45 protein-coding genes and 3 pseudogenes (2 of these 48 cut by a window edge) are annotated in these 57671 nt (G+C 54.5%); 34 read left to right on the forward strand and 14 right to left on the reverse strand.

What is annotated here, in order from left to right; all coding sequences use genetic code 11:
- Positions 1-559: the 5' portion of an RHS repeat-associated core domain-containing protein gene (locus HB393_RS09565; protein WP_213804948.1), read on the reverse strand. The gene continues 4877 nt to the left of window position 1, outside the view; the window shows 559 of its 5436 coding nt (coding positions 1-559); its start codon is at positions 557-559; its stop codon lies off the left edge, out of view.
- A 52-nt stretch (positions 560-611) separates the two neighbouring features.
- Positions 612-1460, reverse strand: a complete 849-nt coding sequence (locus HB393_RS09570) for a hypothetical protein (protein ID WP_213804949.1) — start codon at positions 1458-1460, stop codon at positions 612-614.
- A 710-nt stretch (positions 1461-2170) separates the two neighbouring features.
- Here HB393_RS09570 and HB393_RS09575 point away from each other — a divergent pair.
- On the forward strand, positions 2171-2458 hold the full coding sequence (locus HB393_RS09575; RefSeq protein WP_345945139.1) for a hypothetical protein: 288 nt from the start codon (positions 2171-2173) through the stop codon (positions 2456-2458).
- Positions 2459-2471: 13 nt separating this feature from the next.
- A complete protein-coding gene (locus tag HB393_RS09580; RefSeq protein ID WP_213804950.1) occupies positions 2472-2735 on the forward strand; it encodes a VirB3 family type IV secretion system protein in 264 nt (87 codons plus the stop codon).
- A gap of 91 nt (positions 2736-2826) precedes the next feature.
- On the opposite strand, the gene HB393_RS25650 is transcribed toward HB393_RS09580, so the two are convergent.
- The gene (locus HB393_RS25650; protein WP_345945115.1) at positions 2827-3099 is read right to left on the reverse strand and encodes a hypothetical protein; all 273 of its coding nucleotides are present in this window, start codon (positions 3097-3099) and stop codon (positions 2827-2829) included.
- Between the two features lie 78 nt (positions 3100-3177).
- Here HB393_RS25650 and HB393_RS09585 point away from each other — a divergent pair, with 78 nt between their 5' ends.
- The 14 genes from HB393_RS09585 to mobF all read left to right on the forward strand — a co-directional run bounded on the left by HB393_RS09585 (position 3178) and on the right by mobF (position 19581).
- Positions 3178-5085: a type VI secretion protein gene (locus tag HB393_RS09585; protein ID WP_345945117.1), complete on the forward strand. Its 1908-nt coding sequence runs from the start codon at positions 3178-3180 to the stop codon at positions 5083-5085.
- Positions 5086-5116: 31 nt separating this feature from the next.
- Complete coding sequence (locus tag HB393_RS09590) at positions 5117-5950, forward strand: TrbG/VirB9 family P-type conjugative transfer protein (protein WP_213804952.1); 834 nt, start codon at positions 5117-5119, stop codon at positions 5948-5950.
- A gap of 2 nt (positions 5951-5952) precedes the next feature.
- Positions 5953-7266, forward strand: coding sequence for a TrbI/VirB10 family protein (locus tag HB393_RS09595; RefSeq protein WP_213804953.1), 1314 nt, complete (start codon positions 5953-5955; stop codon positions 7264-7266).
- 26 nt (positions 7267-7292) lie between these two features.
- Positions 7293-8081, forward strand: coding sequence for a hypothetical protein (locus tag HB393_RS09600; protein WP_213804954.1), 789 nt, complete (start codon positions 7293-7295; stop codon positions 8079-8081).
- A 29-nt stretch (positions 8082-8110) separates the two neighbouring features.
- Positions 8111-9031 (forward strand): type IV secretion system protein, encoded by a 921-nt coding sequence (locus HB393_RS09605; RefSeq protein ID WP_213804955.1) that lies wholly within the window; start codon positions 8111-8113, stop codon positions 9029-9031.
- A gap of 173 nt (positions 9032-9204) precedes the next feature.
- Positions 9205-10011 (forward strand): VirB8/TrbF family protein, encoded by an 807-nt coding sequence (locus HB393_RS09610; protein ID WP_213804956.1) that lies wholly within the window; start codon positions 9205-9207, stop codon positions 10009-10011.
- Positions 10008-10982 (forward strand): ATPase, T2SS/T4P/T4SS family, encoded by a 975-nt coding sequence (locus tag HB393_RS09615; RefSeq protein WP_213804957.1) that lies wholly within the window; start codon positions 10008-10010, stop codon positions 10980-10982. The genes HB393_RS09610 and HB393_RS09615 overlap by 4 nt, the downstream gene beginning before the upstream one ends.
- Before the next feature lie 20 nt (positions 10983-11002).
- The gene (locus HB393_RS09620; RefSeq protein ID WP_213804958.1) at positions 11003-11413 is read left to right on the forward strand and encodes a hypothetical protein; all 411 of its coding nucleotides are present in this window, start codon (positions 11003-11005) and stop codon (positions 11411-11413) included.
- A gap of 41 nt (positions 11414-11454) precedes the next feature.
- On the forward strand, positions 11455-11832 hold the full coding sequence (locus HB393_RS09625; protein ID WP_213804959.1) for a single-stranded DNA-binding protein: 378 nt from the start codon (positions 11455-11457) through the stop codon (positions 11830-11832).
- An 89-nt stretch (positions 11833-11921) separates the two neighbouring features.
- Positions 11922-12872 carry a RepB family DNA primase gene (locus HB393_RS09630; protein WP_255550950.1) on the forward strand — a complete coding sequence of 317 codons (951 nt, stop codon included), beginning with the start codon at positions 11922-11924 and terminating at the stop codon, positions 12870-12872.
- A 25-nt stretch (positions 12873-12897) separates the two neighbouring features.
- Positions 12898-13224, forward strand: coding sequence for a hypothetical protein (locus tag HB393_RS09635; protein ID WP_213804960.1), 327 nt, complete (start codon positions 12898-12900; stop codon positions 13222-13224).
- A 209-nt stretch (positions 13225-13433) separates the two neighbouring features.
- Positions 13434-13814: a hypothetical protein gene (locus HB393_RS09640; RefSeq protein WP_213804961.1), complete on the forward strand. Its 381-nt coding sequence runs from the start codon at positions 13434-13436 to the stop codon at positions 13812-13814.
- A 2-nt stretch (positions 13815-13816) separates the two neighbouring features.
- Positions 13817-15910 carry a type IV secretion system DNA-binding domain-containing protein gene (locus HB393_RS09645; RefSeq protein WP_213804962.1) on the forward strand — a complete coding sequence of 698 codons (2094 nt, stop codon included), beginning with the start codon at positions 13817-13819 and terminating at the stop codon, positions 15908-15910.
- Between the two features lie 2 nt (positions 15911-15912).
- Complete coding sequence (gene mobF, locus HB393_RS09650) at positions 15913-19581, forward strand: MobF family relaxase (protein ID WP_213804963.1); 3669 nt, start codon at positions 15913-15915, stop codon at positions 19579-19581.
- 49 nt (positions 19582-19630) lie between these two features.
- Here the strand turns inward: mobF and HB393_RS25655 are convergent, their stop codons facing one another.
- From HB393_RS25655 to HB393_RS09665, 3 genes are all read right to left on the reverse strand, one after another.
- Complete coding sequence (locus HB393_RS25655; protein ID WP_213804964.1) at positions 19631-21082, reverse strand: phospholipase D-like domain-containing protein; 1452 nt, start codon at positions 21080-21082, stop codon at positions 19631-19633.
- A complete protein-coding gene (locus tag HB393_RS09660) occupies positions 21079-24447 on the reverse strand; it encodes a serine/threonine-protein kinase (protein WP_213804965.1) in 3369 nt (1122 codons plus the stop codon). Before HB393_RS09660 ends, HB393_RS25655 begins: the two co-directional genes overlap by 4 nt.
- Positions 24448-24745: 298 nt before the next feature.
- The gene (locus HB393_RS09665) at positions 24746-25585 is read right to left on the reverse strand and encodes a phage Gp37/Gp68 family protein (RefSeq protein ID WP_213804966.1); all 840 of its coding nucleotides are present in this window, start codon (positions 25583-25585) and stop codon (positions 24746-24748) included.
- A 460-nt stretch (positions 25586-26045) separates the two neighbouring features.
- On the opposite strand from HB393_RS09665, the gene HB393_RS09670 reads away from it, so the two are divergent.
- From HB393_RS09670 to HB393_RS09680, 3 genes are read left to right on the forward strand one after another with little or no spacing between them, the layout of a single operon-like run.
- Positions 26046-27398 carry a DUF87 domain-containing protein gene (locus tag HB393_RS09670; RefSeq protein ID WP_213804967.1) on the forward strand — a complete coding sequence of 451 codons (1353 nt, stop codon included), beginning with the start codon at positions 26046-26048 and terminating at the stop codon, positions 27396-27398.
- A gap of 21 nt (positions 27399-27419) precedes the next feature.
- Positions 27420-29084 (forward strand): ATP-binding protein, encoded by a 1665-nt coding sequence (locus HB393_RS09675; RefSeq protein WP_213804968.1) that lies wholly within the window; start codon positions 27420-27422, stop codon positions 29082-29084.
- Positions 29085-29930 (forward strand): hypothetical protein, encoded by an 846-nt coding sequence (locus HB393_RS09680; protein ID WP_213804969.1) that lies wholly within the window; start codon positions 29085-29087, stop codon positions 29928-29930.
- A gap of 9 nt (positions 29931-29939) precedes the next feature.
- Here HB393_RS09680 and HB393_RS09685 read toward each other — a convergent pair whose 3' ends face one another.
- The 5 genes from HB393_RS09685 to HB393_RS09705 form a co-directional block, all read right to left on the reverse strand.
- On the reverse strand, positions 29940-31502 hold the full coding sequence (locus tag HB393_RS09685) for an ATP-binding protein (RefSeq protein WP_213804970.1): 1563 nt from the start codon (positions 31500-31502) through the stop codon (positions 29940-29942).
- A complete protein-coding gene (locus HB393_RS09690; RefSeq protein ID WP_213804971.1) occupies positions 31502-33100 on the reverse strand; it encodes a hypothetical protein in 1599 nt (532 codons plus the stop codon). Before HB393_RS09690 ends, HB393_RS09685 begins: the two co-directional genes overlap by 1 nt.
- Positions 33093-34133: a DGQHR domain-containing protein gene (locus HB393_RS09695; RefSeq protein WP_345945119.1), complete on the reverse strand. Its 1041-nt coding sequence runs from the start codon at positions 34131-34133 to the stop codon at positions 33093-33095. The genes HB393_RS09690 and HB393_RS09695 overlap by 8 nt, the downstream gene beginning before the upstream one ends.
- 938 nt (positions 34134-35071) lie before the next feature.
- Positions 35072-36142, reverse strand: a complete 1071-nt coding sequence (locus HB393_RS09700; RefSeq protein ID WP_255550952.1) for a hypothetical protein — start codon at positions 36140-36142, stop codon at positions 35072-35074.
- 463 nt (positions 36143-36605) lie between these two features.
- A complete protein-coding gene (locus tag HB393_RS09705; protein ID WP_213804973.1) occupies positions 36606-37652 on the reverse strand; it encodes a PDDEXK nuclease domain-containing protein in 1047 nt (348 codons plus the stop codon).
- A 393-nt stretch (positions 37653-38045) separates the two neighbouring features.
- Between HB393_RS09705 and HB393_RS09710 the strand changes: the two are divergent.
- The 11 genes and pseudogenes from HB393_RS09710 to HB393_RS09750 form a co-directional block, all read left to right on the forward strand.
- Positions 38046-38219 (forward strand): annotated as a pseudogene (locus HB393_RS09710) (DUF1738 domain-containing protein); the annotation flags it as partial.
- 167 nt (positions 38220-38386) lie between these two features.
- Positions 38387-39307, forward strand: a complete 921-nt coding sequence (locus HB393_RS09715) for a tyrosine-type recombinase/integrase (protein ID WP_213804974.1) — start codon at positions 38387-38389, stop codon at positions 39305-39307.
- Positions 39304-40215, forward strand: a complete 912-nt coding sequence (locus tag HB393_RS09720) for a tyrosine-type recombinase/integrase (protein ID WP_213804975.1) — start codon at positions 39304-39306, stop codon at positions 40213-40215. The genes HB393_RS09715 and HB393_RS09720 overlap by 4 nt, the downstream gene beginning before the upstream one ends.
- A 123-nt stretch (positions 40216-40338) precedes the next feature.
- Entirely contained in the window at positions 40339-40671 is a 333-nt protein-coding gene (locus HB393_RS09725) for a tyrosine-type recombinase/integrase (protein ID WP_213805126.1), read from the forward strand.
- A gap of 88 nt (positions 40672-40759) precedes the next feature.
- Positions 40760-41491: pseudogene (locus tag HB393_RS09730) on the forward strand (ArdC family protein); the annotation flags it as partial.
- Entirely contained in the window at positions 41488-41901 is a 414-nt protein-coding gene (locus HB393_RS09735; protein ID WP_213804976.1) for a hypothetical protein, read from the forward strand. The pseudogene HB393_RS09730 and the gene HB393_RS09735, both read left to right, overlap by 4 nt.
- Before the next feature lie 85 nt (positions 41902-41986).
- Positions 41987-42826, forward strand: a complete 840-nt coding sequence (locus tag HB393_RS09740; protein WP_213804977.1) for a hypothetical protein — start codon at positions 41987-41989, stop codon at positions 42824-42826.
- Positions 42819-43313: pseudogene (locus tag HB393_RS25660) on the forward strand (PHP domain-containing protein); the annotation flags it as partial. The gene HB393_RS09740 and the pseudogene HB393_RS25660, both read left to right, overlap by 8 nt.
- Positions 43314-43642: 329 nt before the next feature.
- Positions 43643-45004 (forward strand): hypothetical protein, encoded by a 1362-nt coding sequence (locus tag HB393_RS25665; protein ID WP_345945140.1) that lies wholly within the window; start codon positions 43643-43645, stop codon positions 45002-45004.
- 3 nt (positions 45005-45007) lie between these two features.
- Positions 45008-45904, forward strand: a complete 897-nt coding sequence (locus HB393_RS25670; RefSeq protein WP_345945120.1) for a hypothetical protein — start codon at positions 45008-45010, stop codon at positions 45902-45904.
- A 123-nt stretch (positions 45905-46027) separates the two neighbouring features.
- Positions 46028-46237 (forward strand): hypothetical protein, encoded by a 210-nt coding sequence (locus HB393_RS09750; RefSeq protein ID WP_213804978.1) that lies wholly within the window; start codon positions 46028-46030, stop codon positions 46235-46237.
- A 581-nt stretch (positions 46238-46818) separates the two neighbouring features.
- On the opposite strand, the gene HB393_RS09755 is transcribed toward HB393_RS09750, so the two are convergent.
- The 3 genes from HB393_RS09755 to HB393_RS09765 all read right to left on the reverse strand — a co-directional run bounded on the left by HB393_RS09755 (position 46819) and on the right by HB393_RS09765 (position 53117).
- A complete protein-coding gene (locus HB393_RS09755; protein WP_213804979.1) occupies positions 46819-47811 on the reverse strand; it encodes a sialidase family protein in 993 nt (330 codons plus the stop codon).
- A gap of 376 nt (positions 47812-48187) precedes the next feature.
- Positions 48188-49672, reverse strand: coding sequence for a hypothetical protein (locus HB393_RS09760; protein WP_213804980.1), 1485 nt, complete (start codon positions 49670-49672; stop codon positions 48188-48190).
- Positions 49673-50081: 409 nt separating this feature from the next.
- On the reverse strand, positions 50082-53117 hold the full coding sequence (locus tag HB393_RS09765) for an Ig-like domain repeat protein (RefSeq protein ID WP_213804981.1): 3036 nt from the start codon (positions 53115-53117) through the stop codon (positions 50082-50084).
- Between the two features lie 417 nt (positions 53118-53534).
- On the opposite strand from HB393_RS09765, the gene HB393_RS09770 reads away from it, so the two are divergent.
- The 4 genes from HB393_RS09770 to HB393_RS09785 all read left to right on the forward strand — a co-directional run.
- Complete coding sequence (locus HB393_RS09770) at positions 53535-54554, forward strand: hypothetical protein (RefSeq protein ID WP_213804982.1); 1020 nt, start codon at positions 53535-53537, stop codon at positions 54552-54554.
- 107 nt (positions 54555-54661) lie between these two features.
- Positions 54662-55963: a carboxypeptidase-like regulatory domain-containing protein gene (locus tag HB393_RS09775; RefSeq protein WP_213804983.1), complete on the forward strand. Its 1302-nt coding sequence runs from the start codon at positions 54662-54664 to the stop codon at positions 55961-55963.
- Positions 55964-56539: 576 nt separating this feature from the next.
- Positions 56540-56836, forward strand: coding sequence for a helix-turn-helix transcriptional regulator (locus HB393_RS09780; RefSeq protein ID WP_213804984.1), 297 nt, complete (start codon positions 56540-56542; stop codon positions 56834-56836).
- Between the two features lie 445 nt (positions 56837-57281).
- Positions 57282-57671, forward strand: partial view of an outer membrane beta-barrel protein gene (locus tag HB393_RS09785; RefSeq protein WP_213804985.1) — the 5' portion only. The gene runs 207 nt beyond the window's last position; the window shows 390 of its 597 coding nt (coding positions 1-390); it begins with the start codon at positions 57282-57284; the stop codon falls past the right edge of the window.

Below are 57671 nucleotides of genomic sequence, written 5' to 3' on the forward strand. Positions count from 1 at the left end.
ATGCAGTGATTGTGGTGCCGTTGGGTAGCAAGATATTTCCGGATGCGTTTACCTCATAACCTGTTCCATCATAAGAGTGAAGGACGCTAAGATTATTTGCATCATTCAACATCGAATGTGAGCCAAGTTGCGGATCAACCAAGGTGAAGCTAGATTCGGTAGAGAAGCTTCCCGGTTGTTGTGAACTGGTCTGCTGTAAGGCAAATAGATAGTTATTCGTGATGACGGGTCCGAATCCGTTCGTAGGAGCCCAGAATATATTCTGAAATTCTCCTTCGCTGTTTGGATCTTCCTCGAACAGTTGCCAAACGTTTCCACCCGTGAACTGCAAAGTGAATGTTAGGTTCAAACCGCCCTTTTGAGGAATTGTTGCCAGCGGAATATTCCCAGAGAGTAATCCATTCAAATGGTTTATTGAACCGAAAGAATCCTGATCATATGATTGATATGGATTTATCCCAGCTGACTGGGTGGTGTCTACCTGCGCGGTCAATGCACCATCGGACATGCAAATGAGGACGATAATAAACAGGAAGATTCTTTGCCGCAAATTGGACATTATGATTTCCATCTATGTGGTCTGAATGAACTGACGTTCGCTCACCAGTTCACTATTTCGAGTTTTCACTGAAGAGCGCACATTCCACACCGCTGATTGTGGTCGTTTTATCCGCGATCGAAGGAGTATGAGTCACGTACTGCTTCGGTAATTGCATTCGACCTAGCTCCTCAAATCCGCCGTATTCGATCGATTTCTGGATGGTGAACCGGTTGTTTTTGGGGTTGCTTAGGAAATAAACAACCTTTGTCGGCAAGAATGTCGAAACCGAGAAGTACCATATCTGTCTGGTTTGCGTGATTTCAATTCCCCGAAGTGTTCTTATCGCCGTGAGCACTGCGGATCCGTCTTTCAACCTCTGAAGCTTCAAAGAGAAAGAAGGATCTAAGGAGAGACGGCTAATTGCATATTGGGGAAAATGCATCCATGCATCCAAGTTGGTGTTACTAATCCCAACTTGCAGAGCATTCGCGCTTACTGCTGTTGCGCTTGCAACGGACTCTTGGCCAGTAGTGGCATTTACGGACTGTCTCAAATTTTGCTGCAACGTCTCGCTCCACTGCGCAACAGGCGTAGTTGATTGATTCGACCTAGAAATTACTCCTCTAACGGAACAGGTAAAATTACCGTTCGAGATATTGTGATCGTTCATCGCGTGAAGACTATTTTGAAGAAACGCGATCGCGTCATCACTGCGCACAGCATCCATATTTGCGGTCTGGCAGTGCATCTTCGGTTCATAGATGAATGCCTGGACGAGAAACGCTAGCCCAAAGAGTGCGAAAAGTTTATGCTGGATTCCGTCGCAGAGCGAAAACTCTCGGCTGGTTTCACGCGTAGGGATTGAGGAGGATGTGGCAAGAGGGCAGGAACGGCGCAGCAAACGAACAGAAATTCTCATGGTTCGAAATCCTCTGGGAACCGGAAGTTGAAATATCTTAAGAAAGAACTCTCTCAACATATCCGAACTAGGTAATCTCGCCATTAAATTTTCGGTCTTTATGGCTGTGGTGACAATTAAATGACAATTTCCAATACGAAGTTACTGGAAACCTGCTCACTAAGGTGAAGTCGGTCCGAACGGAAATCTGCCTCGCTGTAGTCCTACAGCCCTACCCGGCTTCGTGTCATTTTTCTGAACTGAGCACCGGCATTGTGGGCAGTGATCAGCACATACCTGACCATCGGAGAGTCGAACGCGGTCGCTTTACGCTCAGTGTTTGGCATACCGGTAACGATGCCGGATTACACTGGGTTGTCAATCCAGAATATTACCGATTTATTCTTGATTAGACTCCTTGCCTTTTGTCGTCTTTCGAAATCGAATGGAACGCCCGAAAATCCTCGGCGACTGCGAGCTGCAAGGGACTCTTTCGCCTGTGTTCTTGCATCATTATTCCTAAATGGAATAATGCAATCCCTAGAAGTCATTGGACGCTGTGGGGAGTCAGCACTTACATTTGCGCCATGCTGACGCAGTGATGTCAGCGGAGGTGCAAAGTGATTCGATTCCACCGTCTCCCCCGACTGGATAAGACTCCCATTCGGTTACCTCTTAGATCTGTCAATCGACCGACAGAACGCTCCTTTAAGCAAACCGTTGCCCACGCGATTCGCGTGATGGCACCCACCGCCCTCACTCTATCCTTCGCTGCGGTCGCTCACGCTCAAGGTACGATGGACTTCTCCGGGGCGCAGACGCTAATGCAAACCTTCAAAACTTTCGCGATCTATGCGGGTGCGGTTATCTGCTTTGGCGGTTTGATCTTCGCCGGAATTCGCATGATGTCTGGGCGGTTCCAGGATGCGATCCCAGGACTCTTCGGTGCGCTGTTCGGAGCCGGAGTGCTCGGTTGGGGAGCCGGGTGGATCGGCTCCCTGACCGGACAGTCGATGTAGGAGCTACATCGACATGACCAAGCGGGGAGAACCGTTACCGATCAATCAGGCCATGAACAGGCCCAGAGCCAAGCTAGGGCTCGACCTCTCGACATGGATGGCCATTGTGTTTGTGAACGTAACGGTTTTCCTCGTTGGGTTTCGATTGCTGGCGATGATCAGCTTTCCGACGATGGCGGTCGGTGCATGGCTCATCGTGCGCAAACACCCAAAGATGTTCCAACTGTGGGGCCTGAGTCTCACCCAGAAGAGCTACTATGACCCGCGCAAACACTGAGCAAATCAAATATACCCCGTGGTTCGCAAAGGCTGGAGCTGCTTGCAGTATCGTTCCGATTGCACGTTTTGTCAGCCCCAACATCTTCGCCTTAAAAGGTGGAGGGTACGGATGCCTTTTCTCTCTGGTCGGCATTGACGAGGAGGGTGTAACGGACCTGGAGCTTGATGCGCGAATGCGCTCCATTGAGGGCGCGTTGCGGGGACTGCCGGAAGGCTCTTGCCTTTATCAATACACCCGTGTGATGTCCGGATTCGACCTTCCACGGCAAGGGAAGTACGCGAATCCCATCACAGAGGTCTTCGCCTCCGACCGTCTGGAGTTTCTCAACAAGACAGCAGCCTTCCGGCGCATCGACCTTCACTGGTGCTTGACGCTAGAGCCGTCGAAGACAAAGGCGTTTGATCGGAAGCCACGGGAGAACGCCGCCGACACATCCCGTATGCTGGCCGACTTGAAAAAGACCGCGACCATCCTTGAGTCCCATCTCGGCAGCTCGTTGGGACTGCGGTTGCTCGATAAATGCGAAAACTTCCAGTTTTTCAGCTATCTCTTCAATCTCGAGGAGTGGACAGAACATGACCATCTCCGCGGCGATACCGGCGTGGACCGGCAGATCGTGAAGAGTCCGGTGGCCTGGCACAACGACCATGTTCGTGTCGGGAAACGCCATGTGCAGATGTTCTCGCTTAAGGCGACCCCGGAGGCGTCACGTCCGTGCTTATTCTCCGGTCTGCTGACACTCGATTGCGATAGCGTGCTGTGCTCGACTTGGCGGGTGAAGTCCACAGCGGCGGCGCGGAGCGAGATCGATGCCCAGGAGAAGTTCATCTCGTTTTTCAAAGTCGGTGTGTTGACGCGTGTAATGAGCGGACGCGATACCACTTCTCTCGATGCCGGCGCGGGTGCGAAGGCCGCGAGCGTCAATGTCGATGACCTGAGTGAAGTCATCCGTGGACTCGATAAGAAGGCCCAGGGCGAATACTCCCTACGTTTGCTGTTGGCAGCTCGTAGTCCAGAACAACTCCGAGATACCGTACCAACTGTGCATCGCATCTTCGTCGATGCTCGCGCTCAGATCGTGGAGGAGACGCTTGGGAGTCTGTCGGGGTTCTACGCCTTATTCCCCGGCAATGACAAGTTCAATGTCTTTCCGCTGTGGCTGTCGGAAGAGCATCATGCCCGGCTGTCATCCGTCTTCGCTCCGCACATCGGTCATCCCTACTCGGACGACCTAGACGCCGAATACCTCAACATCTTCGAAACACGTACCAAGACACCATTCTTTCAGGACGTGTATGTGGATGGCGTGAGGGTCATGCTTATCCTCGGTCCCACAGGGTCAGGTAAAAGCGTTCATGGTAATGCCGCGATTGCGCTGGAGCAGAAATATGGAGGATTTACCTATATTTTTGACATCGGCGGCAGCTATGAGAGCGTAGTGGAATTGTACGGAGGTCGTGTCGATCAGGTCGGCAAAGACGGCCCGCGTGTTAATCCGTTCGCACTGGAACCCACCGAGAGCAACATTAAGTTCCTCTACTCCTTCATCAAATTGTTGCTAACCAACGGCGGCGCGGAACTGGAGCCTGAAGACGACGATGTGGTTCACAAGGCTGTGCAGGATATGTACCTGCTTGACCCGGAGAATCGCCGCCTATCCAATCTCTTTCTGCCGAAGAAGCTCGACCGCTATCTTTCGAAGTGGGTTGGTAAGGGTATCTACAACGCCGTCTTCGACAACATCGAAGACAGCCTGTCGCTCTCACGTCTTCAATGCTTCGATTTCCAAGGCGTGAACAACGAGCAGTATGCCGACCTGATCGAGCCGTTGATGGTTTGGCTCCTGCGTCGCATCAATGAAGTTCTCTACAACCCAGCCAATCTCGGTGTGCCGAAGCACATCCTCATCGAAGAAATCTTCTCTTCGATGAAGAACAAGCAGCTTTTGGATGGGGCGTTGGCTTCCATCAAGACTGTTAGGAAAAATCTCGGTGGCGTCACGATGATTGGCCAGTCCGCTGACGACTTAGGTGCGAACGCCGACAGCATTGTGAACTCTTGTACATCGTTCCTGTTCCTGAAAGACGCCACCTTCAACCGTAAACGCTATGCGGAGCTTTTCAAACTGAATGAGCAACAGCTCGCTCTCTTCGAGAGCTTGCAGGACCGTGAAGGACTGTATATCCGGCGCGACGGCATCACCAAGGTCGTCACGCTCCGGCTCGATAACCGCAGCTACGCGGCGTTCTCTACCAAGCCCAAAGACCGCGTGCGCCGCGCCAAGCTGATTGAAAAGTATGGGCTTGCCGAGGGCATTACACGCTTTGCCCAGGGCGAGACCGTGTAACCAAGATGAAATCTACCCGAAAGGAGCGCCTGTGAAGCCGCCCATTATTGTTGCCATCTCCTATGGACTTGCCTTTACCGCCACCGCGAACGCAGCGACGGACCCACCGCACCACCTTGACCCTGCCGCACCGCGTACCGTCACGGTATCGGAGGCGGATGCTCCGCCTTCCATCCGTGCCGGGGTACTGCAATCGACGCTCATCATGTTGCCGCCGGAGGAAAAGGTCGCCAACGTCTTCGCCGGCGATACGGTGGATTGGGTCTTCGATGGCGGCCACGTCGCCAGCCGCTTTATCAGCGTAAAGCCGAAGGTCGCCAATTCCACGACGGACATTCACATCGTCTCCGACCACGGCAACGAGTACACGCTCCAGCTTCGCGAAGTGTCGAATGACTCAGACCCCCACTTCGATTCCAGGATCTTCCTCGCGCCGGGTGACAAGGTCACGAAAGACCGGCTGACGCAGTTGCCGGTCTTTGTCCCGGCTGCGGAGTTGGAGAAGGCGAAGCAAGAAGCCGCGGCAGCGAAGGCTGCCCAGACTGCGGAATTGAAGGCAGCGGACACTAAAGCTGAAACCTACCGCAGCCAATACCCCGGCCGACTGCATTTCGATTACGTCTGGGATGCCAAAAAGGGCAGCGCGCTTGGCCTTGAACAGATATGGCGCGATGACAAGTTCACCTATCTGCGCGGCCGCTTCCAGGAGACGCCTGCGCTCTACGAGACCAAGGACAGGAAAGGCTCGCTCATCAACTTCGATTTCAGCAACGGCCTCTATACCGTGCCGAAAGAACTGGACGGCGGTTACCTCGCCATCGGGAAGCAGAAGGTGGAGTTTCACCGCACCAAGGATAAGGAGTAGCCATGCAGGAGCCGAATCAAAATATCCCGGCCAACGTTCCTGAGCAACCGGAGGCAAAATCGCCTGTACGGAAAGGTATGCCGGTTGTGATTGCGCTGGCAGTTATCATCGCCGTGATCGGTATCGCCAACGTTTCGAGTCTGGTCAGTGGCAACAGGAAAGCCGCTCCGCAGAGCGCATTGCCCATGCGCCCTGCGGTCGCAAATCCGCAGCAGGTATCGAGCTTCGAGACGCAGCAACAGGCGCAGGCCCGGCAAGATGCAGATCTCGCCCATCGTCAGCAGCAGTTAGCGGCAGCCATGCAGCAGTTGCAGGCCGCACAAGAGATACCCGGTCCGGAGTCCGCGGGAGCGCCTCCGATGACAGCCGCGCAACGCGACGCCATCTACGGAACCAACTCGAAGGTGCCCACGCATACCTCCAATGTCTCGGAGGCGCAGGCCGAGGCCAAACAAAAAGCTCTTGCCCGCGAGAAGCAGCGGCAAGACGCCATAAACAGCGATACCTTAGCGATCGACTTTGTACGCTCGAACGGTACGCTCGCACCCGCCGCTACCACTGCGCTGGATGAACGAGACGATGCATTGCCCAAAAACACGGGCGAAACAGTCGCTACCGTATCTGACAGCAGCGGAAAGAACCCCGCGGCACCGCATGTAGTTTCAGAACAGCAAGTGAAGCCGAACGCAAAGGTTGACCCGATGGCTCCCTATGACTTCGATACGTACGATGGCCGCTTGTATCGAGTCTTCGAGGGGACCGTAATGGAAGGCGTTGTAACCAACCACATCGACGGAGGGTTCAGCGGGCCGATCATGCTCGACCTGACGACTGATCTTTACTCGCACGATCACCAGCAGCTCCTCCTGCCGCAGGGGACGCGGCTGCTGGGAACCGTACAGAGCGTCGGCAATGCGGAGCAGCGCAAGATGTTCGTGACCTTCCATCGCGCGATCTGCCCCGATGGCTTCTCGCTGGAGTTCGCGAAGTTCCTCGGCCTGGACCAGATTGGCACCACCGGCCTGGCTACAAAGGTTAATCACGGATATCTCGAAGCTTTCGCCGCCGCGGCCGCCATAGGCGGCCTGGGCGGCCTCGCTCAGATCGGTAACAACGGCAGTGTCTTCACGCCTTCGACCCAGATTCGCAATGGCATCTCCGAGCAAACTGCGATGGAGGGGGAACAGGTGCTCAACCACTTCCTGAATCGGCTGCCCATTATCACCCTCAAAGAAGGATCACGAGCCCGTGTGTATATCGGCACGGACCTGCTTATCCCGTCCTACGCGGAGCATCGCGTCAACCCCACACTCTAACCCTCGTTTCGCCCGAAGGAGGCGTTATGAAGTTCCATCTCACGAATCGCCGCAGGTGGCTGCTCGGTGCAGGCGCTGCAGCGCTACTCACCGCAACGCCTGCGTTCGCACTCTTCGGTCTCGGGGATATCGTCTTCGATCCGACCAGCTATGCCAGCCTGGTCTCCCAGCTCACGACGCTGGAGACGCAATACAACATGCTCAAGAACAACATCACGCACTTCTCTCTTAAGCAACAGTGGCAGACGACGCTTCACGCTCTGGAGAACGTGAACGTTGCGGATATGTTCGGGGAGACAGCTGGTTTCAGTATCGCCCTCAATAGCAACTCCCCCAGTGCATCGAGCACGGCATGGAAGACGGCTACCGTTCCCATGAACAGCAACACAACTTCGTACCTACAGGGCCAGCAGCTCGGCGGTGCTCGCATCGCGCAGCTCGCCATGATTGAGATTTTGGACTCCATCTCCCCCGACTGTCTTACCGCTGTGGGTCAGTACCGCTCTGGCAGGTCTCAGAACCTCACGGCTAACAGCTCCCTTAGTGCAAACCAGTTCGATAGCAGCGACGGCACCAACAGTGAGGTCCAGCAACTCAATCTCATCAATGCCGCCGAGGGCCAGAAAATGACTGAAGCGCAATCTCAGGGCAGCCTGCAGGTGTGCCTTGCCGGACAGATGACCATGGCTACCATGGAGCGTCGCAATGCGGCAGTCGAAGACATGAACACGGCGGCTTTCGTTCGGCAACAACGAACCATCAACGACTCGAGCGCCGCGAACGAGGGCAGCACCTGGGACACCTACCTCCCGTAGATCAATTGAACCCCGATTGAGAGAGCGATATGGCATCCATGGTCTTATTAGCGCAAGCCCTTCCCACCGCCGGTTCCGGCGTCGATTGGCTCTATCAGTTCACCAACAATCTTACGAACCTGACCACGCAGAACGGCGGGGCACTGACGCAGCTCGGCCTTATCGAGTTGAGCTGTATCGCGCTTTTCACGCTAGTCAGCATGTCGATCAACTGGAGCACCACCGGCATGACCTTCCGGCTGCACCACGATCACTTGCATGTGGGCGATCTGACGAACTTCCTGTTGCGCTTGATTATTTGCTGCCTACTAGAAAATTATTGGGTAAATCCTTTCCCCGGTGCGAGCTTCGGCATCAATCACTTCTTCTCTTATATTGCTCAGGCGATGGTGGCGGCCTTCGATCAAAGTTCGCTCAATAATCTTCTGCAACTCCTGAAAACGGCAGGGGACAATACGCAGATGCCGGCGCTCACCGCACCGATTCAGATCCTCTGTTACTTCGTTGTGCAGGCATTATTGGGCCTCGCGTCGGCGATTCTTTTCCTCATCAATTGCAGCTCGTTCATCCTGTACGGTGTCACTGCGCTCTTCGGTCCCGTTTTCGTGCCGTTGCTCATGACGCAGACCTTCCGAGCCAAGTTCTTTCACTTCCTCGATGTCCTTATCAGCTTCGCGATGATTCGCGCAGTCGCCGCCGCATTCATCTTTGTTTGGTCAGGCTTTTTGAATGCCTTCATTCAGCAGACCTTCAATGGCAATTATTCGATGGAGATGTGGCTTGCCAATCTCATACCCTGCACGATGGTCTTTATCGCATTCGTCGTCAACATGCTCTTTATCCCGAGCATGACGCAAGCCATCTTCGGCGGGGCTGCCGGTCTCACATCCGCCGCGACGAACACGGTCGTTGGCGGCGCAATGCTATTGGCTAAGAAAGGTAAATCGTGACGCTATGAACAATCTCTTCTTTTGGCTCTTTCTCAGAAGCGAAGGCAGACGGATACGTTTGCCGCGATGGGCTTTCACCGTTCTCAAGGTGCTCTTCGTTGCGCTCCTGATCGCAGTATTTCTGTATACCCTCGATCTCTTCCTCACGCTTCCAGAAAAGGTTCAGTCACACCATGTCTACACACACTCTGCCCGTTGAAGTCGCCTTGACGCCAAAGCAAGCCCTTCTTGCCGACGAGATCGGCAACGAGGTCTATGCCTCTCACTATGCCGAACGGAAAGCATACCGCCTCATCATCAGCTATGGAACGGTGCTCCTGGTCTCTTCAATGGTCCTGAATTTGTCTCTGGCTCGCCGTCCAGTGGCGAATCGCTATATCCGCATCGACGAAATAGGCCGTGCCCAGGCGATTCAGTATAGTGACCTGAACTACAGTCCTCGCGAGGGTGAGGTGCGGACCTACCTGACGGATTGGGCGGACTTCCGTTACACGATCAGCCGCGACACCGTCGCCAAGAAGTATCCACTCAACTACTACTTCCTGTCGAGCAATCTGTCCTCGCAGCTGATGACGGAAGACAACGCCAATCACCTGGTTTCGCAGGTCATGGGTGGCCAAATCGAACAGAGTGATGTCGAGGTCAAAAACGTCACCATTACGTCGATGTCACAGGAGACGGTGCAGGGCATCGCGATGGCTCGTGGAACGGCCCTTGTCGCCATCGACAAGCTCTTTTCCCCTCGCAATTCGCACGAGCCTCGCACAGAGCATTGGGGGATAAGCGTCACCTACTACCTGAATCCTAAACAGGTCAGCGATCAGGCCCGCATCTTTCCACAATTCGAGACCATCAATCCGCTTGGGCTGACCATCACGGAGTTCCACGAAAACCGGCTCTCTGTCGATCGGATTGCTCCTGGGGTTCCCGAGGTTCAGCCGGCCCCGCCGGCAGCAAGCGCGACAGGAGCGTCGCGGTGAGCTACCAACTGATATTGCCGTTCTTTCCCGAGGAGCTTCGCGAGCTTCTGCTAGACCCGTCCATCTCTGACCTGATGATTAATGGAACCATGGGAGTCTACGCAGACCGTGGAGGGGTTGTGCAGCATATACCGCTCACGACCCCGTACACGAATGACCGGCTGCAGGCAGCGATTGAGCGCGTCGCCCGCATCCTGGGACAGGATCTAACCAGCCAGAATCCCATCCTGAATACGCGCCTGCCGGATGGCTCCCGTGTCGCCGTCGTGGGCGCTCCATCGTCGATCCACGGGCCGACGCTCACTATCCGCAAATTCAATCGCTGGTTTAGCTCCGATGATCTGATTGCGTCCGGGAGCTTGCCGGTGCAGGTTCGGGATATCGTCGTGGGGCTCGTCAATGCAAAAAAGAACGGGATTATCAGTGGCGGAACAGGTAGCGGGAAGACGACCCTGATGAAGTCGCTTTTGGACCATGTCCCCCAGCATGAGCGCCTTGTTGTCATAGAACAACCTGCAGAGCTGAAGATCTCGCATCCCAACGCTGTTCGCTGGGAGGCCGTCGAAGCGATTCCCGGTCAGGTTGCCATTACTCCCAGCCAGCTTTTGGCCGCTGCTCTTCGGCACCGTCCCGACCGCATCATCATGGGCGAGATCCGGGATGAATGCGGCTATGACCTCCTGCAAGCCATGAATACGGGCCATGGCGGAACGCTGTCGACTATCCACGCAAAGTCAGCGTGGGACGCTCTCAACCGGCTGTCGGATCTGGCATTGAGTGCCAGGCCAAATCTGAACCATGCGTTCGTGCGGTCGGAGACGGCGGAGGCCATCGATTTCGTTCTGTACTGCGAGCGCGATCACGCCGGCAAGCGCCGGGTGAGGGAACTGATTTCAGTGACCGGTTATGACCACGCAGATCAATCCTTCCAGACCGAGGAGATTTACCGTGCGTCTGCTTCTGTTGCGTGACCCGGATACGGACTACTGCCATGGAACTTCTTGCTCTCAATGCGGCGCATCATCACCTCACCGAGGAGTGGTCTCTTGGGCTAGTCAACCGCGACGCGAAGACAGTCAGCTTTCGGTGCAATAGCCGATTCCTTTCGGGACTCTGCGGCGGTTCAGAGGAACTTGCCTTGCCGGGTGATGGCGTCGAGCGAGAGCAGCGAGAGGATGGATGTTCAGACGTGCGTCTCCCCGATGCAAATCCCGCCTCATGCTCGGTCACTGCTCCGGGGAATACCCCCACTGCGCCCTGCGGCGCGTCGTCGTTCTGCTTTCCCGGTACCCCCCGAAACAAGTTTGAGAACAGCGGCATAGAACGCCGCACAAACTTCTTCCGGACTGCGCCCAAGAAAGCACTCCTTGGCCTTGGGAGCGTGGGCCCCTTCGCTTATTAGTGACCCGAGCAAGTTCGGGAATTCAAACACGGAGACTCACCATGTATCTGAACAAAGTAATCCTCGCAGGCTTCCTCGGCAAAGACGCCACCATCCACAACGGCAAGAACGGCAACTTCACCATCCTGGAACTCGCCACCAACGAGTCCTACAAGGACAAGGAATCGGACAAGTACGTCACTCGCACCGAGTGGCACAGTTTGATCGTCTTCGGCGGTCGCGGGGAGTTTGCGGCCAAGCTCAAGAAGGGCGACCACATCCTGGCCGAAGGATCGTTGCACCACAACGAGTATGAGAGCAAGAAGACCAACACCAAACAGCAGTCCGACAGCATCCGGGTGACGAACATCCAGAAGCTCGACCGGTCGCAGAAGGCGTCCCCGGATGGGGATGATTTCGATGAGGGACAGGCCGCATAGGCCGCTCCCTTCATTCAGCCAAAGGCCCGGCGCAAGCCGGGCTTCCGGCTCGCTAATCCGTACAGAACTCCGCTAATTTCGAGGTGCTCATGATGAGCGAAATCGCAAAAGGCTTTCTCACCCGTTGCTTCGCGCCGGATGAGACGATTGCTTTCCTTCTTCGCAGGGAGAGAGCCGACCGACCCGCCCAGCGGATCGTTCGGCTCGAACAAGCACTCGCGCCCGCTTATCTTCGTTGGCTGGTCCACGAGAATCTTTCCGGCGCAAACATCTACATTGCTGCCAATCCGCTGCGCTTTGGCAGCCGACGGCGCACCAAAGACAGCATTGCATCCGTTCGCCATCTATATATAGATATCGACTCGGACGGAGATGCCCGTGTCGCTGCGCTCCAGGCATCGGATGCGGTGCCGTCTCCGACCGCGATTCTCGCCACATCACCCGGCAAATACCAGGCGCTATGGCGGGTCGATGGCTTTGATTGCGAGCGGCAGGAAGCCGCGCTCAAACAACTCGCCATCGTCTTCGGCGGTGATCCTGCCTGCACCGACTGCAGCCGAGTTCTCCGCGTCCCCGGATTCCTCAACCATAAGTATTCGCCGGCCCATGCGGTTACGGTCGAATACCCCTGCGATTCGATTTGGAATCCGGATGACTTTCGTCTCGACAATCTTGGCGTTGATGCAGCGTTCCCGCCGCGCGGAATCGGACGGCAGATTCGCTCAGGAAAGCAGAGTCATTCCGAGGCCGATTGGAGCTGGGTTATTGCCGAGCTTGAGCACGGTAAGGACGCCGGGAAGCTGACACGCATCCTGGCGGAGCGACGCTCAGACAAACCCAATCCTCTTTACTACGCCCAACGCACAGTTGATATGGCTTCGGCTCGTCTCTGGCTGCTCGAAGGCGCACCCGTTGACGACGTAATCACCATGCTCGAAGTCCGCCGTCACTTCGAGTTGCCCACCGCACTTTGCTCCGCTCGCGCACGAGAAATCGCAACTACAGCGTTTCGGATGATCGCCCGTAAGAAGACCGCTTGAACTCATCACTCAAAGGAGAATCACCATGCCGTTACTCGAAGTTATCCAGACCAAACAAATAAGCGCCTCTATCCGGTTGTCCGATACCACTGCGACCCAGGTCGATCAGTATGCCGCTTTCATTCGTGCCTGTGCGGATGATGTCGTCGAGCAGGCTCTCACCTATGTCTTCGCCAAGGATCGCGATTTTCAGGAGTTCCTGAGATCGCCGCAGGCGAAGCAGGTGGCTGCCACCCTTCGCATCCGCAAGGTGCCAGCAGTAGAAGCAGCGGCGCCGTCTGCAAAGGAGCCTGCAAACGGCTCGGTCAACGGCATACGGCCCTCAGCAGTAGCGGCGGGATTGAAGGCATGATCCTCCGTCGGAATCCGTGGCAGGACCACCACGGTGCTGCGCACCGGAAGAATGTTGACACTTGATCCCTTCCAGGGTGGTGTTTTGAATGACTCAGGTTCCCACCTGCGAACACTCGTTACAAGTGGCAGTTACAGGTGGTCGGTTCCCAGCTAGGAACTCGTGGTTCCTAGCTGGGAACCGGGAGATTTTCGAATATGGAGCATCCGATGCAAACCCAACCAAGCATCATCACGCAACGTATGGGACGGGGGAAGATTCGCGACCGCCGTTCACGTAGCCTCGGCACCAAGCTCACGATTCAAGAAGAGCAGGAGCTTGCCCGCGCAGCCGAGGCAGACGGAAAGTCTGCCAGCGAGTGGGCTCGTGAAGTCCTATTGCGCGAGGCAAGGCGCTCCGATGACGCCTTATTCACGGAGCTGGTCGCCACGCGGATGCTGCTTGTAAACCTCATCAAGCCGCTCATCCTGGGCGAAAAGGTATCGCCAACGTGGATCACTGAAGCGATGACGATGGTTCGCAAAGAGAAGCACAAGGCCGCTCAAGACGTGATGCAGCAGTACACGCAGGATGCTGGAAAGGAGCGATAACGATGGCAACGCAATGGGGTAGGAAAGAGACGATCATCTGGCCGCCGCACGCTCCGGTTATGAGCTACACGGCCATCGCAACGGCCCTGCTTTGCACGGTGCTGTTTGTCTGGCAGCGGCTTCATTTCTCGCTGCCGCCGTTGCAGCAGTCTTACATCACCGAGTACATCCGCGCTGAAGTCGGGGCCGCTGTCCATACGCATGGCACTTACCGACTCTTGTATCTAGGAGGCGGAAAAGCCAAGCCTCGTCTCGCTCTACCGGTAGACTTCGCCGCAGGGCGGATGTCGCTTCCGAACGGAAGCGTCGTTCCGTTCACACTGTCGGAGTTGGCACAGGCCCAGGGCTACCGCTTTCCGTTTCGCGGGCCTAGCCAAAAGCTCGCGGATGCCGCGATGAATCACTGGCTACGCTACGCGATCTTCGATGGCAAGGGGCTGTTCGCCGTCTTCACTATCAGCTTCGTCGAAGGTGGCGTCTGCCTGCTGGCGATGCTCTGGTTCGCGATCCCGAAAGACATTCAGCGGTTCCGGCAAATGAAGTATGGGCGAGTCCTGCGCGGCCCGCTCATGCTCTCGCCGAACGAGTTCAACAAGGTCCAGAAGGGTGATGGCATCGGATTCAAGACGACGGAATCTGAGAAGATGATGCGGATTCCGCTGCGGAAAGAGGCCCAGCATCTTCAGCTCATGGGCGATACCGGGGTCGGGAAAACGCAATTGATAATGCAGTGCCTTCGACAGATCCGCCAGCGTGGAGACTCAGCTATTGTCTACGACCCGGCCTGCGAATATATCCAGAGATTTTACGATGCCGGACGCGGAGACATCGTACTAAACCCGCTGGACACCCGCTGCCCCTATTGGGGACCGGCGCAGGAGATGGAGTCGAACGCCGAGGCGGATGCCATCGCGGCCTCGCTCTACCAGCCCGCAACCGCCGACAAAGACGAGTTTTTTCACCAGACGCCCGCACAGATCTTCGCGCACCTGCTGAAGCTGGGGCCGACGCCGCATCAGCTTGCCGAATGGATGGCGAGCGATACGGAGTTGATGAAGCGAGTGGAAGGAACCGAGATGGCCTTCTATATAGACAGGAAGGCAGGACCGCAGCGCGCGGGCGTGCTCTCGTCCCTGGGCCTGGTCGCAAAATGCTTCCGCCTCTTGCCGCAAAAGGATGAGAAGCGGCCCGTCTGGAATGCCCGGACATGGGCCAAACAACGGAAAGGTTGGATCTTCATTACGTCGCGTCCGCCCGAACGGGAAACGCTCCGTCCGCTGCATTCGCTGTGGATTGATTTGCTCGTCATGCGGTTGCTCACCGCGCCGCAGCCGGGGCAGAAACCCGTCTGGTTTGTGATCGACGAGTTGGCGAGTTTGCAGAAGTTGCCGCAGCTCCACACGGCCATCACCGAAAACAGAAAGTCGAAAAATCCATTGGTGTTGGGCTTCCAAGGCAAGGCCCAGCTTGAAGTCATCTATGGGCATCTGGCTGAGGTCATGCTCTCCCAGCCCGCCACCAAAATCTTCATGAAGACTGCGGAACCCAAGGCCGCCGAATGGATATCGGAGGCCATCGGAAAGGTCGAGATCGAGCGCCTGAAAGAGACGAAGTTCGATGGCTCCAGGTCAGGCAAGAACTTCACAGTAGAGCGCCAGATAGAACCACTTGTGATGGGTTCGGAGATTACCGGGCTCGATGATCGCCACGCATATTTGAAGTTGGGCAACAATGTGGCCAGGTTCGCTTTCGACTATACGGACCTGCCAACGCCAACACCGGGATTCCTGCCCCGTAAGTCTCCCGACGGCGAGATGAGCTTCGATCCCGATACCCTCAAGCCCCGCGCTCCGAAAGCCGCTGACGAGGAAGGATCATCAGAACCACTGGCCGCAGATGCTTCGGAAACCGTAGCGAACGATGCGCCGCTGGCCCTCGAAAAGAATCCCATTCCGTGGCCGAAGCAAGATGGGAATGAATCTACACGCGCCGGCGAAGTGAACCGGCCCGCGCCTGTCGCTACTCCCATCGCGACTGCTGATGCTGATACCGAACAGGAAGAGGTACTTGGTCCTGAATACATCCGGGAGATGTAGCCATGATGACCATCCCAAAAGCGCTCAGCTCCGGCCAGGCCCAGACGTACCACAAGCTGGAGTACACGTCCGCGGCTCAAAGTTATTACAAACAAGGTGACGAAGTAAAAGGTGAATGGCAGGGGCGGCTCGCAACCTCCCTGGGACTCTCTGGCGAAGTGAACGCCCGGGAGTTTTCCCGTCTCTCGGAGGGCCAGCACCCGCAGACCGAGGTTCAGATGGTTCGGCACCGAGAGGCCGTGGAGTACCAGACGGCCAGCGGGAAGACCATCAAAGCTGTAGAGCATCGCGCCGGTTGGGATGCTACGTTTTCCGCACCGAAGTCTGTCTCGTTGACTGCATTGGTCGGCGGGGATGACCGGGTCCGGGAAGCCCACGCCGCTGCCGTAACGGTAGCACTGAACGAACTGGAGAAGTACACGCACGCGCGGATCGGCGGCAACAACCCAGCCGAGGACACCGGGAAGTTCATCGCCGCGAAGTTTGAACACGACACCGCCCGGCCCGTCGATGGCTACGCCGCGCCACAGCTCCATACCCATGCAGTCATCTTCAATGTCACCGAGCGAGCCGATGGTTCGACGAGGGCTCTTCAGGAACGGCCATTCTTTGAGAGCAAGCAATTCGCCACGGCGGTCTACCAGTCCGAATTGATGTATCGGTTGCGTGATCTCGGCTATGAAATCGAGCCCGGAAAGAGTGGAGCACCTGAGATCAAGGGGTTTAGTCAGTCCTATCTCGACGCATCAAGCCTGCGTTCGCAACAGATCAAAGATGAGATGGAAAGGAGTGGCGTTAGCGGCCCGAGAGCCGCGCAGATCGCAGCTCACTCCACACGCGACAAGAAGCTGGCCCTCACGCGAGAAGCGGTCCTGGAGGCCCATCGCAACGTCGCCGCCCAGTTCGGCAACCAGCCGCGACAAGTCGTGCAGGAGGCCCGCGAACGCGCTCAGACCCAGGAACGCAATCCCGATCGAGCGACTCGCGCGAAGGAAGCCATGACCTATGCGCGGGACAGTCTCTTCGAGCGCGAGGCTGTCGTAGATGAACGGCTCATCTTCCGCGATGCGTTGCGGCGCGGCATGGGAGAAACGACCTATGCCGAGGTTCGCGCCGATTTCGAGGCTAGGCGCCAGCGCGGCGACCTCCGCTCCGTGGAGACCGCCAAATACGCTTCGGGTCGCAGCTTCGCGACGCCGGAAACCATCGCCGCCGAACGCGCAAACATTGCCTATGTAGTTGCGGGACGCAATGCCGTCCAACCCATCATGAGTGCGGAGCTGGCGCAGGAGCAGGCGCGTTCACGGGACTTCCTGAACGACACGCAGCGACGCGTGATCGAGGAAGTTCTCAATTCCACGGATCGCATTCACGGCTTGCAGGGACGCGCAGGCAGTGGGAAGACGACTGTGCTGGCTTCGATCCGTGAAGGAGCGGAAAAGAGCGGCTACGTCGTCGAGGGTTTTGCCCCAACCTCCCGTGCATCGGCGCAGCTCCGCGAGGTCGGAATCGACGCTACAACCTTACAGAGTTTCCTTGCGCGTGGCGACAACCACCCCAGCGCGAGCCCTGAATTGCGGCACCTTTACATGCTGGACGAGTCGAGCCTCGCCAGCACTCGGCAGATGCGAGCCTTCCTCGACAAGCTGAATCCCAATGACCGCGTGTTGGTGATCGGTGACACCCGCCAGCATCAGGGCGTGGATGCCGGAAAGCCTTTTGAGCAGATGCAGGACGCCGGGATGCGAACCTCGCAACTTGACCGCATCATGCGGCAGAAGGACTCTGAATTGCTGAAAGCGGTAGAGCAGCTTGCGAAGAACAATACCAAGCAAGGTATCGATATGCTCGCCAGCCAAGGCCGCATTACAGAGATAACAGACAGGCAGGAGCGCATCGCTGCTATCGCCAGGGATTATGCCTCGCAGCCTGAGAACACCATCGTTGTGTCTCCCGACAACCGTAGCCGTCAACAGATCAATGAGGTCGTCCGTGCCGAGTTGTTAGACAAAGGCGCTCTGGCATCAGATGGGCAGACTTTCCGCACGCTTACCCACCGCTCCGATATGACCGGAGCCGACCGCACCTGGGCGGCGCGTTACAACGTTGGCGACGTGCTGCAATACACCACCGGCAGCAAGGCCGAAGGCATCGAGCGGGACAGTTTCGCCACGGTCCAAGCCGTAGACGCGCGGGCCAACACGCTCACGGTGGAGCTTGCGAACGGATCAAATGTGACCTATGACCCTCGGCGTTTGCGCGGCGTCCAGGCCTTCCGTGAAACGGAGCGCGAATTCGCTACTGGAGATCGGATTCAAATGACCTCAACCAATAGAGCGCTTGGCGTCGCCAATCGAGATCTTGGCACTATTACTGCCATCGAGAACGGTCAGATGTCAGTGAGAATGGATGGAAAGGCCCAGCGCACGATCTCATTTGATACCGCTCAGTTCCGGCAGCTCGATCATGGCTACGCCGTGACCTCACACAGTTCGCAGGGCCTCACCGCAGGCCGCGTCCTCGCTCACTTCGACACTGGCGGCGCACATAGTCTCATCAGCACCAGACTTGCTTACGTTGCCATCTCGCGGGCCTCGGACGATGCGCGTGTGTATACCAACAATGCCGAAACCCTTGGCCAACGGCTAGCGACCGACATCTCGAAGACCGCCGCCGTAGACTTCCGGCTGTCGAGTTCCACGACCGAAGTCCAGCAGGCCGTGGCCGCGTTTCGTGCAAACGATCCTGCGACCGGGACGGCAAAGTTACAGGAGCAAGGGAGAGTTCATGAGTATGCAAGCCCGGAACATCGACTCGCAGCCGTCGCTCTTGAGTACACTGCCCAAAAAGATCGTGCTGTTGTCGTCGCACCCGAGGCTGACGAGCGGCGGGAGTTGACCCAACTCATCCGCGAAGAGTTGCGACACCAGGGGCGGCTTGCGCCGGAACGCCGTTCCGTCCCAGTCCTGGTCGAACAGCATCTCGGGAATCGTCGACTCGCTGCCAACTACGCGCCGGGTGATGAGATTCACTATAAGATTGGCAGTCCCGCGGAGCATGGCATCGCCGACAACAGCACAGCCACAGTTCTCGTCGTCGATGCACGCACCAACGCTCTTACCGTTGCGACTCGCGACGGTAACGAGACATCCTACAATCCCGCACTTCTGAAAACGCAGACCGCGCAGAGTACGATATACCGCGAGGAGCAACGCGACCTTGCTGTGGGAGAGCGCATCACCCTTACCGCATCCGACCGCGATGCTCAGATCCGTTCCGGGGAATTCGCCACGGTGGAGCGGATCGGCGAGGACAATGCTCTCTCCGTGAGGCTTGATAGCGGTAGATCGGTCGAACTGGATTCCCATAATGCCCGACACATCGAGTATGGATACGCGGTCGAAATGGCACAGCGAGGCTTTGTCGATCGTGTTCTTGTCACCGGGGATGCTTCCCAGCTTGCGCAGCAGCAGGAGGTGCTAAGAAGCTTCTCACCCCACACACGCGATCTCACCATCTATACGTCCGACAGCCGGGAACTGGCAGTGCAAAAGGCCATTACGGACTTGTCGATCGTACTGTCGCCAGATGGACCCTCGTCTGCTATTGATAGCATCCCAGCGTCCTCTCTGCCTCATATTGAATTGGAAGGATTCGGGATTGGACGTTGAGACCCGTAAAGAACGAATCATCCAGTACCATAACCGATATCTCTTATTTCTAGTTAAACTGCTGCACGACCTCGTCAAATTTGCTATTCACGAGATCTGTTTTCTGCAGTAATACGCCCTGTTCATCCCTATAGGTTTTGTTTGGATCTCCCCGGAACGACAACCAGTTGAAACTTGTGATCGCGGCAAACTCCTGATCCTTGATGAGCACTTTGGCGTGCGTGTTCCCAATACGTACAAAGCGCAGATTTGCGTACGCCGTCGCTAACTTCTGAAGATCCGTCTTCGCTGCAGCGTCTGCCGATTTTGGATTCCTTGTTGGATTAGTCGTAATACCATGTCCGATATACACGGATACGCCAGCCTGTAGACGATTCTCCAGATCCTTTAAGAAATCTTTGTCTACAACTTCACCCCTGATCCACGGAGAAATAATCAGCAATCGTTCCTTAGCAGTCTTCAGCGCATCCCGAAGCAACAAAGGATGATCATAAACGTAAAGATTTCGCACTGGCAGCGAGCGGGCCTCAGCAGAAAGCCGAACGATTTCTCCTTCGAGAAGTACAAGTTTCTTCTTGAGTTCAACTTCTTCATCTGGGGCAGTCATTTCGGTTAGACTGTCTTCCATTTCAGCCTTCCGGTTGCTAGCCTCCTCTATCGCTGTTTGAAGGCTTTCGCTAATCTGTAACGCCTCCGAGTTGCCTTCACTTATTGAGTCCAAATCGCTCCCGATTTCACTCCGAATGGGAACCGTATTCGTGAGGAAATCTAAAAAGGAGGGTAAGGATGTAAGAACGCGCTCATGTTCAATCGAAAGTTTGCCTCCGATGACGACGCCGACTTGGAGGTCTGTATTGCCTTCGCGGGAGTAAACCAGAGCCAGAGCAGGAACGAACCACTTCCTGCATGATTCAATCCCTCTAATTGCAACTAGATCTCTGCGCGACTCGGGAGAGGCATGAAGTGACTTCAGCACTGAATCTATCTCCGCAATGCGGAGGTCTCCCACCCTGGGGCGCACTGAGGGATAGTTCGCAATTTCACGAAAACCCTTGGATTTCATTTCGCGATAATCGATCAGCTGCTCGCTGCGATACCAAATGGATCTCCGAGTTAGGGCATCAAAATACAATGGGAACGTACGCTCCTCTGTCGTCGTCATCACATGCTTCGCCGCCGTGATATTGCCTTTCGAAGTTAGGTCAAATTCGTTGCCAGCCGTCGCCGGAGTTGCCACTATGTCGTCGGACTCGATGAGTGAGAGGAGCGCTGGCTTGAGCACTCGCTCGTCCAACCCCAGAAAGGCAGCGAGAGCATCGAAGGAGCGTATGTCCATCGCAAGGGCTCGTAAGATGAATTCCTCAATTGGAGGCACATTCTTATGCGCGATGGTTATTGCACGTAACCGGAGGTGATAGACAGGGAGAGCCACTTCGATATAGTCCCTCAAGCGAAGGCCATCGCGAGATGAAAAGCGCTGTGCAATATCTTCTATGCTCACGAATCCACCTCCACGATCGTACAATCCTGAGAATGCTGCTCGATGTACCGAAGAACTCTCTTGAATGGGTTCTCACCCGAAACATTGCTGAAAAAGACGTGATCCCCAACGAGAATCAAATTCTGTTTACAGCGTGACAACGCTACATTGAGGCGGCTTGTTTCTTTGAGAAACCCTATCTTTCCGAGTTGATTTGACCGTGTGACAGAGTAAATGACGATATCAGCTTGCCGCCCCTGAACCGCATCGACGGTATTCCATTCGACTTCGATATTGGTACATGTCTTCAGAGTGCTAGCAAAGCGACGTTCCATGATCGAACGTTGCAGGCCATATCCCGTCAGAACAGCAATGGTCAAGACCTTATTCCCAATTGCTGCTCGTGCGTTGATCGACTTAAGCGTGTCATGAACGATCTGTAGCTCCGCTTCATTCCAATAGCTATCTCCGGTTTTCGTTTCAAAGCGATTGGCTTTCTTAGAGGTGGAAAGCCATACGACTGGCGTTGGCAGAATCGGTTGCAAGAGTCGATCCCACTCCTTCTCCGCGCTCTTTAGCGTGTCATCATAAAAGCAATGACTGATTAGATTTCCAATGGCCGGAACCATTCTGTACTGAATCGATAACATCTTTTTGCAATCGGCAGGCAACATATCATGCAGGCGATCGAAGATCGTTCTCTTTATAGAGTCTTCATCAAGTCCGAATTCCTGCAATATAGAGGCATCACGAAATCCTTCGTCCACAAAGGGCGGCAGCTGCTTCTGATCTCCGACTACGATCCATTTCCGCGACCGTGACAGAGGGATGAGCATCTCAGTTGGCGTCGCCTTCGACGCCTCATCCACGATGCAAACATCGAAATCGATGTCCTGAACGCCTTTGATTCCAGCGACGCCCACGCAGGTGCCAGCCACAATCTGCGCTGACCTCAACAGAGCCGGCGCAAAATCAGCAGTTCTGCCGAACCGTGCCTGCCACTCTGCCTGGGTAGTAAACACAGCACGGACGCGCGAGTATTCGGGCGTGGAAGGAAGATACAGCTCCGCCCATCCCCTCAGATCATCGGTAGAGAGGTTGACTAAACTTGCAGTATCCGGTTCGAGCTTCCTCAGCAAAGAACGGACCTCGTCTCGTTCACTCGTCTTGAGTCGCATCTCTGTTCGAACCTTAGTGAGCTCGTCACTAGCTGCTCCATACTTTTCCAGCAGGGCGTCTGTCTTCTCGTCTTTGCCAGGAACGAGAGGCGTTTTCTTTTGGGCGACCTTGTTCTCGTGCTCTTTCAGCTGAGCCTCGAGCAGTGTCTTACGAACATCAAGATCCTCAAGCTCTCTTTGGATTTGAGCGAGTTTTTCAAAGCCCATTCCAATCTGCACTTGCTCGTGAGTGATGCCGTGTTGTTTCGCGAAGTCTTCGAGAAACACGGTTCCCCTGCGTATAACCTCATCGCGCCACTGCCCCATCTGGCTGTCAAGCAGAAGTTCGTCAACCCCCCGCGATATTTTCGGATTGCCGGAACGGCCTAGTCTCACGGTGCGATATTGTGCATTTGTCGTTAGGAGCTGCTCCAGAGCGTTGTCTAGAGCCACGTGTGTTTGTGAGGTGAGCAAGATACGACGCGCTGGATTCTCACGAAGTATCTGAAGAATCATTTCGGTAATAAAAGTGGTTTTTCCTGTCCCTGGAGGTCCCTCCACCACGAGGAAGTCCTGCGCGTTCATTGCAGCCAAGACTGCATCTCTCTTAGGCTCGTCCAACTCGGAGAGGATTGGCGTTACATCAGCAGTATGCTTGAGGAGTCGGCTCTGTTCAGGGAATACAAGTAAGTCCCCGAGATCCGAACGTACCGAGCGACGATATCTGACCGCCTGCAAGGCAGAATTTTGTCGCTCGATCGCAAGCCGCGCTGCCTCAATATCAATGGAAACAATTCCGGTTCTTGCTAGTTCCCGCGTGTACCAGCGGTCTACTTGCATCACCAACTGAGAATCTGATGTGCTTTCGACATGACCAGTGACTTTTACTAGAGCATCATCCTTCACCAGTCGAGGCTGATCAAGCAGTTCACCGGGGATTTTACCTTCTACTTCAAAGATGATTCGGTTTCCCTGGACACTATACCCCTTGTAGCGAATCGGGTTCTCTTTGGTCTTCTCGAGCGCATGTTTTGCTCTCAGAATCGCCCCCCACGTCCGAAACAAATCATTTTGTTGCGCTTGAGAATCTCGCACCGTGAGTTCGAGTCGAAATGCTTCTAGCCTCTCTCGCAAATACAAAGGTGCCTCACTAGCCTGCCCTTGGCTAGGTTTGCCAGGTCGGAAGCGGATATTCAGTTGAAGCGCCCGTTCTCGCCGCTTTTCCGTGATGCTCGGGGAAACTTTCGACAATGAATTGATCATGAGGTGATCAGCGGACGGTATTGCGAACGACACATCACAGATGAATGATCCGCCGTAGAGCTTCAATGAGGGTCGTCCATTTGCCGACTCGCTTGAGCCAATGCCACATACGAGGTTGAGGTCACTCAAAAGTATTGCGGTGGCTTCATCCCGAGACTTCTCGGGGAACAATTTGAGCAGTTGCGTTATCGCAGGTTGTGCCAAGTCAAGGAATATATCGATTCGGGGTTCTGCATTGATCCCGCGCTGCTCCTGAGCTGCTTCGAGTTCCGCGAGGAGTACAGCCGCATTCGCCTGTCTTCTAGCAGGATCATTAGAGACGGCACGTTTCAGAATCGAGTGAATGAGAATTGGAAGAGAAGCGCCGTCGAGAGCCGAAATCAGGTCTTTGTGCTCCGTGAGCTTGGCCCCACTCAGACATTCGATCGCAACGGCTGTGAGGGCATATATATCCCTTGTATAGGTATAAGCGCCGTCATCGAGTTCGGGAGGTGCATAAGGCGGGCTCATGAACTGGTTTAAGGTATGACTAGGGAATAAATAGGACTTGAGTTTTGAAATTCCAAAGTCCGTGAGCCGTGGCGAACCCGCTGAGTCCACCAAAATATTGGAGGGCTTGACATCTCGATGGGAAATTCCGCGGGAGTGCGCTTCGCTCAGCCCTTCCAGCAGCGGGCGGAGCAGCAACGGATACAGATGATCCCAAGATTCGAACCGCGAAGATTGGAGAAAGCTCGATAGGTCACTGTCCACCCAATCCAAAACAATAAAGGGAGTTCTTGTCTCAGGATCTTCTCCTTGGTCCAGAAGATTAACAATCGACGGGTGTCGGAGTTGCCCTAGGGAGCGGACCTCGCGCTCGAACGACTCACGCAAGATTCCCGCGTCCAGATGACCGGCCGTGAGCAATTTGACGGCGACCTTCGCATCTGTCAGTAGATCTCTTGCGGCGTACACCTCGCTCATGCCACCTACTTTGCACGCAGGCAATAGAGCATATCGGCCATTGACGATTCGCGGAGTGCTACGCAGTGACGCAGAGGCCATAGTGTTTGTGCCACCACCAAGGAAGGCTCTTCAGGTTTGGACTTGGATGGAAGCCGTCCTATCGTCATCTTCGACGATTCAACCCCGAATTGCAATTGTGGTTGGTCGATGCAGATTCTGACAGCTTTCCACGGCATCTAAACAGGCCCGGGATGCCTACGTGACTTACTCCTCTTGTGGTTCAGACGGCTTGGTCCACTGCTGCAGTTCCACAACGTCAGCCAATCAAGGAATTGGGCCCGTGAAAAAAGTCCGACTGAAGCTCCACTGGACGCGTTCGCAACTGGATCATTAATTCTTCCCGTTTCGTACGAGAAGGTATTTTGTGCTCAGAGAGAGGCGGAGATGCGTCATAAAGTTGCCCTCGCAACAGCCGACCATACCGCTTCTTGTGAACACCGCCCCATTGCTTAAAAAAGAACGGCACACCCTGTTGCTCACATTGATCCCGGATGGATATCACCCAAGCCTCTTGCATAGGTCGAGCGCGATAACCGCTTTCCCCCCCAACAATGACCCAACTGATCTCAGAAAGGTCGAGTTCTCCGAGATCCTCCAGTAATGGCTCAACTGAGAGGAATTTGACTCTTGCGTTGGACGATTGAAGATCTTTTATACGAGGAACTCCATACTTTTGGTCTTCAACACTCACACCCCACCAGATGTGCGATGCCTCAGTTGTTTCCAATAGTTCTTTATCCAGCATGGCCAGGAGTCGACTCGACCTTTTGGTGAGCACCTGAAAGGTATGCCACATACAGACAGACATCACTTTGGCAACGTCCCGGATGTACTCGTTAGGAACGTCCTGATGGAATAGGTCACTCATGGAGTTGACGAAGACCCTCTTGGCAGAAGACCAGGCTAGCGGCTCCAATAACTTCTCGGGAACAAGACGGAGGTCGAATCCTTGCTCGTAGGGGTGATTCGGGACTCCCCTAAATCTTTCCGCGAACGTGCTGGCATAGCAGTGCGCGCAACCCGGACTAATCTTGGTACACCCACGCACCGGGTTCCAGGTTGCATCAGTCCACTCGATTGTTGAGATCTCCGCCATGTGATGACCCTCTAATTTGATTATTGCAAAAAATTAGGGCTTTGGTATAGCCTGACCCAATGGATCTGACAGCAGGCCTTCAGGTCGGCGACAAAGTAAAGCTGAAGCCGTCCGCTAAGCACAACGCTGGCAGACGGGGAATCGTGCTGTCTCAGAATCGTGGTTCCCTTGTCGTTAGGTTAGAGGACGGCGAAGAGGTTCGCGCCGAAAGCACTCAGCTTTGCAACTACAGTCTCGCCGCTCGAAAGGCTTGGCTAAAAATGCCCGACCGCAAAGTGGGACGGCCCAAGGGAAGCGGGGTGGGAGACCGCATATCGGTCACTATCAGGTTTGATAGAGCGCTGTGGGAGGCCTTCCTCGAGAAAGAACGCAATGGCGAAGTTCAGAGCCGCACAGCTGTACTGAATCAGGTTCTCAGAGAAATCGTCGGTATCGATGCTGGGGAAAGGTCTCGGAGAGCGTGAAATCCACATTGACGACAGCCCAGCGGGAACAGATATCGGATTTACTCGATGCGGGTCATCCTCGAGATTTCATCGCGGAGGCGGCTGGCGTAACACCCGGACAAGTGTCGGCACTGTCGGCTCACCGAACGATGAAGGCCATGCGACACATCTCCGCGCCGTCGAACGGATTAATTTCAGAAACGAGTTCACCGGCGGCAGTGGACGCTAGAAAACATAATGCGTTGAAGGAAGACAGGCAGGATGCCCTGCTCTTGGGTTGGGACCAAAACGGAACCGCAGTCAACTGGAATCCTGTTCAGAGTGTTAACCCTCACGTGATGATTCTGGGAGAAAGCGGGTTCGGCAAAACGTACAGCACATCATGCCTCATAGCCGAGCTGACTCGGTCTCATATAACTTCGATTATTTTCGATTATGGGCAAGGTTTCACTGCGGACTCAGCACATCCGACGCTTTTAGCGCTCGCGAAACCTCAGCAGTTCGAAGCCGCGCGGCTCGGGATCCACCTCAATCCTTTTGAAATCCTGCCGTCAGACCTACATGGTCCACTTAGTGTGGCCCAACGGATTGCGGATACGCTGGGCCGAGTCTTTCCAGGGATCGGTATTCAACAGAATGCCGCAATAAGGGACTCGATCATTTCCTTGTACAAGGAAGTCGGAATTCATAGTCAAGTGATAAGTTCCTGGCAGAAGCCAGTTCCGAGATTCGGCCGTCTTCGAGACGCCCTTATTGAAAATGCGGACGACCCTGGCCGTTCGGACCGAAATGTATTCCGTACGGCTGCGTCCCACATATCTTCATTGTTTGTCTTCGACGTGTTTCGCGGAACGGGTATCTCCCTTCCATGGACAGATCTTCTTCGCCAGGCCAATCCCGTGGTGATTCAGTTGCGGGGCTTAGAGCAAAACCTACAGAGGGCGATCACCGAATTACTTCTTTGGAATCTGATGGGCTTGTTAGAGTCGATCGGCCCCGGTCCGCTCCGTACGATCATCGTCATCGATGAGGCCCATAGAATGCCGATGGGAGCCGGTTCTGCCGTAGAGAAGCTCCTTCGCGAAGGCAGGAAGTTTGGCGCCGGGGTAATCTTAGCGTCGCAGCAGCCCGAAGACTTTACCCCTGTTGCGTTTTCGAATACCGCGACGAAGCTGGTTTTCCAGATCAGCGATCACAGCTCGACTGTTGCGAAACAGTTGTTCCGCAAGCTGAGGACACCGATAGCATTCCCAGTACTTTGTAAGATTTTGACGACCCTCGAACGTGGCAATGCATTCGCCATTAGCAACAATGAAGGCGCTGCCATCAGAGTTGCAACGTTTGAGGAGCGCTTTCCACGCTTCTAAATTCTGCACTATGGAGATCAAATGGCTCTTGGTTGGCAAGCGATTAAGGATGAGTTCACGATAGAGGACATCGGCGCGCCTCTTCTCACGAATCTGGCAAAGGGAATTTACACACCCGAAGCTATGTTGCGAGAGTACGTCCAAAATGCAGGCGATTCCTACTATGATTTGAGGGAGAAAACGCACCAACCCGTTCCTGCCTCGGATCAGACTATCGACATATACATAGTGAGAGAGGGCGCTCTTGCGATCCAGGACAAAGGTATTGGCATGGATCTGGAGGACATCAGGAAATATAAGCGCATAGCCTATTCAGCGAAGGGAGGGAGCGACAGGGCCGGCTTTCGCGGGATTGGCATCTGGGCTGGGTATTCAGCGTGTGACGAGTTGGTCGTGGAAACAACCAAGCTTGGTGACACAAAGAAATATCGCCTCACGCTCGAATTCGCGAAAATGCGAAAAGCGGTGTCTCAAAACATCAGTATCAAGAACTTGCTGGACCAGCGCTTCCGAATTGAAGTCTCCGATGCGGCGAAGAAAACGGAACATTACACTCAAGTCGTTCTTTCCGGCCTAAATGAAGAGTTTGCGGATCTACTCAAGAGCGAAGAGCTTGAGCGGATCGCACAGGAAATCCTTCCTTGCCGTTTCAGCCCACACTTCAAGCATACAAACGCAATTACCAAGCGGCTCTCGGCCATAGATGGGTATCAGGAATTTGCCGTACAGGTTAGTGGGACTGAGATTTTCAAGAAATATCACCAGAACTGTGAAGAGCCAGAATTCGAGGTGCTGAAGCGCGACGATGAGGAGTACGGATTCGTCTGGTACTGCCAAAGTTCAACAGTGCGAAGCTTCGCAAACAAGCCCAGCAACTTCCGGTTGCGGGCGAAGAACATCGCAGTGGGTGGCCCTGGGATGTATTCAGCGGAAACTGGCACGCAATGGGGAGTGCCTGGGACCGTAGCGTCCGGTGAACTGCTCGATTGGTACTTCGGCGAGGTTCACATCACTCATCCTGATGTAAAGCCAAATACGCCTCGCAGCGAGCTCGAATTGGATACCGAGTCGAGGCGAGCCATAACGTGTGTCCGAGCCTTCTACTCAGACAGGATTGCGTATAGACGTGCCTATTCGAATGTGAATAGTCACAGGACCCTCGTCGACACCGTATCCAAAGCATTGGACGGCGGCCAAATTTACGATCCGAAGGACCGAGCTCGCCATCTGAAGGCGCTTACAAAGTACGACAAACTGGCGAAGTCAAAGGTGCCAGCAAAGGACTCTACCAGTCAGGAGAAAACTTCTCGTCACGAGAGGAAAATATTGAAGGCTCTTGAGGCGAAGGAGCCAGTTTTAGGGCACAATCGGCAAAAAGCAATTGACCAGCTAACAGGGCCTGGAGGAGCCAGCGTTTCCGTTGGAAAACCTGAGGCAGTCAAGACTTCAGTTGATGGTGCTGCTAGAGTAGAGGCGCCTGGAAAAGGTAAGAGAGATTCAGACTATGAGGAAGGCCTCTTCCCAGAGCGGTCTATAGGCTCTGCGCTTCCCGACTACGAGCAAGTATTAGCCGAAATCGTCCAAGCAATTGAAAAACGTTTGGCCGACCAGGACGATTTGGCAAGCGAGCTTTGTGAAGGGATACAGGACATCTTCAAAGACCACGGTCTACTGGTGGTCATATAAATGCCTCTGAACAGCTTTCCGGACAGTCTCGAAAAAGATGCCATTCGTCGGCGGGATGCAGCAAGCCTTCGAGCCTTCAGGGCAAGAATTGGTATCACGGGTCTCGCTTACTGTGGACTCACTAGCGCGGAGTTTCGTGACGTCCAGATCTGGCAACCTGCCTTGGGCTCCGTTTGCGCTGTCGAAAAGGACGAAGAAACACTGAACAATCTATCAATCAACTGGTACAACAAACAGCTGAAGCTTCCGTTCCAAGTGGTGTCGGGCGACATCTTTGAATATCTCGTCGCGTCAGGAACCAGATGCTACGACGTCTACAATCTAGACCTGTACGGCGGATTCACGAATCGGCGTAAGTCTGGCGAATCACCTTGTCGAGAAGCAATCATGAGCTTGGCTGCGCGACATCGATCAGAAAAGTTGCCGTTTGCGCTCGTCGCGACTTTCAATGTGAGAGATAGCGGTATGCAGCCCTATGACGGTTTGATCGCAGAGATAAGGAATACCCTCGAAGGTCTACGCGATGTTGACGCAAACCTGCAAGAACATAGCAAGACCCACGCACTAAAGGTGAAACTCTGCTATGCCTACACTTGTTGGCATGCAGGCCGGAGCAATGACTTCTCCGTGGAGTTTTCGGATCCAATTCTTTACTCCAGCGGAAAAACAAATTTGGTTCATTTCTACACCGAATTTCATCACCGCTCTCAGGCGCTTCCCACCCCATCTGCCGACAGGACACGACTCTGCGAAATTATGGCGCTGCCTTTACGTCGGATGGTCGGGCGCATACCTACAGTCGAGCTTAGGCCCACCATCCCTCGACCGAACGATGCGAAATCGTAGTGTTCTGCTTCACTTGGGCTTACGTTTGTTGCGGAGCTTAGACAGAATCTTGCCAACGAGCCTGTCTGCTGCGTCCGATGAGCTTTCGATAAGATAGATCGTCTCGATAACATCTTTGATGATCTGTCGTTGAGCCGGGGGGAAGTCTTGGAGCGCATCTGCTGAATCGGGTTCTTCCGGGAGTCCCTTGAGCTTATTCGTGATCTTTTTGATTCGAAGCTGAAAGGCGTCTCCTTCCGACCCCGTGAACAACTCTCGCTGGGTGCTTTTTTCCAGTGCTGACAGAGTTGTGGTGATTTCATCTCGGAGCGAGGCGACGACGAAGGCTGGTGTCCGGGCTTTTGAAGCGATTGCGATGCCTTCCTCGCATTTTGCGAGATCTGCTTCGTGCCGCTGGAGTGCGTTTCGTGTAATGGAGCTCGTCCGGCAACGATGCGCAATGTCCTTCGCCGTTGGTGTCAGCCGCGTAAGCAAATCGGAGAAGTGGGCGCTCTGCTCGTAATTATCCCTCCGACCATTGGGGATGATTTTTCTGCTTACGACATGAGTTTCGGCTATGGCCCAGCCATTGAATCGGCTTTCCGGAAATAGATCTTCCAGGATGTCACTGCCACCTACCTGTACATCACCAGACCGAAGACGCCATCCATTGACCATCGTGCTCTTAGGGAGTGAACCAAGGTAGTCATGGTGAAGAATCCAAGTTACGGCTGAACATTCTCCATCACGGTCGAGAGTTGTGAACATATCAGGCGGAAGTAAGGTGAGCGTCTTTCCTCCGACGATAATCTTGTCTCGATGTGGCCTGAAGATCTGCCCTGAGCCTTCAATCTCAACCGAGAGCGGAGTGTATCGGACACCGTTAGCGGCGAGATACGAAGCTATGTCCTTGCCGAAGGCAAACTCGGGATGGAACGCAACCGGAGCGACCTGGCTGAGATATTGAGACACTTCAAGCTCATTTAGTAGTCGATCATCTCTGTGCCGAACAACGTTGCGCAGTTCTACTTGAAAAAAGTGTTCGGGGTATCCGGCCGCTGATAGCGTGCGTGCTTCAATGCTCTCGGATATGATTCCGGCAAGATCTAGATGAGCGTCAGCAGACCGCAATAGATCACGAATTCTGCGTGAGTCCCAGCGCAACTCGTAAACAGCGTCTTTTCCTGCTGGACGTGTACGGAAGATGAGTTCTTGACAATACGCAAGGCCCGCCAATCTTCCCACGCCCCGGAATCCGCGTGCGTTAGTTCCTCGTTTCGCGCTCCCGCCGATGGATGTGAGGCGCTTATAAAAGTCCCGCTCTCCTAGACCGAGACCATCGTCCGAGATGAGTATGCTTCGCTCTTGGCGATTGATTTTGATCTGGACTGTTCCGCCGTGATGGACTTCTGCGTGATCTTTATCAGAGTCGCTCGCATCGGCTGCGTTTTGAATGTACTCCCGATACATCGTGAGCGGGTCGATGTACATGGAAGTGCTCAGCAGCTCCAGTACGTCTTTGCCGATGAAGATCTCGTGTGCCGGTTTTTTCCACTGTGGAAGCTTTACTTGGAGATTTACGAGTCCGGACATCAGGCAGTGATCTCCACATAATCAGAGGCGGCCAGTGTTGACGCTTTTTCAGCATCGTCGTCCAATCCTGCATCCTCTACTCTTTCGTCGTCCGGTACCGCAGCGGATGTCCGTGGGGCATTCCAGATTAGAGCCTCTTGCGTTTTATCCATAGGAACGTAGAACTGCAAGATCCTTCTGACAGCCGAACTCTCCGCCGACCTCGGCAGGAGCTCAAAGTTCCTCGCGTCAGTGGACGAAAGCAAGTTGAGGAGTTCAGCGCGGTCACTGTCAACCAAGCGTGCAAATTCCGCTTTGAACTGTTCCAGTTCAGGTTTTCCAGGGCCCTGTTCAAACCATTGACGGTTAAAGATGAAGTGGTGCGGCATGAGGAGAATCTCCTCGAACTGTTCATAGGTGTCACCAAACGCGTGCCGGAAGAAACTTGGCTGACCGCTGACCACTCCGTGCGTGGCCTGCAAAATCAACTGCATAGATCGCAGCTGGTACCGTGACCATTTATCACCGATGTGTGATCGGTTCGGGAGGTCGGTCGGCTGAAACCGCATTGGAAAAGACCAGATCCGAATGTTTAAGTCTTCATTAAGCTGGACGTTTAGTCGCATTCTCTCGAACAGATCTGCGGGAGAATCTTTGAAGTTGTATAGCATGTAATTTGAAAGCTCCGTCAACCCAAACTCTGTCGCGTACCGAATCGCTTTAGCGTAGGGCTCTTTCAGCCCAAGATGATCGAAAGCGATTCGTAACGGCTTCAAACAGATGGTCGATAATTCGCGGAGATACATCTTGTCTTTGCAAAGAATGCGAGCGTCTACTCCTTGGTTGAAGTCCACGCGACGTTGGACAGAAACGCGTCCTCGCTTGAGTTTCGCACCAGGCGTAAAGCCGAGATCTCTGATTTCAGCGATGATTTCGCGGAAGTTGGCGGAGGCGACCACGTTGTTGTCCATAAGCGTTAGGTCTTTCTTGGCGCCGTAATACATCTCAACGCCTCGAACGATTGCTGAAATGGACTCCGTGTCCCTCTGGTCACCCTCTAGCTTAGGAACTCCGCAGAAGCTGCACTTCCGAATGCAGCCCCGTGACCCATACGTGAAATAGGCATCACTCACGGGATATTTGTAATCAATCTGGTCGAGGATGCTGTAGTCCGGGATCAAGTCCTCGATGGGAGTTCCACTGACATCACCTGCGTATAGCTCGTCGGAAAAGTCGTCGAGTTGAAGAGAAATTGCAGGTGCTGTATTCAGCAGTCCCTTGATAACGCGGATACCTTGCCAACGGCGCTCCTCTAAGAAGCGTGCATGCATCAGCGATGCCGCGATACCACCAACGAATACCTTGTCACGGCTCCCGCCCGCTACTCTCAAAGCAAAATCTATCGTTTCGGCAATTTTGGGATATTCAAACGAAAAGAGGGTTGTCACATAGATGCGATCCCAGGCCTGACCCAGTACTGATTTGTCCTCTCCCTTAATGAAGACCACATGATCTCGTTTGCCTCTTGGCCCGTGATACTGCGCGATTTTCATCAAGCCGAGAGGCGGATACTTATTCTTGTACCCAGGCTCGATCAGAAGAATTCGATTGTTAGCCATGTTTCACCAACGTGAGGCGAGCTTTGCCGCGAACTTCTCGTATGCTGGCTACCATCTTTGTGACGCCGGATTGCCCACCCAGACCATCGAATGTGCCTTTCTGCGTCCAATCGATGTCGTCGATGAACTCGGAAAGCTTGTGCGAAAAGTAACGCTTGTCGCAGACCTGATCCGCCGCCTCCTGTTGGAGGTCGGCGGCGATTTCCATCAGGGCGTAGACGCCAATGCCCTTGTTCAGAACGTGGGCCCTCGGCGCGTTCCAAGCGTCTGCCAATACAACAGACACAGCAGACCAAAATGCGACGACCATTGACTTTGCGTCTTCAACGCTTCCTTTGCGAAGGACCTGTGTCTGCGCCAGAAACTTTTTAATAGCTTTTTGCATTGTGCGTAGGGATGCACGCCGCTTCAAACCGGAGGTTGATGTCCCCCCAAGGTCAAGCTGCTTGTGCCAGGGAGAGTCGGGATCTGCGTTGAGCTGGATTGCAATATAAAGCTCGGCTTTTTCTTTTCCTAGATTACTGGCGAGCGAAGCCTCATGAAAATCGAGCAGGCTGTTGCTCAGGCCCCTCGCTTTGCTGTTGATAACGTTGAAGATCTCCATCTCGGCGCGTTCGTCCAAGCCAAGGAACATCATGAATGGGAGTTGCACATCAACATCGTTGAGGTGGCCTAGCCGATGCTGGCAATCCACTTGTACGAGCACCTTCTCATGACCTTCACGCACTTTAAGGACCGTAGGTCCATCTATGTCGGGATTTAGCGACCACGTATCTGTCGGATTTGCGCGCAAATTGAAAGTCAACGGGATCGTAGAACTTCGCTCTTTCTGGATGTACTTGCGAAAGTCGAGGCTGTGTTTCGCATTGAATCGCCTCTGATAACCGCGTCCAGTTTCTTCAACCAGCACGTCGGCGAAGCTCAACGCGTAGAGGACTCGCGCGGCCGCAAATCCTATCGCGACGCGACGGCCCGCAGACCAACCAACTTGGCACGATATGGAGTGTTCAATCGTCAAAATGCAGTCTTTCACTGCAAGTATTGCACGCTAGACAGTGCAAATCGAAGATTGCACCGCCACTTCTTCCATTCGGGCAAGATCAGCGAACTTGGATTGATCAAGTTGGGAAGAACGGTGCACACAATCAAGCGGGCTCCCGGACCACGGATCAGTCCGCTTACCCGGATTGAATTTGGCAGCATTCCTCCAGCAAATGCGCTAAGCGTGCCGGCTTGGTCGATCACAACCACTTTATCGTCAATAGCTTAGCCTTCGGTGTGCCATGGGAGAGGTCATCGGTTCGATCCCGGTCAGGCCATCAATCACCTCCTACAACGAGTCTGTTGCAGACACGTTTGAAATGTCCTCGTGTCCAAAGACGTGCTGATTTTTTTTGCAACTCCAGCGGCAGCATCAATTCCATCACATCCGTTCGTAGAGTTGGGGGATTGAAGAGGGCGTTCGAGACGCCCGTTTCGTCTTCGAGACTAAGGAAGATAAACCCTCGGCCGTGCCCGGACATTGTCGGGCGCACGTTGCGCTAACGTGGATTCAATCTGAACTCGGATTTCGGTAGCGGAGGGCATAAGCGCATTCGCTTTACCTTCGCCTATATGGTCGCCCCGTCATCCCGCATTGCCCTATAAAGAGGTATTTACCCTCTAAGTTGTCGAATATAAAAATAATAATCATTAGCTGCGACGCGCTGCACCGTGCGGGCGGCTGGCTAGGAAGATGTTCAATTGATCGTGACGTGGACGGCCACTATGCGGCCCGAGGTTTCGATCTCAACCGTTCCTAACAGCCGAATGCACTCATCAACATCAGCAATCTGCGTGTAGCCGTGGCGTTGATCCCAAATCCGACGACGCTATCCTGACGCTAGGAAGGGCCATGTCCTGCGCGAACAAATACTGCCGAGGCCCCACAGGAAATTGCGCTGGAGCGATAGAAGTATTGGGCGATGACGTTCAATCTGGCTTCTGCCAGCGAGACAGAGCCTCTTGCGCCGCTTCGAGTGCCGTCTGGTCCTCATACATGACGATCTTCCACTCGTCGCATTGCTGGACAAACATCATCCCGTGCTGCTCCATCATTTCGCAGATAAGGTCGTATATCGGTGCAAAAACTTCAATGGATTTCCATGCAAACTCGGTCAGCCAGAGTTCATGCAGAAGGCGCTCCAGCCGGAAAACTAAATCCGCGAGCTTTGGTTCACGGAGGAGTTCGTTTTCGTGGCTGGAAAGGTGTTTGAAGAGATTCATCTCCAGTCCGTGAACGTGGCCCAGCAGATAGCCTGCATATATAAAGACGTCGCCGAAAAGCTGTTGCAACTCGCGGAAGACGGAGGCGGCCTCGCGACCCTCGCGATGAGCCTTGATCTGTTCCAAAGCCTTGCCGGAGCAGTCTTCGACGGCGCGGCAGAAGATGTCTTGAAACTCTTCTACCGCCTCGGGTCGGAACGCTGCTGAAGATCGGCAGGCTGCATACTCGCTCCATACGTCCATCGCTTTGAGAAAGGTCTGTCGGGAACGGTCGCCACACTCCAACGGCTTGCCATAGCTCTCGGGAAAGGTGCGGTAGAGATGGCTTTCGTGTTCGACGTGAGCGGCTTCGTGGGCGATGCACGCCTGCGCAAGCCGCTGCATCGCTTTGTCCGGTGAGATCGCCATGACGCTGAGTCCGGGTCGCACAACAATGTGGAACTTCAATTCACCGTCACGGCGAACCGCCGCTGTCCTCGCCAGTTCCATCGACTCCGGCTGCGGGCTCAATTCGAGAGGCACTTGTCCTTCAGGCATATTCTGGAGGGCACAGGCCGCAGCTCGGCAGTCGGGCGCTAACGTAATGCCGTCGAGCGCCTTCAGGTCGATTCCCGCGTAGGCCGCTATATACAGGCTTTCTTCTAGGGCGAAGGACACAGCCTCTTGCACTTCCGGCTGTCCCAAGCAGGAAACATCGACTGTGCACCGGCTTGGCAGTGGAAGCTCCGCTTCCGCGCCCACATCGAAGATCAGTTCACGCACGAGATCCATCGCCATCCATCCTTGTTCTCCAGCCGGAGAAAATCAGGGCAGACAAAGCTTCAGCAACGGCGGAAAGCATCCGTGTGCCAACGAGCCGAGGCAAAAGGGGTTCTACAGGGACAGACCGGATCAGCATACTCCTCCAATCCGAGGCCGGGAAAAACGTCTGCGGTGCGCCCCCGCAAACAGCCCTTGTAAACCCTCGTCGGGGAGTTCGAAAACCGGCAGAAACACGCGGTTCCGTGGACCTTTAGCCGCGAAGCCTGGACATACGTCCATGGCTCCCCGACGCAAAGGCGTTGGGAATTCGTCCCGTGGCTGTCGCCAGCGCACGGTGTTTCTGCTTGGGTTTCGACACCCAGGACGGTGCGTACCCGTCCCGTCTCTATGATCCCGGTTCGAGCTGGAAATTGCAATGGAGTGGATTCGAAGGCGGCTGGCCGTTCGCTGCTGCATGGAACAGGATTACCGCCGGGGCCTACGCATCCGGATCGGAGACAAAAGATACCCGTTGTTCGTAGAACTCATGCAGTTTCGCTTGCAGCAGCTTCTTATCCGGCAGTTGGGTCTGATATTCCGCGACCAGTGCCGGGGAAAGACTACGGCTCAAAGCGTACTCCACAACCTCGTCGTTCTTGCTCGCGCAGAGCAGCAGGCCAATCGAAGGCTGTTCATGGTTCTTGCGAACCGTCCTGTCCAGCGCCTCCAGATAGAAGTCGAGCTTGCCCAGGTACTCCGGGCGGAACGCATTGATCTTCAGCTCGATGGCGACCAGGCAGTTCAACCCGCGATGGAAGAAGAGTAGATCGAGCGCGAAGTCCTGGCCGCCTACCTGCAATGGATATTCCGAACCGATGAAACAGAAGTCCCGGCCCAGCTCGATCAGAAAGTCCTTCAGCTTGTCGAGTAGGGCGCGATGCAGGTCCGCTTCGGCATGGACCTCCGGCAACCCCAGAAATTCGAGGTTGTAGGCATCTTTGAAGACGCTTACGGCTTCGGGGTGGAATTGTCGCACCGCTGGGGAGACTTTTGGAGGACTGAGGACGACTCGCGCGAATAGGGCACTGTTCAACTGCCGTTCCAACTCCCGCTTGCTCCAGCCTTCCTGAATGGCGGTCCGAATGTAAAACTCGCGCTCTTCCGGGCGTTTGCACTGGCCGAGGATGAGGAGGTGGTGCGACCACGGCAATTGTCGCACCAGCGGTACGACTTTTTCATCGTCGCGATAAGTCTCGTAGAACTGCCGCATCCGAAACAGATTGGCCCGCGTGAATCCACGGAGTCCGGGTTGCGTCCGCGCGATATATTCGGCGAGTTGCCGCACGACGCCATCACCCCATTCCGAGGAGGCGATCTTCCCACTGATGATCTCCCCGACCCTCCAGTAGAGTTCGATCAGAACCGTGTTGACCGCTCGAATCGCTTTTTCCTGGGAATCTGCAATGAGCTGCACGATCTCCGAAAAGGTGGATTCCTCTCCGGATGGAGTGCTCAGATGAGACGGATTGGGCTCAGACGAGGGCATGGTCTTCCTGATCCATGATAGCGAAGGGTCGATAGCAAAGGCGCTCTACGCAGGGAGGGACTACGCCCCTCGCCTGTCTCCAGCCGCTTCCAGCGTCTTCCGCCACCCTCCCCAGCGGCCTGTTCCTGCCGCAACGCGACCCTGAAAATCCTGTGCGCTGACGCGCACGCATAAGGAACCCAGACCTCGCTAGTGGGCTCTGCCCCCCGCGCTCTGCAAGGCCGTTCGCCCTCCAGGTTTTGGCTCCCCCACGCTACGCGCGGTCCCCCCAAAAAGCTTCGCTCGAAGACCTTTCCGTTTGCTACCCCCGCCTTCGCCAGGAGGCGTTCGGCATGTACATGCCGCGTGTCTACGCGGACGTGCAAAAGCAAATGCCGACAAGGAGAAGCCACCATGAGCAGCAACGCCAATACCACCATCACCGCCATCGACAGCAAGAAACCTTCCACCAAACAGGAACTCATCGCCGCCAACATCAAGCTGTTAATCGAGCAGTTGGAGTCAGGACACTCCGAAGCCCTCACCAACTACCTCACCGCCATGAGCCGTTTTCATTCGTATTCCTTCTTATGTTAAGCACAACATAAAAAGCTTTATGTCATCTGTCGGACTATGTTGAGCGGATGCCTCTGGATAGGCAGAAGGCTCGTGGTTCCTGCCGATGCGCGTTGCGGTGGTTAACATAGTGCGGTCAGACTTCTTCCTACCGGCAACTGGCCGGAGGAGAAGTTTTCATGCCAGATCGAAGCTCTGTCGTTATCTCGCTTTCGGATTGTATAGCGCAGTACGACGCCCACCTGCTCAAGATCCGTGGCTTATCGAAGTCCACGCGTAACCTTCATCGCCATGTAGTTCACATGCTGTTGTGCTCCAGCTTTCCGACTGGCGATATTGCCTGGAGCACGTTTTGCTTTGGCGATGTCGTGCAGTTTGTCACCACCGAGTTTCAACGGCTGACGAGCCGCGCGACACAACGTGTGTGGCTGATGGTGCTGCGCAGCTTTCTACGCTATCTGGCGGCTCACGAACATATCTCAGGCGGCTGGGATGCAGCTCTGCCTTCGATTGCCAACCGGCAGCATGTGCAACTGCCACGCGGACTGACGCAGCAGCAGGTAGACGCGCTTTGGACCGCGAGTGAGGGATCGAAGCCGCGCGACCTGCGCAACCGGGCGCTGTTCCTGCTCTTTCTGCGCCTGGGACTGCGCACCGAAGAGGTAGCCAGCCTTGTCCCTGGAGATATCGACTGGAGCGCCGGCAACCTGAAGGTGCGTAGTGCCAAGACCACCCGGGTTCGCACGCTGCCTCTTGCTCAGGATGTCGGTGAGGCTCTGGTGGCTTATTTACGCAGCCTGCATCGGCGGCCAGTACGTCTCTTCGATCCCGCGCGCAAGCCACCGATACCAGAACAACGCTACGAGGTCTATGTCAGGAACTGCGTCTACTATCTCTTCGAGCGCGCCGGCATCCGGGATCGCGGGCCTCATTCTTTGCGCCATACGCTGGCCACGGAGATGGTCGGCAAGGGAGCCACCTTCAAGGCTGTCTCCGATGTCCTCGGCCACAAGTCGATCACGACCACGTTGATCTATGCCAAGCTCGACCTGGAGGCGTTGAAGCAGGTGGCGCTGCCATGGCCCGGAGGTGCGCGATGAACTTTGCCGCATTGTCCGCCTTCGCAGAAGAGTTTCTCGCTCTCCGGCAAGCCGTAGCCAGACGCGATCCACATCGGAACGGCCGGGATCGCCGTGGCTTGAAGCACAGGGAAAAACTGCTGCGAAGCTTCATCGCCTACTGGCACGAACAAGGTGACCCGTGGCCGATTCGCTCCTCGGTTCTCCTAGACTGGGTTGCGGTCGGATCGGACCGCCAACATCCCTACCGGGATCAGCGGCGCTTTTATGTTGCCCGCGCTCTTCTCCTGCAAGTGCGCGTCTTTGAGCCGGCGACAGAGATCCCGGACAACATCTTCAAGCCACTCTACCGCAGGCGGGCTCCACACCTGTTTTCCGATCAAGACATCGTCCGTCTGATCGATGCCGTTGCGCAGGTACGCCCGTGCGGCAACATGCGTCCGCTCACCTTCTCCACTTTGCTTGGGCTGCTGGCCAGCACCGGCCTGCGCATCGGAGAGGCGATCAACCTGACGATGGAAGATGCAAGGCTTGATGCGGCCCCGCCCCATCTGCTCATCCACGAGAGCAAGTTCGGCAAGTCGCGCTATGTCGTTCTCCATCCATCGACGGCGGAGCAGCTGCGCATCTATCGGAGCACGAGGACGGAGATACTTCGCGGCAAGCAGGTGCAACCCTTCTTCATCAACCGCAAGGGAGGACGACTCGACTATAACTCCCAACGATTGGCATTTGTCAGCTTCTCCGCCTCGCCGGCATCCAGGCCATACCCGGTCAACGTGGACCATCGCTGCATTCCTTCCGTCACACGTTTGCCGTCAACAGACTCACCCTCTGGCATCGCGAGCGACGCGACGTGCAACAGCTCCTGCCCCATCTCGCCGTTTATCTCGGCCATCTCGGTCCGGAGAACACCTACTGGTATGTGAGCAGCACACCCGAGGTTCCGCGAACTCCAAGCGCAGCCAACTATCTCCAGTTGCACGGAAAAGGCCGGAAGGACCGCCTGGTCCCGCTCTGGCCACGGACAGCGAAGATTTTGAAGGAGTGGCATCCGCGGCGAACCGCTCACACGCTTCGCGATACACCTGCTGCTCCGCAAGGTTGTCGAACGAGCTCACGCCGCTTGCCCCAGCCTCAAAAACAAACGGATATCGCCGCACGTCCTCAGGCACAGCACAGCCATGGCCCTGCTCCAATCCGGCGTCGATATCGCAGTCATCGCTCTATGGCTCGGCCACGAGAGCATCGAAACCACGAACCAATACCTCCACGCCAACATGGCCATCAAGGAGAAGGCCCTCGCCACATTACAACCCGTCGGCAAGAAGTTCCGCAGATTCAAAGCCGACGACACACTGCTCGAATTCCTCGCCAACCTCTGACCAGAACTATGTCAACCGCAGGGCGCGAAAACACGCGCCCTGCAAAACTTTCCACCTCACACTCAACATAGTCCGCCAATGAACATAGTCTTTCGGGAACGTTTTGGAGATAGCGCGACAAATGCCAGCCGCAACGCGCGTGGCCGGGTTTTGGACGTGGAAGAATCTTGGCCGTTCCGTGAAGGCCGGGCAGAAGGGCATCCGTATTCTTGCCCCCATCGTTGGCGTTCGTCGCAAGAAGGACGAAGAGGCCAACAAGGACATCACCAAACAGAACGAGCGCATCTTGCTCGGATTCAGAAATGCCTATGTCTTCGATATTTCGCAGACCGATGGGGTAGACCTGCCAGAGATGCGCGAAGTCTCTGGCGACCCCGGCGAGAACATCGACCGTTTGGCCGCGTTCCTGCACAGCAAGGGCATTCAGCTTGTCTACAACGAGAAGATTGCCCCCGCGCTTGGCATGAGCTATGGCGGACGTATCGCTCTGTTACCCGGACAATCGAAGGCGGAAACCTTCGCCACGCTCGTCCATGAAACGGCGCACGAGCTCCTGCATAAGAGCGACCGCCGCACCGCAACCACAAAGACGGTACGTGAGACGGAGGCGGAGGCCGTGGCCTTCGTTGTTGGCAAGGCCGTTGGGTTGGTGACGGGTTCGGCATCCGCAGACTATATCCAGCTTTACAAAGGCAACGCATCATTGCTGGCGGAATCGCTGGAAGTCATTCAGCAGACGGCCAGCATCATCCTTGCTGCACTGGAGCCGTCCACGGCGGAGGAAGCCGCCACTGACGAACTCGCGGAGGTGGCAGGATGAAGACCTTACTTGCCATCTTGCAAAAGGCGGGAGGCTGGCGACCCAGCCTCTACGTCAAGATCGACAACCCGCCCTACATGCCGCTCGTCATTGAGGCGACGGATGAGTCCGGCCCCCTTGGACTCCCCGCAGTCTCTGTCTGTCATTACGGCAAACAGAACGGCGATGCCATGCGCGACCCAGAGATGTGCTTCGAGCTTGGCTTTGCCGGTGGCGCGCACCTGATTCCGTTTACTTGGCGCAACGATTACGTTGCCGTGGAGCAAGTCTCCCGAGCCATCGTCAACGGCCACTATGTGGCTTTGCTCCAGCTTCAGGAACAACACGAGAAGTTTGCCGCGACGTGGGACAACAACCTGCGATTGCAGGGGTACTCCGAAGTCTTTACGGACAAGTGCATCCTCGGCTAGTCCGCTCCCATCGTGGAGCGGAACCATGCTCGGCGTGTGCCGCTCCGTGCCTTTACCCCCCAACCGCTCGAAAGGAGCCTTCATCATGGAAAAGCGGCTACAGCGGCTCGCTCGTGGCATGGAAGATCATCTGCTCGTGCCAGAAGAGGCAGACCTCGTTCTCTCCGAAACTGCGGCGCTCGATACGCCGCTCGTCCTGCTGGACTCACTGCTCTTCGTTGTGTCGCCGATGCTGGAACGCATCATGTGCCGCGCCATCGAACGTGCCTACGCTCTGCGGAGTCTTACCCTCGGCTTGCAACTGGACAAGGCCCCGGCCTACGAACGGCATATCCGTCCCGCCATTGCTACGCAGAGCCGCGAGCTTCTGCTCAAGCTGCTCAACCTGGACTTGCAGACCCATCCGCCGCAAGCGGCCATCCTTGGTGTGACGCTCACGGCGGAGGCCGCACGTCCGCAGACGGCACAGCGCGGCCTCTTCCAGGCTCAGTTCCCGGAGCCGGACAAGCTCGACATCCTCTTGGCAAGGCTTCGTTCGATTGCCGGCGACCACAACGTGGGGGCAGCCGAGTTATGCAACAGTCACCGAGACGATGAGGTCACAATGACGGCCTTTCGTCCGAGTGTCCTTGCCGTTGGCTCGTCCCCATCGAAGCCGTCATGCCTTGCACTCCGCAGGTTTCGACCGGCTCAGCCCGTCCGTGTGTCATTGAAGAACGGAATGCCGTCGCTCCTTTTCTGGCAGGGCGGACGACTAGACCTCGCTGAAGTCAAAGGCCCTTGGCAGTCGAGCGGTTATTGGTGGGACGGCCGCAGATGGGAAGCCGACGAATGGGATGCCGTCGTCATGCAGCCGCTATATGCCTTGCGGCTCCGCTACGAACGCGCTCCGAAGGCATGGACTGTCGCAGGTGTGTATGACTGACGACTATGTGGAGTTCCACGCCCGCTCCGCGTTTTCCTTCCTTGAAGGAGCTTCGCTGCCCGAGGCTCTTGTGGCGCAGGCGGCCAAACTCGGAATGCCGGCTCTCGGTATCCTCGACCGCGACGGCCTCTATGGAGCGCCACGGCTCTACACGACCGCAAAGAAGCTGGGGCTGCGCTCCCACGTCGGGGCCGAGGTTTCTGTGAGCGATCTTGGCTTACAGGTGCAACCGGCAGAGTGGCAACCGCATACGATCCCTCAAAGACCGATACGGCTGAGCTTGCTTTGCGAATCGCAGACAGGCTATCGCAACCTTTCGCAGCTCATCACTGGCTACAAGCTCAGACAGAAGACAAAGGGTGAGGGCGTCGCTACTCTCCGCGAGATCGAAGAGAGGAGTGAAGGATTGGTTTGCTTGACCGGTGGCGACGAAGGACCGCTTGCCGCTGCTCTCGAACGCGGAGGGATGGAGGAAGGGAGGCGAGTTCTACGTTCACTCGTTCAGACCTTCGGCCCGAACAGTGTTTACGTCGAACTGCAACGCCATCGCATCCGCGAACAGGAGGCCCGCAACGATGCCGCATTCGCCCTCGCAGGTGAGTTTCATCTTCCAGTTCTCGCAACGAACGGCGTCAACATGGCGACTGCGTTCGAGCGAGAAGTACTTGATGTGCTGACGACGATTCGGCACCATACGTCGCTTGACGGCGCAGGCCTGCTCTTGCAGCACAACGCCAACCGTCACCTCCGGCGAGCGGAAGAGATGGCCTCGCTTTTCCGAGACATTCCCCAGGCCATCGCCGAGACACGCGAACTATCGTCGCGCCTCCAGTTCGAGATGAAGGACATGGGCTATCAGTTTCCGCTCTACCCGGTGGGCGACGGCGAAACGATGGACAGCTTTCTCTACAAAAGGACGATGGAGGGAGTGCTCAATCGCTACGGCGCAAAGAGCAGCCCAGCCTTCGCAAACATGCCGAGAAACAGGTCGAGCGTGAGCTTGCACTCATTGCAAAGTTGGGACTCGCTGGATACTTTCTCATCGTGTGGGACATCGTGGAGTTTTGCCGCGAGAACGGCATCCTCGTCCAGGGCCGAGGCTCCGCTGCTAACTCCGCCGTTTGCTATTCGCTGGGGATTACCGCAGTTGACCCCGTAGGGATGGAACTGCTCTTCGAGCGTTTTCTTTCCGAGGTGCGCGGCGAATGGCCGGACATCGACTTGGATCTTCCATCGGGAGAAGACCGGGAGAAAGCGATCCAGTATGTCTATACCCGGTACGGCCAGTTGGGAGCCGCGATGTGCGCCAACGTCATCACCTATCGCGGAAAGTCAGCAGCCCGCGAGGTTGGCAAATCGCTGGGCTTCGATGAAGACACACTGACTCGCCTTACTCGGCTCGTCAGTGCGTGGGAGTGGAAGGGCGCGACCGACACGATGCAGGAGCAGTTCCGCGTGGCAGGATTCGACCTTGCTCATCCTCGCATCGCCAAATACCTTGAGCTTTCGATTCGCATGCTCGACTTGCCCCGCCATCTGGGGCAGCACTCAGGAGGCATGATTATCGCGCAAGGCCAGCTCGCCTCCGTCGTCCCGATAGAACCGGCGAGTATGCCCGGTCGCAATGTCATCCAGTGGGACAAGGAAGATGTCAGCGACATGGGCCTCATAAAGGTAGACCTTCTCGGCCTCGGCATGATGACAGTCCTGAAAGACTGCACGAACCTGATCCCGCAGCACTACGGCAAGACGGTAGACATCGCGCAGATTCCGCACGACGACCGGCAGGTGTACGCCTCGCTCCGCAAGGCCGACACCATTGGGTTATTTCAGGTCGAGTCGCGGGCGCAGATGGCCTCGCTCCCTCGCAATAATCCCGACAAGTTCTACGACCTTGTGGTGCAGGTAGCTATCATCCGCCCCGGCCCCATCGTTGGCAAGATGATGAACCCTTACATGGAGCGGCGCCAGGGCAGACAGGAGATTACCTATCCGCATCCGCTTCTGGAGCCAGTGCTTCGACGGACTTTAGGTGTCCCACTCTTTCAAGAGCAGTTGCTTCGCATTGCCATGACCATCGCGGACTTCACTGGAGGTGAAGCCGAAGAGCTGCGTCGGGCGCTCGGAAGCCGCCGCTCCGCCGACAAGATGCGGGCGTTAGAGATCAAGCTGCGCTAGGGCATGGACAAGAATCAAGTCGGAATCTCAGCCCAGGAGGAAATCATCCAGTCGATCAGCTCATTCGCGCTATACGGCTTTCCCGAGTCCCACGCCGCCAGCTTCGCCCTCATCGCCTATGCGAGTGCGTGGCTCAAGCTTCATTATCTCGGAGCGTTCACCGCCGCCATCCTCAACAACCAGCCAATGGGCTTCTACTCCGCTGCTGTGCTCGTCAAAGACGCTCAGCGTCACGGACTTCGCGTGCGTCCCATCGACGTCATGCGGTCGAGCTGGCCCTGTACCTTGGAGCGCGAAGAAGACGGCTCGCTCTCGCTCCGTCTCGGCCTTCGCTTTGCCCGTGGCCTTCGAGAGACCGCCGCCGTAGAGCTTGAGACGGCAAGAACCCACCGAGCCTTCGCTTCCATCGAAGAGCTCGCGCGTCGGGTGTCGTCACTCACCCGCGCTGACCTGGCCACACTTGCCGAGGTTGGTGCGCTCAACTCGATTGGCGAAGGTTCGCATCGTCGCGATGCTCTCTGGCAAGTCCAAAGAGCGGGACGGCAGGCGGGGCCACTCCTTGAATCGTTGGACCAAGACGAGGAGCGAACTTCGCCCTTGCAGGCGATGAATCCCGAGGAGCGCATGGTTGCCGACTACGCCGGGACGGGGGTCACGGTGGGCCGTCACCCGATGGCGCATTGCCGCGACCAACTACGTAGCATGAACGTCTGCCGCGCTGACGACCTCCGTATGCTCCGTCACGGAGTCAAAGCCCGCATCGCAGGGTGCGTCATCGCTCGACAGCGACCCGGTACGGCCCACGGCTTCATCTTCCTTTCCATCGAAGAGGAGTCCGGCATCTCGAACGCGATCATCGACCCAGAGCTGTACGAACGGAATCGCTCACTGGTGACGTAAGCCCGCTTCCTGCTGGTCGAGGGGAAACTTCAAAACGTCGATCAGGTCATCCACATCCGAGCAATGCACATTGAAGAGCTGAATGTTACAGCAGCCCCAACACAGTCCCACGACTTCCACTAAATGAGCGAACACATGACATCGCCGGGTGACTCCCAGCCCCCGAAGGATTGGTGGTTGGAGAACGCCTGCCGCATCGCGGCCTTCCGATTGCGGCAATCGAAATACCTCAGCTCAAATACTGTTCCGCTGCGAGAGCAGGTGCGGGATAGCGTTGAGTTCGTTCGTATTGTCTGGGAAGAGATTGAGCGATCACTCCGCGATGAGGCATGATTGTCCAACTTTGGACACAATCCGTGCGCAGGCGAATTGTAGTTCTGGCAACAGAGCTACAACGGAATGTCATCAAATGATCGAGGGTATTCCTATGAGCGATAACCCCGAAGTGAAACAGCCGCTCGATTTGATTCACGTTCACCGATGCACCGGTTGCGGTACCCGGACGCATAGAAGTCGTCTGAACAGCGCGGATAACCATGTGGGTCTGTACGAATGTCCCCACCTGAGTTCTTCCAGATAAAGAATGTGCCATGGTTCGTCGCAACGCACGACGAGGTCCCTAAGTGGCGCGGGCAGATCATTGCTAACGAACGGCGGACGAGCCTAGATTCTCACCATGTCTCGGGCTACCGAAGTTAGCAAGGTGGTCCAACCGCGTAAAGCAAAGCCTCTAGTTATCGATGCGCTGAGATCGCGTCGTCAACAATCGACAACCATCTCACATCGATGTAAAAGAGGAGTCAGTGGCTATGGGGGACTACAAGAAAAGAGTGAGATAGGTTCGAAGGCCCGGAATGAGAAGGCCTTCGAACGTAGACAACAAGATCTATTACTATCTCCTAAGCACTTCTCTCTTAGTTGCCCGCTGCGATAAAGGTTAGGTTGTACTGGTCGTTCGATTTAAACGCACAGAAGAGGGTGACACCGCTTTGAGTCGAAAGATCCTGAACACAAGACGGTGCGCCAGCCATCAGGATGTTCCGATAAGAGACATTGGCAGGCGATGTTAAGGTAGATGGGCTCTGACCAGTCGTTTGAAAGAGTATGTGATACTGATCGTTTGATTGAAAAGTCACATACAGATTTGCCAAATTGTAGATAGAGAGATTCGGAGCACTCCCCATCAAGATGCCGGGATACGGCGTCTCGTTCCAAGTATTTGTATCAAACGAACCTTCCATTACAAGCATATGATTGCCCGCTTGGAAGCCGACGATAAGTTGACCTGCACCTTGCAAAATCGATGGGGCACTTGCAGTGGTGTAATTCGAAGATACTTGATGAATAGAGTAGATGGTTTGCCCGTCAGTCTGGGCGACCTGCACATGACCATTGCCATCCGTATAGGCGACGTAGTAGTAGTTTCCGAAAAAAGCTACCGAAACCGGTGTGCTGGAATAGACTGCGCCGGCGCCGTTCGACTGCTGCAACTGCAAGGAACCTGTGAAATTGACTCCGTCAGTTGAGTTAACCTGTTTGAGCGTTCCATCACTCGCATCGCGATAGAAAACATAAAGTGTATTTCCGCCATTGTTAAAGGGCGCGGGCGACGCGCCTACCAGGGCTGAGGGAATTTGAGTAGCGGCAGTGAAATTAACGCCATCTGACGCAGACGCAACATTAAGTAGCCCGGTACTTGCTGAACCATAAGTTAGATAAAGCCGTCCGTTAAATTTTGTCAGCGTAGGCGTGCCTCCCGTCACAAACTGAAGGTAACGAGTGGCTGGCTGTTGAAGTGTTTGCGCAGTGACGGGGCTCGTGAGCAGACCCGAAACTAGACCTACGAATAAGATGGATGCTGCTTTTAGGAACAGCTTTGGCAGAGAAGAGATTTGACTCAGCGGCATTGAAGTCTCCTGAAACCATTTGTTGTTTGAGATGAATGCTCCGTTTACAAAGCACCCGCCAAAGGTAACAATCAGTCAAGTTACCGTCAAGCCGATAGCTTGTTTAATTGCAAAAATTCACACACCTTTTTGGGACTTGGATAAGGGCACGCGCGTGTTTTTTTGTGAAATGACGTCGCTCTAAAACTTTTGTTCCTCGTGCGTTCTGTTTCAGCACGGGGGCATTCAGTGTGAATCTTTTTAGATTCCGGAGTATTCCTGACCCAAAGACTAGGCTGGTATCCGAATGAAGCGGCTTGAATTCAAGCTCCGAAGTATTCGCTGCCAGGCATTCGTTAATTGCCTCTTTTGAAAATGCATCATCACTGACTAAGCATCAGATTGGAGGTGGAAAACACGATTGTGTGGAGAGGTAATAAAGCCGATAGCCGAAACTTCTTGCGGTACGCGTTTCAGGAAAAAACTGTTCGGTTCTCAAAGAATAGCAGGATGTAAGCCATTCCCTGAACGATGGCCACTGCGACAACTTTTGATATCCGTCGGTGGTTTCAGGAAAGAGCCCCTTTGTTACCACAATCACGGTTGGGGGATTGCGAACCAAATCCATCAGAAACTGCCTTCGACGCTCCTCCAGAGCTATCGGGATGGAATTGTGAAACAGAAATTCGTCGTACATTTCTCCGGTTATCTGATATCGGTGAATATGCACCAGTGCTGCGATGCAGCCTTCAATAGTATCGATACATTGATAGGTAGCATCTTTCTTGGTTTGGTCTAGATCGCTCTCTAATTGAGCCAAGCCTGGCGGCGTTGTGAGGGGTCGCTTCAAGGAAGCGCCGACAAAAAGGGGAGCCAGAACGCAGCAATAGACTGCCAGGGATATCCCATAGACATATTTCCATCCTTTGGATTCGAGCATTCGGATCAGGAACAATGTCAACGACATGATGAGAGCGGCAACGAAAGGATAACGATGATAGTTGAAACCTCGTAATTGCAGAAGATAGCTTAGTGCCCCGGCGACGATTCCCCACATCGTGATGCGCTCCTCAACCGGATGATCGTGGAATAACCAATAACCGGAGATCACGCAAACTAACCAAATCGCTACCGACGGCGTGAAAAGAAGTCTGATAAGAGTATTCAGTGGCTGTTCGCCAAGTCTCGCATGATAGGGAATTTCTACGATGATCGTCTGCAGGAGGGAATGGATCGCCTGGTGGTACTGAAGAAACATTACCAACGCAGCGACGGGAAGAACGAATCCAACAATGGTCCACCTCAGGCAGGCCTTATAGCTGAACGTGTTGCGAAGTCGGATAATGGGGATCACAGTCAACAGAAAAACGACTGCTACGGGCTTGATGGTGCAGGCGAAGCCTATAGAGAGTCCATAGAAAAATGCTGTTCTTCTACCGCCGTGGCGTAAGGTCGAGATGACCGCGGCGATTGCAAGCAGAAGAAGTGCGGCGAGTGCTAGGTCTCGCTGTCCCAATTCCTCAAATCCATCCCTTGCATGAAACAGAGCGAAAAGACATCCCGCGCAGAAGCCCATGAACCGATTGCGTTGGCCTGCTATAAAGGACATCGCGACGGTGGTGGTGGCAAGTAAAAAACAGTCGTAGATCCGTATCCCTGTTTTATCAGATCCGAAAAAATGAAAGGTAATCCAATCGAGCAGATACGTACCCGGCAAGTTGATATCGTGAATCTGGCGGTATGGAGCGAGATGTCTCTCCATGGCAAGGAGAACATACCGAATGAGATTTGCATCGCCGATCATTGGCCAACCCCAGGTACGATAAAGCCAGATTCCAACGAAGATGGCAAACCAGCCAGCAACCAGGCCTCTCCTCAACATTTAATCTCCGATTTGATGATCCAACTCAAGCGGCGTTAATGTGATAACAAAGTAAGACATATGAAGCTTCATCAGAGCGCCGTGGTCTTTAATCCCTACGAAAGGACGAGCAGTGTGTATGGTCATCAGATCGAAAGAGGTAAACGATGAATATGCAGACTAGCGATTCGATTGGTGCTCTAAAACTCCTTCGAAGCAAAACGATATAGCATGCCAAGGAAGAAAGAGAAAGCAGCGAGGGAGTCCTTCCGTTCTGGATATACCCTCTTCATCCATTTAAGTAGGTAATTATGCACGACCTCGATTTTAACGCTAAACGTGTTCTCTCGGGGCTGCGCGGAAGTTATATTATCCAACTGTCGATCTTAATTCGCATCGTAACCGCTTAATTGTTTGTTGGTTCGACCGACTAGCGCGGGGTGATGGTGAGCTGTAGATCGATCGACCGTGCGAGCGAAGTTACGCTGCCAGCATCGGCTGCTGTCACCGTGATAATGTATGTTCCGGGTGGTGTCTTCGCCGGCAGTTTCCCATCACAAGCTTGCAGATTGAGACAGAGTCCAGTAATAAGCATGGACAGAAGCAGACGTCGCCGAGGGGTATGAGAACATCGACGCAGGTAGCCGAAGAGGCAGCAAAGTGGCATTAAGGGAAAGAGCATTCCAGACAGCAATAGATTGTGACGCGTATCGGTGTCGACCCGTGGTCGTTGCATACGGCCAACTTTGTTGCCGTAGCCTAATACGTCGCTTGTATTCAGGATAAGCTGGACTGTCTGGGCACCTTGTGAAAGAGGCTGAGAGGTTTGGGGCTTGAAGACGCATTGTGCGTGGTCAGGCACCGAACTACAGCCGAAGATGACGGCTTCCGCGAAACCGCCGTTTGGTGTCGCTGTAACGGTTAGCACTTCGTAGTCGCCGCTCGGAAGTGCGAGCGATGTCGAGGATATGGCGAGAGAGAAGTTGAAGTCATTCACCACCTCCGTGACCGGCGTTGAGGTTCCGGTGGCAAAAAAGCCAGTTGGATTCAGTGTTGCGGTGATCTGATGGCTTCCTGTGGATAGGCTCGTCGTGGTGAGCGTGGCGACGCCCGCCGCCACTGGCACGGTACCGAGGACACCGGATTGATCCGTAAACGTCATCGAACCCGTGGGAACTTGTCCCGGAAGAGCCGAAATCGCAGTAGCAACCAGTTTCACCGTTTGCCCCGCAGTTGAGGGGTTCGGAGACGCATTCAGACCAACACTGGTCGGGATGCCAGTTATTACGACAATGACCGGCCCGGAAGCGCTATCGCTATAGTTGGAAGTGCCGTTATAGGACGCACTAATGTTGTGGGTACCGGTGAGCAATGTCCCAGTCTCGAAGGTCGCTACGCCGTCTTTGCCGACATTGGCTGCTCCAATAGTTGTGGTCCCGTCTTTGAAGGTTACAAAGCCGGTGAGTGGGAGGCCCAGTTGAGCCACCAATACCTGAGCTGTAAAAATAATTGTCCGTCCCGGAGCTGCACTACTAGGGGATGCACTCAGGCTGGTTGTAGTATCGAGACCGATCACGTTCTCCGGAATGGAGTTCGATGTGCTTCCACCGTATTGCGTGCTTCCGCCGTAAACGGCGGTGATGTCGTATATCCCGCCGGTGAGCGTGGAAACGGTCGCCGCAGCGATACCATTTACATTAAGCGGCACCGTAGCTAGGACAGCTTCGCCCGCAGTGAACATCACATTTCCTGTCGGCACGGTATAAGCGGAACTCACGGATGCCGTCATGGTAATTGGCTGAAGCGCCTTGGCCGGATTCGGATAGACAGATTTAAGGACCGTGGCCGTTGGCGGGCCAGTGATGACCTCCTTGACCGTGTTGGAGATGCTGTTATCAAAGTTAAAATCTCCGGCATAGGTAGCAGTAAGATCGTGGGTGCCGACGAAGAGACCGGACGTGCTGAAAGTCGTGTCCGCACCACCATTCAGCGGTGCACTTCCCAACACGGTCGTCCCATCGAGAAAGACGATCATGCCAGTTGGAGCGTTACAGTTGCCTGCAATGATAGCGGTCAGCGTGACGCTTGATTCACTGGTCGCAGGATTCGGTACGGCGGCAAGTATGATCGGCGGGTGCGGACGAATCTCGTACACACCCATGTCGATTGTTCCACAGACAACACGCGCTTTGGCGTCAAGGTCTGATGGAGGAATATCGAGCGCGGTGATGAGGCCTGCTGCCACCACTGGCGAAGTAGGCTGAGTATGAAAGTCATTGGTGACATTCAAAAACTCCGGATCGATGGAGAGATTGCCACTGCCAATGATGCAACCACCGTCCTGAAACTGACTGACGTTGAAGATGTCATTGTTATTTAGCGTGATGGGCGAACTTGAGGCCTGAGGGTCCGCGCACCAAAGTCCTGAGTTTGCTCCAGCGAAGGGTGCATTGGCTACATAATTTGCATTGACGAAGACATTGTTTTCAACGACGGAAGGACCGAAACTATACACAAACTCTTGCGCCGTTCCTGGGCCGTAGATTGTATTGTTGATCTCCGTCACTGAAGGAAAGGGGGCCTGAAGGGAGCCGCCAAGATATACCTGAACCGCGGATACAGGGCCTTCATTGTTTTCGGTTGCGGTACTGACGTTATCGTAGATGAGATTCTGGACCAAGACGAGACTCGGTGGAGAGAACATCCCGGTCATAAAAAGGCCGGGATTGCTACACACGGAGCGATTGTTGCGAATCGTATTACTCCTGAACAGTATCTGAGAGTTTTCGCCTCCGATATTTACTCCCGCACCGCAGGCGGTCTGAGCGCCATTGGCAAGATTACTTACAACATTGTTCTCGATGGTATTTCCTATGACTCGGATGCTACCTGATCCTTTGAGGACGAGACCGTTGCCATCCCCCCCTGGAATATTAGTATTTCCTGTACCAATCGTATTTCGAATATCGTTTCCCTGAATCAAAGGGCCGCCCGTGTTGCTGAGCACAATGCCTGTTCCAATGTTATTCGTCAACACATTATTGCTGATTGTGGGAGATGCTCCCGAAATTGATATGCCACCGCTTGGTAGTGAGGAACCGATGCTGGAATGACCATTTTGAATGGTAAAGCCATTCAGCACTGCGGCGGCAGTTTCGTTCGTCGAGAAATTTACGACGGGTCCATCGGTTCTACCATTAATGATTGTCGACGTAGTTGATGTATCAGTGAAGCTCTTAGCCCCGCTTGTCAGAGTGATGGCTTTGCCGCGAAAATCGATGTTTTCGTTATAAGTTCCAGGCGAGACGAGAACGGTATCGCCTGAACGGGCAGCATTGATGCCATCCTGAATCGTAGAGGAGTCCTGCGGGACGTGGATCGTCTGTTGTCCGAAAACCGATCCTTCCCACCGGGTTGCAAGGACCAACAGCGCTAACCGATGAAGGAGATGCTTTGTTATAAGCATGCTAACGAAACCTCATCGGAGATGCGCTGCGATCTCAGTGGACTTCTGGCAAGAAATAGCAAAACGGGAAGATCGCCTCACTTTATCATTCAGAGTTTCGGAAGGCGAATCTCCAATTCAACCTGAGGATAGCCTATAGGACTGGTTGGAATCTATAACGTCGCGATCCGGGCCCGAAAATGCTGTAACCGAACATTATTATTTAATCACTTGACGGGAAATGCTTTGCCAATACAATTGGTCCTGCATTAGGCCTACTTCCAAAACGCCTATCTATGATAGGGCCTATCGCAAGTAGGTTAGCGATAAAGAATATGCTTGATTTTTCCCGGGTCTCACCCTCCTCCCGATGCTCACAGTCTATCGACATTTAGATTGACCGCTGCATCGCAACAGCTTAATTTCTTGAGGACAGAGATGAAGATTGTTCGTTTTTTACCTATGCTTCTTGGTGCGGTCACCTTAGCAACGGCGGCCCAGGCTCAAACTGTTAACTGGACCATTGACGGAAATAGACAAAGCGTAAATATAGGCGGGATCCCTGGTCGTACTGGAGTTGGAGCATCTGTATTTGGTCAGAACATGTATGTGGCCTTTACCCCTGCCAACGATCCCACCAATGATGGCTTTAATGACCAATACATGCACATATTGTCAACTAATGGGGCGCAGTTTACCAATGATCAACGGTTGAACATGATCAACGGAGCTGGCATCTCTGACGCAAATCCGTCGCTCACGACATCTGGGTCTACCCTGTACCTGGCTACTAACTCGCAGCAATCGGGGACGCGTGGTGGATTTACAGACGTTTTTCAGTCGGCAGATGGGATCAACTTCGCAGAAGCTCCTATACCGCCAATTTCTTACACCTTTACGGCGTATTCGCCGTCTCTGACAACTGACCCGGCAACTGGGGATGTCTATCTCGGGGTCACAAATGCTGCTGACCGTACACTCACCCTGTGCCGCCTACCAGCGAATGTTGGCTCCTGGACCTGCACAAATTTTCCTGGTCACACTCAGATGGGATACAACCCAGCTCTCGCATACTGGAACGGTGTACTGTACGTAGGCTTTACGCAGAATGCCAATTCACATAACTGCGATTTATTCACCTCCACGGACCATGGACAGACGATCCAGGAGAACACCAGCCTTGGGGGCGACCAATCCTCAAGTAATCCATCGCTCGCCGTATATAACAACGTCTTATATTATGGTTTCCGCTCGAATGATAGCGGTAATAACTTCATATATAAGTACTCGACCAACGGTGTCAATTTTTCAGGATCGCTTCAAACCAACAACACGAAAATGGGTGGTTCGCCCATGATGGTCAATGCTGCGGGGATTCCGTTCAACGGCAATCTATTGTGGAATTGGAACAGCGCCAATGACTCATCCAATTGGCTCTGGTGGGAAACAGCTCATTAGCCGTTCAGAACTGGCGGTCGTCCGGCCTTCTGGGCGGTCGCCAGTTCGCCCAACTTCCTTCGAGCGCCTATCAGACAAAGGAGTCTGCAGTGAGCAAAAGGTTCGCAATGGTGAAGTCGATCGTTCGTGTCTGCGTCATTAATGTCTGTTTCCTCTCCTGCGCGGGCATCGCTCAAACGCACATTCTGGGCAACTCATCTATTAGCGGACGGATCGCGCAATCCGACGGTAAACCCGTGATTGCTGAGGTCATCGCGTACGCACGACCGATAGTAAATGGTCGCAGGACACTTGTCGCGACTCGATCTGTCAATACTGATGCGAATGGACACTTTGAATGCTCATTTCTGCCAGCAGGACAGTATGTAATTGCAGTCCGTCCTCATTTGCCAGAAGGCTCGGTAGATTCAGCTGACCTAAACCGAGCAGTTGAGAGGGTTTTCTACCCAAACGCAACCAGTCTGGATGATGCCGAATTGATACGCCTCCAAGGTGGCCAAGAACAACCCGCGAATGTTGTTATCGCTTCAATCCAGCCGGCCAGTGTTGTAGGAGTGTTGCAAGAACATCCTCAGCAAGCGGTCATTCGTGTGTCGTCACATGGCGGAGGATATGATCTGGTCGATAACGTTTCTGTCGACTATGAACCAACTAGTGGAAAATTTAAGATTGCTGCTATCCCGCCAGGAAGCTATCTTGCGACAGCAGATTGGACGGATGGCGCTGTTCAGAAACATAGTGAGGGAACGTTTAGAGCAACCGGTGGGGCTACCGCTAAAGTTTTCATGAACGAAATTCACCGACATGTTCTTGAGGGCAGTCTCCATCTTGAGAACGACGATGCGCTTCGAAAGGTAGTAATGCCGACAACCTTGGTCTTGGACGGGACTGGTGACCATGCCGGTTGGACTCTTAGTGCCCCAGTTGCGCCAGACGGAGCATTCAGGTTTCAGTCAATCGCCGATGGTCAATATATCATCCACACGCCAGAGGGAGACAGCGCGTATGTAACAGGTGCAACTGTAGGAAGTAGACATAGCGCCGGCGAAAAGCTGCAAATAGTGGGCGATCTCGCGTCGGTCTCGATCCAGGTCGAACTAGGACAAACTCAGGCGAGTATAGTCGGCCAGCTCGATCCGAGCGATCTTGTGCCAAAGCAGTCGGGACTGACTTTGCTGGAGACGGACAGCGGTCGGCTTATGGCTAGAAAGCTTGATTTAAGTGGAAAATTCCAGTTTGAATTCCTGCCGCCCGGGGACTATTGTCTTTATGCTTGGTCTAACGTAGATATAGCGGAATACCGCGATTCCGAGTTTCTAAAATCCAACAGGAAGAACTGTGTCGAACTTTCTCTCAATAAAGAGACACACTTGACTAATATTGAGCCAACGTTGATCGAACTCCATTAGATAATTATCGGCTAGCCCAAAAGACGATCGCCCGATCTCTTTATAACTTTGATCTGCTATTTATGCCCTAGTGTGAGCACCTCACTGGCATTGAATTTCGTCATCATCCTGTAGGTACGCGCAGTTCATATTGGGTGCTCATGTTCTGAGCTTATGGCATTAATGGCTTGGATTTCTCGGGTGGATCAATCGTCTCAGCCGATATCTGGACTAATGACATTTCCATTCACTCGGGAACGAAGTTCAACCGTGAATACTGTCCGTTTTTAGAAACGGACGATCTGCAGATAACTTCCCGTACAACCGGGCTTAAGAATGTTTCAGCATATAGAGTTGTAAGCGCAATTTTGTGTCGATCTTTTTAAGCAAAAAAAGCCTCTGGACAATAAGGGGGTGCCAACTCTACGATTACTTCATACTTCCTAATTGAGCTTTACGGGACGGTGGGACGCCGTTAAGTAGTTTTCATTTGAATGGAGACGCTTCAGGCGGCACTGCCGACAAGAGATTTTGATATTCGGGCCGTGTCATTACTCCCGGGAGTTCAATTTAGAAGAGCGAGAACCAGACGAAACAATGCATTATGACTGCGATAGGTTCCTGGCCGCGCTCGCAGCCCGCATCAAAGAGCTGCGAAAAGAACGAGGATGGACCCAAATTCAGATGGTGCGCGACTTTGGCTACCACCTCTCCCATTGGCAGAACATTGAATCGGGGCGCAAGATGTCACTCGAAACGATGTTGCGAGTCGCGAATACGTTTGACATAGACCTCGATGAGTTGCTCGTAAGCATCGAACGACGCAAAGGGATTGGGTTCGGCTCCAGAGGTTACTATCTGCAGGCGATCATCCCAAAGAAGAAGAGACCCTAACTACAACGGAGGGACCTTCATGGAAAAAGGTCTCTTTCTCTTCTCCGAGAGCTTATTGAACACATCCCAGTATTCGATTGCCGTGCCGTATCATGCTGTTCAACACTAGTGGCCCGTGGTGGGCGAAGCTGCTTGCATCTATGCACACGGGATTTAGGCTACCATGCTTCGCTATTCTGAGAGATGAAACGTGCTCAGTAGATAGTGACCTGTTAAGCGAATGGGCAGCATAGGTGGCGGATTGATAGGTGCATCAATCGATGAAAGTTGTCCCACCACTGGCCGAATCGAACAATATAAAATTCGATGATGTGCGCGTTAAGTCTGTATTTTGATCCGGTATGGAAATGTCGCGGGATAGAACTCATCTGGTTAGCAAACGTCCAAACAAAGACGCGTCGCCGTCGTTCATAAATGCGCAAAAATCCACAGACGGAGTTTCATTTTGGATGTAACACAGTCGTCTATGTTGTCACTGAGATTGATCCAATCCTTCCGATCCGTCATTCTAACTATCGGAGTTTTCACCGTCTCCTTGTTTATGAATGCTCAGGCGGCGCCTACGGCTTCTCGCATAGGCGATCTTCAAGTCGGGGCTGCATTTAATCTCGCAGTTCCAGACTATGGTTCGAATCTTCTGCGCGGAGTCGGAATATATGCAACAGTCGACATTCGTCGTCATTGGGGAGTCGAAGGTGCTTTCCATCAGCTCAATGACACTGATTCCAAAGTGGGAATCTATGAACGAACGTTCGAAGTGGGTCCCCGATACGTCCTACATTTCGACCGCTTGAGCCCTTATGCAAAGTTCATGATCGGTCGCGGAGTCTTTCAG

The sequence above is a fragment of the Granulicella sp. dw_53 genome, assembly GCF_018449545.1.
Lineage (GTDB): Bacteria > Acidobacteriota > Terriglobia > Terriglobales > Acidobacteriaceae > Edaphobacter.

Bases quoted from the DNA above. Each gene is read 5' to 3' on its own strand.
- HB393_RS09570 (WP_213804949.1), bottom strand. From the start codon at position 1,460: ATGAGAATTTCTGTTCGTTTGCTGCGCCGTTCCTGCCCTCTTGCCACA.
- HB393_RS09580 (WP_213804950.1), top strand. From the start codon at position 2,472: ATGACCAAGCGGGGAGAACCGTTACCGATCAATCAGGCCATGAACAGG.
- HB393_RS09585 (WP_345945117.1), top strand. From the start codon at position 3,178: ATGCTGGCCGACTTGAAAAAGACCGCGACCATCCTTGAGTCCCATCTC.
- HB393_RS09595 (WP_213804953.1), top strand. From the start codon at position 5,953: ATGCAGGAGCCGAATCAAAATATCCCGGCCAACGTTCCTGAGCAACCG.
- HB393_RS09600 (WP_213804954.1), top strand. From the start codon at position 7,293: ATGAAGTTCCATCTCACGAATCGCCGCAGGTGGCTGCTCGGTGCAGGC.
- HB393_RS09605 (WP_213804955.1), top strand. From the start codon at position 8,111: ATGGCATCCATGGTCTTATTAGCGCAAGCCCTTCCCACCGCCGGTTCC.
- HB393_RS09610 (WP_213804956.1), top strand. From the start codon at position 9,205: ATGTCTACACACACTCTGCCCGTTGAAGTCGCCTTGACGCCAAAGCAA.
- HB393_RS09620 (WP_213804958.1), top strand. From the start codon at position 11,003: ATGGAACTTCTTGCTCTCAATGCGGCGCATCATCACCTCACCGAGGAG.
- HB393_RS09625 (WP_213804959.1), top strand. From the start codon at position 11,455: ATGTATCTGAACAAAGTAATCCTCGCAGGCTTCCTCGGCAAAGACGCC.
- HB393_RS09630 (WP_255550950.1), top strand. From the start codon at position 11,922: ATGATGAGCGAAATCGCAAAAGGCTTTCTCACCCGTTGCTTCGCGCCG.
- HB393_RS09635 (WP_213804960.1), top strand. From the start codon at position 12,898: ATGCCGTTACTCGAAGTTATCCAGACCAAACAAATAAGCGCCTCTATC.
- HB393_RS09640 (WP_213804961.1), top strand. From the start codon at position 13,434: ATGCAAACCCAACCAAGCATCATCACGCAACGTATGGGACGGGGGAAG.
- HB393_RS09645 (WP_213804962.1), top strand. From the start codon at position 13,817: ATGGCAACGCAATGGGGTAGGAAAGAGACGATCATCTGGCCGCCGCAC.
- mobF (WP_213804963.1), top strand. From the start codon at position 15,913: ATGATGACCATCCCAAAAGCGCTCAGCTCCGGCCAGGCCCAGACGTAC.
- HB393_RS09660 (WP_213804965.1), bottom strand. From the start codon at position 24,447: ATGAGCGAGGTGTACGCCGCAAGAGATCTACTGACAGATGCGAAGGTC.
- HB393_RS09665 (WP_213804966.1), bottom strand. From the start codon at position 25,585: ATGGCGGAGATCTCAACAATCGAGTGGACTGATGCAACCTGGAACCCG.
- HB393_RS09675 (WP_213804968.1), top strand. From the start codon at position 27,420: ATGGCTCTTGGTTGGCAAGCGATTAAGGATGAGTTCACGATAGAGGAC.
- HB393_RS09680 (WP_213804969.1), top strand. From the start codon at position 29,085: ATGCCTCTGAACAGCTTTCCGGACAGTCTCGAAAAAGATGCCATTCGT.
- HB393_RS09685 (WP_213804970.1), bottom strand. From the start codon at position 31,502: ATGTCCGGACTCGTAAATCTCCAAGTAAAGCTTCCACAGTGGAAAAAA.
- HB393_RS09690 (WP_213804971.1), bottom strand. From the start codon at position 33,100: ATGGCTAACAATCGAATTCTTCTGATCGAGCCTGGGTACAAGAATAAG.
- HB393_RS09700 (WP_255550952.1), bottom strand. From the start codon at position 36,142: ATGGCGATGGATCTCGTGCGTGAACTGATCTTCGATGTGGGCGCGGAA.
- HB393_RS09705 (WP_213804973.1), bottom strand. From the start codon at position 37,652: ATGCCCTCGTCTGAGCCCAATCCGTCTCATCTGAGCACTCCATCCGGA.
- HB393_RS09715 (WP_213804974.1), top strand. From the start codon at position 38,387: ATGCCAGATCGAAGCTCTGTCGTTATCTCGCTTTCGGATTGTATAGCG.
- HB393_RS09720 (WP_213804975.1), top strand. From the start codon at position 39,304: ATGAACTTTGCCGCATTGTCCGCCTTCGCAGAAGAGTTTCTCGCTCTC.
- HB393_RS09735 (WP_213804976.1), top strand. From the start codon at position 41,488: ATGAAGACCTTACTTGCCATCTTGCAAAAGGCGGGAGGCTGGCGACCC.
- HB393_RS09740 (WP_213804977.1), top strand. From the start codon at position 41,987: ATGGAAAAGCGGCTACAGCGGCTCGCTCGTGGCATGGAAGATCATCTG.
- HB393_RS25670 (WP_345945120.1), top strand. From the start codon at position 45,008: ATGGACAAGAATCAAGTCGGAATCTCAGCCCAGGAGGAAATCATCCAG.
- HB393_RS09750 (WP_213804978.1), top strand. From the start codon at position 46,028: ATGAGCGAACACATGACATCGCCGGGTGACTCCCAGCCCCCGAAGGAT.
- HB393_RS09755 (WP_213804979.1), bottom strand. From the start codon at position 47,811: ATGCCGCTGAGTCAAATCTCTTCTCTGCCAAAGCTGTTCCTAAAAGCA.
- HB393_RS09760 (WP_213804980.1), bottom strand. From the start codon at position 49,672: ATGTTGAGGAGAGGCCTGGTTGCTGGCTGGTTTGCCATCTTCGTTGGA.
- HB393_RS09765 (WP_213804981.1), bottom strand. From the start codon at position 53,117: ATGCTTATAACAAAGCATCTCCTTCATCGGTTAGCGCTGTTGGTCCTT.
- HB393_RS09770 (WP_213804982.1), top strand. From the start codon at position 53,535: ATGAAGATTGTTCGTTTTTTACCTATGCTTCTTGGTGCGGTCACCTTA.
- HB393_RS09775 (WP_213804983.1), top strand. From the start codon at position 54,662: ATGGTGAAGTCGATCGTTCGTGTCTGCGTCATTAATGTCTGTTTCCTC.
- HB393_RS09780 (WP_213804984.1), top strand. From the start codon at position 56,540: ATGCATTATGACTGCGATAGGTTCCTGGCCGCGCTCGCAGCCCGCATC.